The organism is Salinisphaera sp. SWV1, from assembly GCF_052044155.1.
Lineage (GTDB): Bacteria > Pseudomonadota > Gammaproteobacteria > Nevskiales > Salinisphaeraceae > Salinisphaera.
On the sequence record NZ_JBQDYE010000007.1, the window covers coordinates 57,672 to 114,657 of the forward strand.

Below are 56,986 nucleotides of genomic sequence, written 5' to 3' on the forward strand. Positions count from 1 at the left end.
GGCTTGCTGGGCGCTCTGGTCGCCCGGGCCGTGCACGGCAGCGGGCTGATCTGGACGGTCGTGATGATGCTCGGCGGCGGTGCGGTGAGCGTGCTCGGCATTTATCTGCATATCGTGTGACGCATACGCCAAACGAAATATTCAATCTGCTTCTCAAGGACGACTCATGACGACAACGATTGAAGACCTCAAGGCCCGCGAAATTCTCGATTCGCGCGGACAGCCGACCATTGAGGTGATCTGCACGACGAACCACGGCCATACCACGACGGCCAGCGTTCCGGCCGGCGCCTCCACGGGAGGCCACGAAGCCGCCGAGTTGCGCGACAACGATCCCGAGCGCTTCGACGGTCGCGGTGTGCTCGGCGCGGTCGGGGCCGTCCAGGACGAAATCCGGGAGGCATTGATCGGCATGTCGGTTGCCGAGCAGCGCGCGATCGATGATCGGCTTGTGGCGCTGGACGGCACGGATAACAAGTCGCGCCTCGGCGCCAACGCCATTCTGGGCGTGTCGATGGCCGTGGCACGGGCCGGGGCGAGGGCAGCCGAGGTGCCGCTATACCGCCATCTGGGCGGCGAGGACTGTCACCGATTGCCGATTCCATCCTTCAACGTCCTCAATGGTGGCGCGCACGCCGCCTGGCAGGGGGCCGATTTCCAGGAATACATGGCGATGCCGCATGGGGCGGCCAGCTTTGCCGAGGCGCTGCGCTGGGCGACCGATATCTATCGCCAACTCAAGGCCATGCTGAAAGAGCAGGGCATCGGTACCGGCGTGGGCGACGAAGGCGGGTTCGCGCCGGCGGTTCAATCCAACCGGCAGCCGCTGGACTGGTTGCTCGGCGCGATCGAAAACGCCGGCTTGCGACCGGGCCGGGACGTGTCGCTGGCCTTCGACGCGGCCGCCAGCGAACTCCGTCCAGAGCATCATTATGAACTGGCGGCGGAAGAGCGGTCACTGACCGCGGACGAACTGATCGAATACTACGAGGATCTGGCCGCGGACTACCCGATCCGGCTGCTGGAAGACGGTTTGCACGAGGATGACTGGGCGGGTTGGCAGCGACTCAAGCGCCAGCTCGGCGATCGGCTGACTCTGGTCGGCGACGATATCTTCGTCACCCAATCGACCTATATCGAACGCGGCATCCACTTGCAATGCGCCAACGCGGTGCTGATCAAGCTCAACCAGGTCGGCACTGTTTCCGAAACCTGTGATGCCGTCGCGCTGGCCCACGGCGCCGGCTGGGAGACGATGGTCTCGCATCGCAGCGGCGAAACGACGGACGATTTCATAGCCGATCTCGCCGTGGCCGTCGGTTCGCGCTATATCAAGTCCGGCGCACCGGCGCGAGGCGAGCGGGTCGCCAAATACAACCGTCTGATGGCGATCGAGGCCGAGCTCGGCGCGCGTGCGACCTTCGCCGGAGGTGATGAGCAATGACCGCGTCGTCGGGCGGATCTTCGCATGAGTCGGCTGCAGTGTTCGTCAGTCTGCTGTTCGAAAATGCCGTAGCCGCCAATGATTGTCGCGACGATGTTCCGGAGGGTTTCAGCGATCTCAATCTCGATCAGGTCGTGGCCGCCATCGTCGGCGAGCAGGATCAGTACGGGCTGACACCGTTGTTCTATACGCCGGCGCCGAACGTCGACACGGTGTCCAAACGGCATGCCGTGTTCCGGGATCTCGAGAATGACGCGATCCGCCGCGCGGCCCAGGCGTTTACCGACGGCGTCGGCCGGGTACACGAATGCCGGGCCCATATCGACAAGGCGCATCATCGGCATGAAAAGATCCGCTGGCTGGTGGATTCGGCGGCGCGCTATTGTGCCGTCGTAACGGATTTCGCGTCCGCTCTGGCCGACGCGCGCCTCGAGTCGGCCGGCTTCGTCGATCTTTCGAGCTGGCTCGGCGCCTATGTGGCTTCGGACGACTTCCGCACGCTGGCTGAAACCACCGAAGCGCGTCTCGCCGATGTCGACAGTATTCGTTATGACGTGCTGATTCGCGGGCCACGCATCGAGGTGAGCCGTTTTGGTGACGAGCCCGATTACGGTGAGGTCATCGCGGCGACGTTCGAGCGTTTCCGCCACGGCGATGCCAAGGAACGCCACCAGACATTCCCCGAGTCGGTCGTGTTGAACACGGTCGAGACGCGTGTGCTGGAGCAGGTCACGCAACTGTTCCCTAAAATCTTCGAGCGTTTTGAAACCTTCTATCAAACGCATGCCGATTATATCGACGACGTCGTGGCACGGATTGATCGCGAACTGCAGTTCTGTCTGCATTATCGACGCTATATCGCGTCGCTCGAAAAAGCCGGGCTGGCGTTCTGCTACCCGGATATCGTCGGCCCCGACGAGGCGATCATCGCGCAACAGACATTCGACCTGGCCTTGGCCAAGCAGTTGGTCGCGCATGACGAGCCGGTGGTGACCAACGACTTCGAGTTGACGCCGCCCGAGCGGATCATTCTGGTCTCCGGACCGAACCAGGGCGGCAAGACCACGTTTGCGCGGATGTTCGGCCAATTGCATTGGCTGGCGCGGCTGGGTTGCCCGGTGCCGGGGGGCAGCGCCCGGCTGATGTTCTGGAGCGGTCTGTTCGCGCATTTCGAGCGCGCCGAGGATATCCGCAACCTGCGGGGCAAGCTGGAAGACGACTTGGTGCGGGTGCACGCCATACTCGAACGCGTCGATCGCGAAAGCATCGTGATCATGAACGAAATCTTCAGTTCCACGACCACCGACGACGCCCGCTATCTCGGCGAGCGGATCCTCAGATCGCTCATCGATGCCGGCGCCGCCGGCGTCTGCGTCACCTTCATCGACGACCTGGCCACGATCGATGAGGCCATCGTGAGCATGGCCAGCACCGTGGACACCGACGATCCGGCCATCCGTACGTTCCAGATCCAACGCAAGGCGCCCGATGGGCGGGCGTACGCGCGCTCGCTCGCCGAGAAGCATCGGCTTACCCGAGAGGCATTGGAGGCACGGCTATGAAAGTCTTTCTGATGCACCCCGAGCAAGATTTCGATCCCGACGCGCCCCGTCCGGCGCTGGCCGACGAACTCGTCCAGGATCTCGAACTCGACACGATCTTCGATGCCATGGCGGCGGGTGACGATTTCCTGCGCCCGGTGGCCGAGGCCGGCATCCTGAACAGTGTGATAGACGCCGAGGTGATCCGTTATCGCCAGCAGGTGCTGCTGGATTGCGGACAGTGTCGTTCGGTAATCGAGCGCCTCTATGAGCTTGCCGTCGACGCCATCGACGAAGAACGCAAGCAGTTTCATTTCAGTATCGATCGTGCCTCGGTATTGTTACATCGTGCGGTCGACACCATGGCCATGTTCCACGATCGGCTCCGGCAACTCCGCCAGATCGCCGAACAACGGGGGCAGGCTTTCGAGTCGCCCGCGTTTGTACGCTTCTTCAAGATGCTCCGCGACGAACTTTCCGACAATTATCTGGCCGAAATCGCGGCGCACCTCAAGGAACTGAAGTTCGAGCACGGGATCCTGCTCAGCGCGAGACTCGGCGCCGGCAACAAAGGGGTTGGCTTCGTGTTGCGGGAACTGCCCGAGCGACGGCGGGGGCGTTTGCGACGCCTCGTCTACCGCCAGCCGGAAACTTATGCATTCGAAATCCACCCGCGTGACCAGGCCGGCATTCGCGCGCTCGAAGAGCTCCGCAATCGCGGCCTCGATGTGGCAGCGAACGCGCTGGGGCAGGCCTCCGATCATGTGCTCGCATTCTTCAAACAGTTGCGGACTGAACTGGCTTTTTATCGCGGGGCGCTGAACCTACTGGACGCATTGCAAGACCATGGCATGCCAACCTGCTATCCCGAGCCCAGGACCGACGACACGCCACAACGCGTGGCCCAAGGGCTCTATGACCCCAGCCTTTGTTTGACCGCCAATCGAGCCGTGGTCGGCAACGATATCGCGGCCGACGGTTACGATCTCGTTTTTGTCACCGGCGCGAATCAGGGCGGCAAATCGACGTTTCTTCGCAGCCTCGGGCTGGCGCAGTTGCTGATGCAGGCTGGCCTGTTCGTGCCCGCGGAAAGATTTGCCGCCAATATCTGTAGCGGCGTGTTCACGCACTACAAGCGTGAGGAAGACGCCAGCATGGCCAGCGGCAAGTTCGAGGAAGAACTGCTGCGCATGGACGAGATCGTGACACATATCCAGCCCGGCAGCCTGATTTTGTTCAACGAGTCGTTCGCGGCGACCAACGAACGCGAAGGCGCCGAGATCGCCGCCGAGATCGTGGATGTGCTGCTCGAAAAACAGATGAAAGTGGTATTCGTGACCCACTTCTACGAACTCGCACTGGCTTTCTCGGAATCCGAGCGCACGGATGTTCTGTTTCTGGAAGCCGAACGATCCGAGGATGGCTCCCGCACGCACCGTATCCGGCCCGGGCGGCCGTCGCGAACGGCCTACGGCCGGGATATCTATGCGCGCATATTCGCCGATCATGATGCCAAGATGAGCGAACGGGAGGTGAGTCGGGAACCCGAGGAGGCCGGCGCCTCGCTGATCGACAGCGATTGACAGGGTTCGACGAATAGCGCAATAGTAAAAGCGACTGAACGCATAGGCGATGGAGTTCGCCTCGAACCGCCGACATCGGCTGATGACTCCTATCTGATCGCAAGATAGGTGCATCCGATGCTGGAATATGCTTCGTCAATCGACGAGACCATCGTGGCTCATGGCAGCGCAAGGAGCGCTGGGTGAGTCTGCCTGATGTGGTCTCGCAAATCGGCCAGGTGCTCGCGGCGTTGCTGCTCTCGCCATTGCTCGAGGGGTTCATTCTCCGGGGCAAGGAGCGCGTCCAGCGTGCGACCGGTCCGTCGCTGATCCAGCCGTATCGCGATCTATGGAAGCTGTTCCATAAGGAACTGGTCGTCCCCGAATCGGCTTCGTTTGTCTATCTGATCACGCCGATCGTCGCGTTCGCGGCCATGTGCATCGTGCCGATGCTGATTCCGGTGCTCACCGACTTCCCGCTACCGCAGTCCGACATGGGCGATATTCTGGGCGGCGGCATGGTGCTGTCGATCGGCTCGTTCATGTTGATGATGTCGGGGCTGGATACCGGTAGCGCCTATGGCGGCATCGGCTCGAGCCGCTCGGCCATGCTCGGCATCCTGTCGGAACCCACGCTGATCCTGGTGCTGGCGGGTGTGGCGCTGTTGGCGCATACGATGTTGCCGTTTCCGGTCAATCATCTGCTGGCCGGCCATTGGCCGGTGTTCTTCAGCCCGGCGCATATCTTCATTGTCTGTGCGTTCTTCGTGCTGCTGCTGGTCGAAACCGACCGCCTGCCGATCCACTCCAGCACCGATATCGAGATCTACATGATCGGCGCGGCGCGCACGTTGGAATACTCGGGCCCGCTGATGGCCTTCGCGCGCTGGGCCTCGATGATGAAGCAATTCATCCTCTACACCATTTTCTGCAACGTGCTCACGCTGCCCTGGGGGTTGTCGCACGTCGGCACGCTCGTCGGCGAAGCGGGGGCGGTGGGCGCGATCGCGATTAAGTTCGGTGTAGTGGCCTTGGCGGTCATCGTGGTCGAGACGGCGCAGGCCCGGTTGCGTTTCTTCCGTTACCAGGAACCGCTGGCGGCGTCCTTTCTACTGGCGGTGCTCGGCATCGTCGCGCAGCAGTTTTAGGAGAGGGCTGGTGAACTCGATTCATTTCACGCCGCTGGCCGCTTCGCTGTTCAGTTTGCTGGCAATCGCCAGCTTGATCTTGGTGTTCGTCATGCTCGGCTCACGCTGGCTGCAGAACTATCTGCTGGCCTATACCGGCCAGTGCTGGCTGATCGCGTTGTTGTCCGCAGCGGTCGGCTATTACGGCGGCTATCCCGAGTTGTACCTGGTGGCGGCGCTGACCGCGTTGTTCCGGGGTCTGGCGCTGCCGTATCTGCTCTGGCGAATTACCGGGCGTATGGGCGTGGACCGCGAACTGCACGAAATCATCAAGCCGTCCTCGGCGCTCGTGATCGGCGCAGCGCTGGTGCTGCTGGCGCTGGCGGTGGCCGAGCATATCGGCGCCAGTCTGGCGCACCCGGACACGGTCGTTCTGCTTGCCCTGACGGTCATGCTGTCGATGAAGCTGATCGGCTTTCTGATGCTCTCGGTCCGGCACGAAGCGATGAGCCAGATCCTCGGCCTGCTGGTACTGGAAAACGGCATCTTTCTCGGCTCGCAGATCCTGGTGCCGGGCATGCCGCTGTTGTTGGAACTGGTGATTCTGTTCGATCTGTTGGTGGCGGTCGCCTGTTTCGGCGTGCTGACCCGCTACCTCGTCACCCACGTGGGCAGCACCAGCAGCCTGGACCTGCGGAGGCTGCGCGGATGAGCGAGACGATCTGTTACGCCATCACGCTCGGCGCGCCGGCGCTGGCGATTCTGGTGGCGCTTTCGCTGCGGCGCGCGCGGTGGTCCGAGTGGATCAATGTACTGTCGGCGGTGGCCTCGCTGGGCGCCACCATCGGGCTGGTGGCCACAACCGCCGCCGATGCAGGCGCGCTCTGGCATGGCTATGTGCTGCTCGACCCGCTCGCCTGCTGGGTGCTGCTCTGTGTGGCCGTGGTGTATCTGCTGGCCTCGATCTATGCGCTGGGCTACATGCGCGCCGAGGCGGATCATGATCGCCTGTGGGTGTTTTACGCGCTATTCGCGGGTTTCGCGCTCACCATGTTTATTGCGCCGGCCATGAACAAGCCGGGGTTGTACTGGATCTCGATCGAGCTGACGACGCTGGTGAGCACGTTCCTGGTCGGGTTCGAACGTTCAGCCGAAAGCACCGAGGCGGCCTGGAAATATCTGATCATCGTATCGGCGGGCATCACGCTGGCGCTGCTGGGCACGGTGTTCTGGTACTGGGCCGGCACCTTCGTATACGGGCCCCGGTACGACATGACCTGGGCGGCGCTCGGCGCCGCGGCGCCCAAGGCCGATCCGGTCCTCATGACGCTGGGCTTTCTGCTGATCCTGGCCGGTTATGCCACCAAGGTCGGCCTGGCGCCGATGCACACCTGGCTACCGGATGCGCACAGTCAGGGCCCGACGCCGGTGTCGGCGATGCTGTCGGGCGCATTGCTGAACACCGCGATGGTGGGCATCGTGCGCGGGCTGCGTATCGCCGACGCGGCGCATCTGACACGGCTTTCGCACGGGGTACTGGTGGCGCTAGGGTTGCTTTCGCTCGCGGTCGCGGCTCTTCTGATCGTGCGCCAGCGCGATGCCAAGCGTTTGATGGCGTATTCCAGCGTCGAGCACATGGGCGTGGTGGCGCTGGGTTTCGGTTTCGGTGGCGTATTCGGCGTGGCCGCGGCCTGCTACCACATGCTCAACCATTCGTTGAACAAGTCGCTGATGTTCTTCGGCGCCGGTAATGCCGGCTTGCTGTTCGGCTCGCATGACATGAGCCGGATCCGGCAGATATTGCGGCTCACGCCCGTTGGTGGGGCCCTGTGGCTGGCTGGCGCGGTGGCGATCACCGGTGCGCCGCCGTTCGGTCTGTTCGTCAGCGAGTTCACCACGCTGCGCGCCGGCTGGGTCGGCGGCTGGCCGGCACCGGTGGCGATCATGCTGGTGTTGCTGATCGTGATCTTCATCGGCTTCCTCGATCATTTCCGGCGCATGTACTACACGACGGATGAAACCGACGCCGCGCCCGGCGCGGTCGGCGCCGACCGTGTGCGACGCCTGCCGTGGACCAACGTGTTGGCAATGTGGCTAGCCTTCATCCCGTTGCTGGTGTTCGGTCTGTGGTGGCCTGCGCCGTTGCATGCGTTGTTCGCTTTGGTTGCGAAGGGGGGCTCGTGAACGGAGTCGAGTACATGACGGTGCCGGCCGACGCGTTGCGGGCGCGCTGCCAGCAGCTTGTGCGGGACCAGGGCCGCCTGCAGATGATCTACGCATGGCGCGATGCCGACGACGAACTCGAGGTGCGGTATCTGTGCGCGCCGGCGAAAGGCCGGGCGTTCGAGATGTGGTGTTGCAGGCCTATCGACGGACACCTGCCGAGCGTGGCCGATATCGTGCCGCTGGCGAGCTGGTACGAGCGCGAAATGCGCGATCTGTTCGCGCTCGAAATCGACGACATGCCGCAATCGGCGCCTCTGGTGCTGCACGAAGGCGCAAGTTCCGAACATCCGCTGATGGAAGCGGCGCACCCGCGGGGCCAGGCATTGACCTTCGAGCGTAGCGATTGGCACGCGCCGGAAATCGCCGCCAATGGCGATGTACAGCGCCTGCCGTTCGGGCCGGTGCGCGCCGATGTCATGGAGTCGGCCCAGTTCATTTTCTATTACCTGGGCGAGTCCATCCTGCACTACCAGCCGCGCCTGTTCTTCAAGCATCGGGGGCTGGAAAAACGCTTTGAAGGTGTGGCGCCCGCCCTGGGGACCGTGCTGGCCGAGCGGGTTTCCGGGGTGGGCAGTTTCGCCCACGCCTGGGCGTACTGCCGGGCGATCGAGTCGATGGCCGATGCCGGGATACCACCGCGCGCCGAAGTGATACGGACGCTGCTCGGCGAACTGGAGCGAATTTACAACCACCTGCATTACTTCGCGCATCTGGCCAGTACCACCACACTGTATGTCGGCGACGCTCAGGGCCGGTTGCTGGAAGAAAAAGCCAAGCAGATCAATGCGAAATTGACGGGCAGCCGCTTCCTGCGTGGCATCGTTGTGCCGGGCGGGCTGCGGCGTGATCTGGCGATCGATGGCGATGCGCTGGGCGACGTGCGGACGCTGGCCGATGAGGCAGTCGAGTATCTGCAGCATCTCGAATCCACGCCGAGCTATATCGATCGCCTGATCGAGACGGGCGTGTTGTCGCGTGACGTCGCCTACGACCAGGGCGCGACCGGCCCGGTGGAACGCGCCTCCGGGCTCGACCGCGATCTACGGCGTGATCATCCGTATTCGATGTATCTCGATCTCCCGCTGGAGATTCCCACCGACGATCGTGGCGATGCCCTGGCGCGCGCTCGCGTGCGCGCCGCGGAACTCAAGCAGAGTTTCGAAATGGTCAAGCATCTCGCTCGGCTCAATCTGGACGGGCCCATCCGCACCGACCTGACGCTGCCCGCCCTGGGGTCGGGGCTGGGCTGGGTCGAAGGCGCCCGCGGGTCGCTCTATTACGCCGTGCATACCGATGCCGCCGGGCGTCTCGCCCGCGTCAAGATCAAGTCGCCGTCATTTTCCAACTGGCGTGTGTTCCCGTTCACGATGCATGGCGGCGACATCATGGACTACGCCATCAACGAAGCCAGCTTCGGCCTGACCATCGCCGGTTGCGACCGATGAATAGCGATATGCGAAACCCGGGCCGAACAGCGCAGGGCTTTCGTTTTACGAATTAAGGAGGCTCCGGCCATGGCGTTATGGACTCTTTTCGGACTGCGCGCCGGACGTGCGACGACCGCCTGGCCGACGCGCGGCGATGCGCATGGCCAGGAGGGCGTGCTGGGCATGCCGCGTTTCGATCCGGGAAAATGCCGCGACGGCTGTCGCGAATGCGCCGACGTCTGTCTGCCGGATGCGATCCAGTTCCGGGCCGACGGCGAGCCGGCGCTCGATATCGACTACGGCCGTTGCATCGCGTGCCAGCTCTGTGTCGAAGCCTGTCCGACCGGGGCGTTGACGGCCTCCAACGACTGGGCGCTGGGCGTGCGCGAGCGCGACGACCTGCGTTGGCGGCCGGCTGACGCCGATGCCAATAACGACGACGGCGCATCGCCCGAACAGAAACTGGCCGCCGGTATCCGCCGCGTGTTCGGGCGCAGTCTGCATATCCGGCATGTCGACGCGGGTTCCTGCAATGGCTGCGAATCCGAGCTGCAGGCGCTCAACAATCCGTTCTACAACCTGCACCGGCTGGGAATATTTTTTACCGCATCGCCGCGTCATGCCGATTTGCTGCTGGTGACCGGCACCGTGACTTATGCGATGCGCGACGCCCTGCAGGCAACCTACGAAGCCATGCCGGAGCCCCGTTGGGTCCTGGCGACCGGGACCTGCGCGGTCTCCGGCGGGGCGGTCGGCGGCACTTATGCCAGTGGTGTCGGCGTGGACCCGATTCTGCCGGTGGATGTCTATCTGCCGGGCTGTCCGCCCAATCCCGCCGCCTTGATTCATGCGCTGCTGATGATCGTCGGGCGGGCCGAACAGCATATGCGGGGAGGGCAGCTGGATGACTGATCATGCCGCCGTGACCACAGGCATCGGCGATGTCGACCTTGTTGCCCTCGCAGCAATGGCCTGGCTGGCGGCTCTGGTTGCCGGCTTTGCCCGGGGTGGGCGTGGGTTGGCCAGACTCGGGCTGTTGGCCGGACTCGTTGCCTTGCTCGCGGGTGTTGTCGGAGCGCTTATGGCCCAGACACCGATCGTGGGCTATTTGCCGTTCAATCCGGTCGCTGCCGGCACGCCGATCAAATTCGACGGTGCCGCGCTATGGCTGCTGTTGTTCGGCGCACTGGGCGCCTTTGCGGCCGTGTGTTCCGACTCGCCGGTGGCGCGTGGACCGAGTTGGTACAGCGGCGTGGCCATCAGTCTGCTGGGCGCTATCGGCGTTTTCGGCGTTCAGGAAGGCACGGCGTTTCTGATCAGCTGGGAGTTGATGAGCCTCGGCGCAGCCCTGATGCTGCTGGCCGAGCAACCGGATCGTGACAGTGGGCGCGGCGTGTTGTTCATGCTGGGCCTGCTGGAAGTCGGCAGCGTGGCCCTCTTCGCCGCCGTGCTCTGGTTCACCGCGGCCAGCGGTCACACCGTTTTTTCGGGATTCGCATTGTCCGGCTGGCCGGGTTTTATCGTTGCGTTGCTGCTTTTGGTCGGTTTCGGCGCCAAACTCGGATTGCTGCCATTCTACGAATGGTATCCCGATGCCTATGCCAGCGGCAGTGGGGCGAGCGGGGCTATTTTATCCGGCATCGTATTGAACGCAGCGTACTTCGCCCTGGTGCGCGGTTTGCTCGACTGGTGCGGCAATGCACACGCCGGTCTGGCGCAGCTCGTTCTGGCGGTGGCGGTGGTCAGCGCGATTCTTGCCGCGCTATATGCCTTCCAACAGGACGATTGGCGCCGTCTGCTGGCTTTTTCATCCGCCGATAATGCAGCGATCGCCGTATCGCTGGCGGGTTCGGCGTTACTGTTCAAGCTTCACGGCAATAATCATCTCGCCGGTATGGCCTGGGTGGCCGGTTTGCTGCATATGGCCGGCCACACGTTGGCGAAATCGGGCTTGTTGCTGGCGTCCGATGCCGCGTTTCGGGCAGGCCGCGGCTACGGGTTAAGACAGGGCGGGCTCGTGCGATTGATGCCCTGGATGACGGCCGGCGCCTTTCTGGCGGCATTGAGCCTGGCCGCCGTACCGCCGACCCCGGGCTTCATCAGCGAATGGTTCGGCTTCCAGATCCTGTTCCACGGTTTCAGTCTGGATACCTTAAATGCCCGGATTGCCCTGGTGCTGTCGGGGGCCGGATTGGCGCTGTCCGGTGCGATCGGAGTGGCGACCTTCGTCAAAGCCATCGGGCTTGGCTTGCTGGGACGCCCGGAACCCACAGCTCCAGACCGGCAGCCGATCGGCGTCAATGTGGTTTGGCTCGGTATCGCCGTGCTCGTGCTGGCGATCGGTATGCCGTGGTGGTTGGACGCTCTTGGGCCGGCGACAAGCCTGCGTTTTGGCGCGTCCGCTACCGATTTGATGCGCCACGGTTGGCTGCTGGTCCCGCTGGCCAAGGGTTTCGCTTTTATCTCCCCGACCAAGCTGGCGTTGGCGCTCGCCGCCTATAGCCTGATACCCGCACTGCTGGTCCTGGGGCTGGCCCGACTGAAGCCGAGGCGGGCGCCCATTTGGTTCGGCGGCCTCGCCGCACCGGCCGTCAGCGCGACCACCGCGCTGACGTTTGCCAACGCCTTGCAACGCTACTATGGCTTCGTCTATCGCCCCACGGCCACCGCTTCAAGCGAGCACGAAGTGTCGAGCTATTTTCCGAAAAAGCTCAACTTCAGCTATGCACTGGCCCCCGTGTTTGGGCCGTGGTTGTTCGACCCGATGGTGCGGCTGGTGCGTTGGCTGGGTCAGAGGCTCAGGGCCCTGCAGTCCGGTCACCTGAATTTCTATCTCTTTTTGATCGGTGGTGTTCTGGTTGCTGTTCTGGGCATTGTGCTGGCTATGGCGTAGACGGCAAACAATATGACCGATGCTGCGAATCCGGCAGTACGGCGCGGGGCCCGGGGCGGCAGATCGCGTCGGACATAGGCTTCGATCTACGCCGGTGCGGGCGTGTCGAGGGCATCGAGCTGCCTGGGTCGCGCGTCAGCCGGGCACGAGCTCGTCCAGTGGCCCGGTCTCGATTTGGCCGGGCCGGGCCGGGCCGGGTCGGTCGCGCTTGCCGTGCACGGCCGATTATTTGCGCAGGCTGATGCTGTCGACCGCGTGTTCGGGGCCCTTGTTGAGAATCAGACTGGCGCGCTCGCGGGTGGGCAGGATGTTCTGGCGCAGATTGACCTCGTTGATCTCGCGCCAGATGCGATCCGCCGTGGCTGCGGCTTCCGCGTCGGACAGATCCGCGTACTTGTGGAAATAGGAATGCGGGTCCGAGAAGACACTGTCGCGCAAGGTCATGAAGCGGCGGATGAACCACTCGTTGAGTTGCGCGATCGGGGCATCGACGAATATCGAGAAATCGATGAAATCCGATACGAACACATGATGCGTGTTCTGTGGATAGTCCATCCCGCTCTGCAACACGTTCAGCCCCTCGAGGATGAGGATATCGGGCTGATCTACGATCTGTGCCCGATCCTGCAGCACGTCATAGACCAGGTGCGAGTACAGCGGCACCTCGAGTCTGGGCCGGCCGGCCTTCAAATCCGAGACGAATTCGATCAGGCGATTGATATCGAAGGACACCGGGAAGCCCTTCTTGCTCATCAGATTGCGCGCTTCCAGGGTGGCATTCGGATAGAGGAAACCGTCGGTGGTCACCAGGGCGACGTTGCGTTGTTCGGGCCAGCGGTTGAGCAGGGCCTGCAGCACACGGGCCGTGGTCGACTTGCCGACCGCGACGCTACCGGCGATGCCGATCACGAACGGCGGTCGGCGGTCACGGTTGCCGAGAAAACGGTCCAGCGTCGCGCTGCGGTGCTGGTTGGCATCCACGTAGAGATTGAGCAGACGCGCCAGCGGCAGATAGATCTCGGCCACCTCCTCGAGCGACAACGCTTCGTTGATGCCCTTGAGTGTACGGATCTCATCCGGGGTCAGCGTCATGGGCGTGGTGTCGCGGAGCGACGCCCACTGTGCCCGGGAAAACTGCATGTAGGGGCTGTCTACCGAGCGGGTCGACATCGTTCGGATCCCCCGTGGCCAAAATCAAATCGGGCCAGTATAGCCATCCGCGGCGGGCTGAACAGGGGCAGGTCACGCGCGGCGCGGTATTCGAGGGCAGGCGCGAGTCGGTGCGGCGGGCATTACGCCATGGTCCGGCTGGCCGGGGATGGGGCGTGCCGGCGCGCGTCGTGCCCGCTTGCATGGCGCGATCACGCACGCCGGCGACCGCGTTATGCCCCGAGGGCCAGACGTGTCGCGAGCACGGTCATCAATAGCGCGATGCCGCCGTCGACGATGCGCCAGGTCAGTGGTCGGGCGAACAGCCCGCGCAGCCGCCGGGCGCCGAATCCCAGGGCGAAGAAGAAGACGAACGAGGCGCAGATCGCGCCGGCACCGAAGCGCAGGCGCTGGTCGCCGTAGGTGGCGGCCACGGTGCCGAGCAGCAGCAGCGTATCGATGTAAACATGCGGGTTGAGCCAGGTGAGCGCCAGAGCGATGGCCAGGGTGCGCGCAAGTGAGGCGTCGCCGGTTGCGCCGGGCGTCAGGCCGCTGTTCCCCAGCGCCACACGGCGGGCACTGGCCAGGGCATAGGCGGCGAGAAACACCGCGCCCGCGTAGCGAAGCGCCATGATCCAGGCCGGGTGCGCCTGGGCAACGCGGCCGATCCCGGCCACCCCCGCGGTGATGAGAATCAGATCGGACAGCGCGCAGCACAGACAGATCGCGAGCACATGCCGGTCGGCCAGGCCCTGTCGTAGAACGAACGCGTTCTGCGCGCCGATGGCGGCGATCAGTCCGAGGCCGAGCGCGAAACCGCTGTAAAAGGGCATGGATCGGCGGTCGATGCGAAGGATGAAGACAAGCAACTTGCATCCGCGAACCGCAACAGGAAAGCTAAATTTACTGAGGCCAATTAAGAAAATGTAATGCAGCTCGATTCGGCGCGGCTCACGGCGCTCCTGGCGGTGATTCAGCATGGCTCGTTCGAACGGGCCGCGCGGGTACTGCACGTCACGCCGTCCGCGGTCTCCCAGCGCATCGCCCGTCTGGAAGACGAACTCGGCCTGGTGTTGATCGCGCGCGGTCTGCCGTGCCAGGCCACGCCCCACGGCGAGCGTCTCGCGCGTCACGCGGAGGCGGTGGCCCTGGCTGAGCGGGACACGCTCGACCGGCTGGGCGTGCCGGCGCCCGATGCCACCCGGCCGACGGTTCGGGTGGCGGTCAATGCGGACAGCCTGGCGACCTGGTTCGTCGACGCGCTGTCCGCTCTGCAATCGATGCGCGTGGATGTGGTGATCGACAACGAAGACCATAGTGCCGACTGGCTGCGGCGCGGTGAGGTCATGGCGGCGGTGACGGCGCAGACGCATCCCGTGGGCGGCTGCGATCGCCGGCGGTTGGGCTGTCTGCGCTATCGCGCGACGGCCGCGCCGGCGTTCCTTGCGCAGCATTTCGCCGACGGCGTGACCGCGCAGGCATTGCAGGCCGCCCCCGCGCTGTCGTTCAACACGCTCGATCGCCTGCAGGCGCGCTGGGCGGCGCAGTATGTCGCGCCGGTGGAGCCGGGCCTCGGCCACCGTCTGCCCTCGGCCAACGCTTTCGTCGAAGCGGCGCTCGCCGGGGTCGGATGGGGGCTCAATCCCGAAGCGCTGGTCGCCAAGGCCTTGTCCAGCGGGCGTTTGCATGAACTGTTGTTGGATACACCGTTCGACGTGCCGCTGGATTGGCATTACGTTCGGCGGCTGGAAACGGTGCTGGCGCCCTTGACTGATGCCGTGACGGCCGCCGCGGCGCGGCACCTGCGGGCCGGCTCCGGCGAGGCCCGGGCGCACGATTCGTTGGTATAACGTCAAGCCCGCGTTTCATCTTCGTGCTATCGCAGTTGTTCATACTGCTCGCACGATCGAATCAAGCAACGGCATCGGCCCATGCCCGCATGCCAGTGACAGGGGACTTCATGAACACAGCAGCGCAATCAGACCATTACCATCCCGCGGCCAAGACCTTCCACTGGCTGGTCGCGGTGCTGGTGTTTTTCGTGTGGCCGCTCGGCTTTATGCTCGATCTGGTCAAGTCCGGCGTACACAACGATTTCATCTTCTGGCATGCGTCGCTGGGCTTTACCGTCTTCTGGCTGATGCTGGCTCGCCTGTGCGTGCGTTTTCTTACCGGGACACCGGCGAAGCCCTCCGGCATGCCGGTCTGGCTGTCGGGCGCGGCGCATCTCAATCAATGGCTGCTCTACCTTGCCTTGATTTCCCAGCCGTTGATCGGGTTTTTGATGATCAGCGCGCATAGCGGGGCATACAGCTGGTTCGGTTTCATTTCGGTCCCGAACCCGCTTGGCAAGATCCCGGGCATGGCCCACACCTTGTCCGAGCTCCACCAGTTCCTGGCCTGGGTGATTCTGGTGTTGATCGGCCTGCATATCTGCGGCGCGCTGTATCACCGGGTGATCCGGAACGACGACACGCTCGCACGCATGACCTGACGGTGCATGACCGGCTCGCGCTGCGCCGCCCGGTCGGTAAGACGTCACCAACGCAGGATACGTCGGCCGCTGCTAAGGTCGGCTGCCAGGTATGATCGGGGTATCCGTCTCTACGCGTCGGCCCCGACCGGCCACCGTAGTCACTCATACAACGCGAAAAGGATCAGAACATGCAGCATAAACCCGTGCTCACGCTGGATGATGTCAACCGTATTCTCGATGCCGCCCAGGCCGAGGCCGAGCGCAACGGCTGGAACGTGGCGATCGCGGTGGTGGACGATGGCGGGCATCCGTTGGCGCTGCGCCGGCTGGATGACTGCGCGCCGATGGGCAGCTACATCGCGACCGAGAAAGCCCGTAGCGCCGCTCTGGGCCGCAAGGAAAGCCAGGTTTTCGAGGACATGATCAACGGCGGGCGCGCCGCCTTTCTGTCGGTGCCCGGGTTGAAGGGCACGATGACCGGCGGCGTACCGGTGGTGGTCGATGGTCAGGTGGCCGGTGCCGTGGGCGTGTCCGGGGTCAAGCCCGACCAGGACGCCGCGACGGCCAAGGCCGGTGTCGCCGCCGTGACGGGCTGAATGCTTGCAGGCCCGGCCGCCTTGTGGCCGGGCCGATTTCGGCGGGAATCTATATCTCGGCTTCAGTACGGATCGGGTCGCGCTCACCGAGTCGTGCCGGGTCGTAACCGAAGCGCTCGGCCACCGGGCCGGCGATTTGGCGAATGAGGCCGATCTCGTCGGCTTCGAAGGCGGGCTTGTAGTAATCCGGCAAGTGCAGCCGCTGGCTGGCGGCGTCCAGCGTGGCCGGGTCCACCGTCAGCCCGCAGTGACCATAGAAATCCGCGAGCACGCGCTGTGAGTCATTGCACAGCGGCTCGTAGCACACGATCTGCGTGGCCTGCCTGAGCGCCTCGTCGTCGGCGAGCTGGTCGGCCACCGCGCCGTAGACCATGGCCCAGTAACGCGCCCAGCCTTCGATCTCCCGGCCGGCCTGCCACAGCGATTCGATGCGTTCGACGGCCTCGGCGTCGCCGGTGTTGATGGGGCGTCGATCCAGACCGAACTCGAAATGGCCCACCCGGCGCAGATGATCGATCGCCCGTGGATGGGCCTTCTCGCCGGCCTCGAACAGGGTCTGCTGCTTCATCAGCGAGGCGATGTGCCAGACCGGGTCGCGCACGGGCAGCACGAAGCGCGCATCGGCGAACATCTTCTGTAGATACGCCAGCCGCATGAGGTTGTAGTTGCCCTTGGCCACATAGCGCTTGCCGTGACGTATCGCGAGAATCTTGCGGATATGGTCGGCGTAGAATTTCTCGAATTCGGGGTTCGAGGTCTCGCGCGTCAGACGATTCGAATGCGCGGCGTCGTGGCTGTTCTCGAAGAACGCCATCCACAACACTTCCTCGAATGCTTCCGGGCTGTGCGAGGTGACGGCGATACCGTCACCGTGGGCGCGCTCGGCGGCGGATTCGTCTTTTTCCGGCACCCGGGCCAGCCATCGATCCCACAGCCAGGGCGTGAACACTGGTGGGAAGTCGCGGTACTTGTGGGTGGCCACGTCCGGATGCTCGGCGAGCAGTTCGAGCAGGATGGTGGTGCCCGAACGCGCCAGCCCCGCGATGTAGATCGGCGCCTGGATCGTGACGTTCTCGATCGCTTCCGAGGCCGTCTTCGTATCGAAGTTGCCCAGCCGGATCGCAGCGCGCGGATGGCGTTCCTGCCAGCCGGCGACGCGATGCATCCAGGTCGGCACCGCGAAGCTCGCGATGGCCGATTCGCTCGGCGCGGAGCGCGGGGTGCGCACTGTGGTGCGGCGGGTATCGTCGTTCATTCGATCTTGGCCCATTTGAACATCAGCAGCGAGACGATGAACATCACCGGAATGAACACGGCGAGCCAGCCGCGCATCCACGACGGGCCGAAGTGAATGAATTCCCGTTCGGGCAGCGCGATGCGCACCGCCTCCACCGGGCTGTCATCCGGCAGATAGCCGAGCGGGTTGCCCACCAGCCAGTTCCAGGCCCCGTGTTTGGTGATGATCGGCACCGGCGCGGTCATCGGATAGGCGCGCGGCGTGGTGCCGTTGCCATCCAGCGAGACAGCGGGCGGCGTCCGGCCCGCGTCCCAGTGTGCGCTCACGCCCGAAGCACCGGCCGGCACGGTGGCCACGTCGGGCGCGCTGCCGTGGGCCGGCAGGCTGTAGTCGAAATGATTGTCGGCCCAGACCAGGAAGCACAGCAGCGGTAACACGGCGATGATCGTGCCGGGTACGACCAGGCCGATGTGCTTGAAGGCGGTGAGGAACTGGTCGCGGATCAGCGGGCCGGCATCGGCGAACTCGCCGTCGAAGCTGTTGAGCTTGCGCCGTGCCTCGCGGGCCTCCCGCTTGGCGGTGCCGATGCGGGCCTGGGGCGATAGTCCCTTGTACAGCAGCATCGTGCCGACGGCGAGAATCGCCGCCCACAGCGCCAGGCGCAGCGTGGTCGGCAATAGGGATGCCGCCGCGCCGTCGATGGCGCCGAACACCGGCGAGAGAATATTGAACAGGCCCATGGAAGCTTCCTTGCCTCGAAACCCGGCCACGCCGCCGGAGCGGGCGGCCGGGGCAATCGGCGGGGTCGGGTATCAGCGCGGATCGCGCGGTTGTTCGGATGTCTGGGTGGTCGCCGGCTTGTCAGCGTTGTCTGCATGCTGCTCGCGGGCCTGTCGGGCTTCGCGGCGCTTGCGACGCAGCCGGCGGATCGGCCACAGGATCACGAACAGGAATGCCGCGCCGATGGCGCAGAGCAGGCCCCACAACGCACTCAGCAGGCTGAGCCCGGCCCCGGGGCCGACATAGGCCTGGGCCGCCGCGAACGGCGCCAGCAGGATGAGCAGTGTGATACCCAGTTTGAGCGATGTGCTGTAGCGGGGGGCGTTGGAACAACGATGGGACATGACATCACTCCTGCGAGGTGTTGAGCGAACGGCGGAAGGCCGGGGCGAGTTGATCGGGCTTGATGCGCTGACCCGAGGACACCACCGGGATGTATTGATTGTGGTCGCCGCCGCGGATGGGGTTGTTGTATTCCCAGACGATGTCGCCGTTGGGCGCGACTTCGAACAGCCGGCCGCCGTCGGACTCGGTGATCAGGCGGTCGCCGTTGGGTAGCGTGACCACGGCGCCGCGCAGCAGGTTCGAAAACGGGTGCTGCGCATTGCCTTCGTATTGCCAGGTTATCGCGTGCGTGGTCGGGTCGACCTCGAGAATCCGGCTCATGTTGTGCGTCTCGAAGTTGCCATAGTTGTCGAAAATGGTGAAATGCCCGTTCGGCAACGCGCGCATGGAATGCTGGCCCAGCCACGACCCCTTCAGCGCCCAGGTTACCTGGCCGGACTTGACGTCCAGCAGCACGGCGAGCCCGGGATGCCGCGTCGACAACAGCACCTGATCGCCGTTGCCCCGGGCCGGCGCGAACGCCTTGCCGAGCGCGTCGCCAAGATACTGCACGCTGTTGGTATGCAGCGGGTCCTCCATGGCGAAACTCGGGTCGGCGCCGAGCAGGGCCTGGTAGCGCGAATGCCACAGCGCGTCGAAGATCGAGATCTTCCTGATGACCTGGCCGTTCTTGCCGTTGAGTTCGACCAGATAATCATCCAGCCACGGTGTTTTCAGATTGGGGAAGCCCGGCACCGGTTGGTCGCGGTAGGCATCGGTGAGAACGAACACGCGATTGTCCTCGGTCAGATACAGATCGTGATGGGTCGCGCCGTGATACTTCCAGATCACGTTCGAGTTGGCGTCGAGCTTGACCAGGCCATAGCCCCAGGGCGTATCACCCGCGGTGATGAAGATCGCCAACAGATCGCCGTTGGGGTACATCACCGCCTTGCGAAAATACATCAGCTTGTCTGGCCGGGCTTCGCGCCCGTCCGGCGTGGTCTGCCAGAGCTTGGAGTAATCGGCGTGCCATTGATGCACGACATGGCCCTGCATGTCGATGAGATAGGCCGTGGTGCGGCCCCCCGAGGTGTAGAGCGTATAACCGTTATAGGCGCGCTTCGGGTCGTAGAGGGTGGTGCCGCGCTTGTCGCTGCGCGCCTTGCGCCATTGATCGGTTTGCGTGAACGGGTTGTCGATCGTGTGCTTCTGCTGCACGAGCGCCCACCCGGCGCGATAGGCGTTGTCGAGAAATTTATAGGGAAAGACCTGGGCCAGAACGATATAAGCGCCACCCAGAAATGCGAAGAACAGACAACCTATGAAAAAGGCCGTCAAGCCGGCCCGATCGCCTTTTTCCATACCCGAAATCTCTGTTATCGGCATCCGCTCGCCGCCGTCAGGGCGGTGAGCTCGGGCCTTGATTGTGATTTACGGCTATAGCATAGACGGGCAGGCTGAACGGCCGATTAGCCGCTCGCCGGGCGGCTTGTCAGCGAGTTTCGTCGGTCTGTACAGGCGGGCCGTATTCGCCGGCCACGATGCGTTCCAGTTCGCCGTACAGGTCGACTTCGGCGTGGATGCTGCGCAGTATCCAGTACAGCCCCGACAGCGTGCGCATGACGAAAACCATGTTCGGCGCTGCTCTGAAATAACGCCAGTAACCCATGGAACGCCCGATCTCGGCACGGATGGAATCGATCAGCTCGTCGCGTTCGAATACATAGGGCCGGCGGTCGCGCAGCGGGGCCAGGGCCGATTCCGCATGCCGGGCATAAATTTCCCGATAGACCTCGGCATGGCGCTCCCAGCTGCCCTCGGGCACCGCACCGAGCCGTTCCATGCCATCGTGTACGCCCGCCCAGTCCTCGGCCATGGCGGCGGTCAGGATATCGCGCATGGCGACCCGGGTCGGCTGGTCCAGATATTTCAGGCAACCGAAATCGTAGAGTGCCATGGTGCCGGCCGCGGTGATGCCGAAATTGCCGGGATGCGGATCGGCGTGCAGGGCGCCGAGTTCGAAGACCTGGCGATTGATCGCCTCGACCACCGCCGCCCCGAGTGCCGGTTGGCCGGTCTCGAGCGGCGCCGAATCGAGCCGCGTGGTCACCAGCACGGCCTCGGTACAGAGTTCGGGTACCGGCTCGGGCAGCTCGAAGTCCCGCAGTTCGAGCTGACGCAGCAGCTTGAGGTTGACCAGCTCGCGGCGATAGTCGGTTTCCTCGACGAACCGTTCGCGCAGCTCGCCCAGCACGCCATCCAGCTCGCGTCCGCCGATCGGCAGGAAGCGCGACCACTTGAGCAGCCGGCCCAGGTTGGCGATGTCGGCATCGATCGAGTCGGCGACGCCGGGGTAACGGATCTTGATCACCACCGCGCGCCCATCCGTCAGCTGCGCGGCGTGTACCTGGCCGATCGAGGCCGCCGCCATCGCGTTCTCGTCGATGTGCTCGATCATCTCCCGCTGTTCGTCGGTCCAGTTCGCCTCGAGCACGGGTTCGAGATCGGCGAAGCGCCAGGGCTCGGCGTTGCGTTGCAGGCGGGCGAGTTGTTCGGTCAGCTGCGGCGGCAGCAGATCCTGATACTGCGAGGCGATCTGGCCGAGCTTCATGGCGGCGCCCTTGAGCCCGCCCAGCGTGTCGTACCAGTCCTGGCCGGTCTTGTGCAGGCTCTTGGCGCGGTCGTAGCCTGGCATGCCGCGCATCGCGCCGCGAGAAAGCGTACGGATGCCGGCGCCGAGAATGCGCCGGCGGCGTTTCTTCGAGTCGTCGCTATCCGAGGCCATGGGGGGTCAGACCGGTGGTGTTGCGAAGCCAGCCATACAGGGTCTGGGCCTGGCTGGGTTTGACCCGGGTGCCGGGCACGAGCGCGGTTGGCCGCGGCCTGCGATCGAACACGAAGGCGCCGTTGAGCCCGGCCGCGGCCCGTGCCGCACCCAGCCAGACCGCGGTGTCGGCGCCCATGCGCGTATCGCGCAACACCGGGCGCATCACGAAATGAAAGCGCGGCAGCGATTTTTGCACGCCGGGTGTGTCCACCCAGCCGGGGTGCATGGCGTTGAATTGTAGCCCCTGGTCGCCGTAGCGGCGCGCCCAGTGCGCGGTCAGCGCGACCAGCGCCCGCTTGGCCCGCGCGTAAGCCTTGAGCCCGCCATAGTTCGCCGGCAACGGCGACAGGGCGTCGATATCCAGGCCGACGGCATACATGCCGCCGCTGGCCATGTTGATCACCCGGCCGCCGGCGGCCTGCAGCGGGCCGATCAGGGATTCGGTGAGCACGAAGGGCGCCACCAGATTGACCGCCACGGTGCGTTCGATGCCGTCATCGCTCACGCCGTACTCGTTGAATAGCGCGCCGGCGTTGTTCACCAGTACGTCGAGCCTGGGTGCATCCTCGGCGATGGTCGCGGCGGCCCGGCGTGTGGCGGCGATGCTCGTCAGATCGGCCTCGACCACATCCACGGCGTCCGGCGTGGCCCCGGCGAAGCCGCGCACGTGTTCGGCCGCCGCCTCCAGGCGGTCGGCATCGCGCCCGACAAGCGTGACATGCGCGCCGAGCCGGGCATATTCCGCGGCGATGGCGCGGCCGATGCCGCCGGTCGCGCCGGTCACCACGACGCGCTTGCCGTCCATGAATTCGCCGTGCGAGCGGTCGGCCATGGCGAAATAGCCGCGATCGGTATACAGCGCTTCGCCGGGCAGGATGGCCCGGTCGGCGGCATAGCTGAGCCAGCCCTGGCGCGGCGTTCGGGTGTCGACGGCCAGCGCCGCGGCCAGGCCGCGCGCCGCGCGCGACACCATGCGCCGGATGGCCGGCGCCAGGAACGGCTTCGCCCGGGCCAGCGGGCCGCGCAACGAGAAGCGGCCCTGATAATCGATGCGCGATCGGCGGCCGCCATCCTCGGCGCTCACGGTGAACGTTTCGAAGGTCTTGATGCCGGCGCCACGGCCCACGAGTTCGATGCGCCGGCCGGGCTGGATCGCGTCGATGCGGTAACGCAGCGTCTTGCGGCGGGCGCCGAGCGATACGATCACACGGAATTCGCTGCCGACCGCGGGCCGGCCCGCGCTGAGCTTGTCCGCGCGATAGACCGCCGGGTCCCACTGCTCGCATGTGGAAAAGTCCGCGAGGTAGCGAAACGCGTCGCTCGGCGGTCGGTCGGCGATGACATGGGTATCGATTTCGGTCATGGGCGCGCAGTAATGGTCTGCGACATTGGTCGGATTCCGTTCGGGCAGTCTGTCCACTGCAGGGCGACGCTGCAAGCGATTCCCTGCCGCAGGCGTCAAGGGTTCCACCGTCTGACCGCCGTGGGCCGACAAGTTCATTCGGAAACGGCATTCATCACGGCGGCCGCGACATGCGAGACTCGGTGCATGAACGTCTTCGACCGCATCTACGCGCTGCACAAGCAACTCTCCGGCGCGCATCATCCGATCCCCAAGGCCACGCTGGAACGGCGCCTGGAATGCTCGCCGGCCACGGTCAAACGCATTATCCGCGAGATGCGGCTGTATCTCGATGCGCCGATCGAATACGACCGCGAATACAACGGTTACTACTATCACGGCGAAGCGGATGCGCGCTTCGAGCTGCCGGGGTTGTGGTTCGATGCCGCGGAGCTGGTGTCTTTGCTGGCCATGGATCAGCTGCTGGAAACACTCGAGCCCGGGCTGTTGTCGGCCGATCTGGCGCCGGTACGGCGCCGGCTCGAGCGGATTCTGGAATCGCGGGCGATGGGCACCGGCGAATTGTCGGCGCGCACGCGCGTGCTGCGCGCGACCGCGAGACGCCCGGGGCCGGCGTTCGCCGACGTGGCCGCGGCGACTGCCATGCGGCGGCGGCTGGCGATGCGCTATCACGGCCGGGCGCGGGATGTGATCAGCGAGCGCACAGTCTCGCCACAGCGGCTGGTCTACTATCGCGACAACTGGTATCTGGATGCCTGGTGCCACCGCTCGGATGGCCTGCGCAGTTTCTCGATCGACCGGATCCAGTCGGCGGTCATCAGCGACGCGCCGGCCGCCGACATGGACGCGACCACGCTGGACGCCCGGCTCGGCGGGGGTTACGGCATCTTCTCCGGCGAGGCCGCGCATACCGCGGTGTTGTGCTTCACCGCCGCCGCGGCACGCTGGGTGGCCGACGAGCAGTGGCATCCCGACCAGGTCGGCACCTGGCGCGACGACGGTCGCTACGAGCTGCGCGTGCCGTACGCCGCGGCCGAGGAACTGTTGCGCGATGTGCTGGCCTACGGGCCGGAGGTCGAGGTGGTCGCGCCGCCGGCCTTGCGCGAGGCCGCCGCCCGGCGGCTGGCCGACGCCGCGGCCATTTACGAACTGTAAATTTTTACAGCTCAGGGTCGTATTCTGACCCACCGGCGGTTGCATGCTGTGTCTTGAGTCGAAACAGCGACATTCGCGACACAGGAGTCTGACCATGTCGAACCGTCGAGTTGCCCCCCATCACAGCGCCCATCCGGCCTACGACGAGCTGCGCGTCGCCACGCGTGAGTTGCGTCGGCAGCTGGCGCATGCCCTGTCGATCGAATACGACTGGCGTTATCACGATGGCCCGGAATGGGCGGCCCGTTACTGGCGTGCCTTCGGCGATCTGGCGGTGGATCTGGCCGAGTCGGCGGCCGCGCCGCGCTACCAGCGCGTGCTCGCGCGCAGCGAGTGGCCGAGCCTGTCGCGCGCCGAGGCCGATGACGTGCGCACTATCTTCCGTGGGCTCGTGGCCGTGGCGCATCCCGCGGTGGACCCGGCGGCCGCGGACGACGCGCGCGCCAGCCTCTGGCCCCGGATCCTGCGCGCCTACCGCAGCGGCGATCGCTCGGCGCTGGTGGCCGCCTGGTCGGAAACCCGGGCGCTGGTACGCGGGCCCGGCCTGCCGGACGACGTGGTCGCGCTGCGCGTCGAACACGACCGTCTGCGCGCCGCCGCCGAGGCCGCGGATCGCCGGCTCGCGGAGATGAGCCGGCGCTTTCCGTTCAACGTGCGCGGCAAGCTGGACGATGCCGACTGGGTTCGCCGCCAGCGTCTCGCGCTGGCCCAGGTGCAGGCCTTCACCCAGGCGCCGGCCGGCGGCAAAACCGGGCACAAGCGGGTATCCTGAGTGCCGATACTTTGTCTCCACGGTTTCGATGGCGCGGCCTGTTCAGCACAATCCAGGGACTGTTGCCGCCTCATACGAGACCGCGCCAGCGGCCATTGGGCTGCAAGGCGAGGCGCCGCGAGTGCGGTGTAGTCGTTCTACACAAGCGAGCGGCAACGCTGGATTGCGGCCCAAGGGCCGCTGTCCCAAGGGGTTGGTGCCGCAAATCGCGCCATGCGGCGTTGTTCATCTTGATCGTGGCCCGCCACGACCGGCAGTTCGCGCCTTGCCTGGCACGATTTGCGGCACCAACGCGGGCCTCGTATGAAACAGCAACAGTCCCTGGCACTCGATGACGCCGACGATCTGCAGGCGCGCGCCCGCGAGCTGACCGCATACTGGATCGGCCGCGCGCGCGAGATCACCGGCGCCAGCCCGCGCCGGCTGCCCGTGCCCGAAGTGCGCTTCGATCTGCGCGGCCGCGCCGCCGGCCAGGCCGTGTTCGCCCGGCGCACCCGGCGCTGCCACGTCCGGCTCAATGCCGCGCTGCTGGCCTCGCATCCGAAGGAGATGCTGGCGGAAACGGTGCCGCACGAAGTCGCGCACGTGGCGATCTATCGGCTATACGGTCGCCGCGCCAAGCCCCACGGCGCGGAATGGAAGGCGTTGATGCAGGCTTTCGGCGTCGATGCCTCGCCGTGCCACGCACTGCCCGCGCAGCCGACGCGCCAGCTCAGGCGTTATCGGTACGCCTGTGGCTGTGACGAACCGGCCTGGCTGACGAGTATCCGGCACAAGCGAGCCCGGGCGGGGACCGCTTACATCTGCCGAGTGTGTGGCGTCAGACTGACATACGCCGAGCCCGACGCGCCCGGCTGACACGGCCGGGCGCGCCGAACGGCGCGTCAGGCGTCGCGGCCCGCCCAATCGCGTGCGAACTGCTCGGCCGTGCGGCCGCTGCGGTTGCCGCGCGCCAGCGCCCATTGCAGCGCCGCCCGCTCCCACGGCTGATCGGTGCCGACTTCGGCGTCGATGCCGTAGGCCGCCAGATGGCGGGCCGCGATGGCGAGGTAGTGGGCCTGGTCGAACGGATAGAACGACAGCCACAGCCCGAACCGCTCCGATAGCGAGATCTTTTCCTCGACTGCCTCGCTGTGATGGATTTCTCCGGTCGCGGCATTCACGGTCTGTGACGCCTGGTTCTCGGATTGATACTCCGGCAGCAGATGCCGCCGATTGGAGGTGGCATAGATCAGCACGTTCTCGGGCGCGGCCGCCAGCGAACCGTCGAGCACCGCCTTGAGCGCCTTGTAGCTGCCGTCGCCGGCCTCGAACGACAGATCGTCCGAGAACACGATGAAGCGCTCGTCGCGCCCGCCCAGCCGGGCGACCAGGTCGGGCAGATCGACCAGCCGATGTGCCGGCACCTCGATGATGCGCAATCCGTCGTCGGCGAATTCGGACAACAGCGCGCGCACCATCGAGGATTTGCCGGTGCCGCGCGAGCCCCAGAGCAGGGCGTTGTTGGCCGGCCGGCCGGCCACGAACTGGCGGGTATTGGCGACCAGCCGTTCCTTCTGCCGGTCGACACCGTGCAGGCGGTCGAGCGGCATGGTGCTGGGCGCGGCAATCGCCTGCAGCCGGCCATCATCACGCCAGCGAAAGGCATGGGCCGACCAGTCGATATCGCCGCCGAGCGCGCTGCGCTCATCGGCCAGTCGCGCTTCGGCGGTATCGGCCAGCCGGGTCAGCTGGAACAGGATTTGATCGAGCGTGTCTGTATTTTGCATCCGGCCAGTCTAGCCAATGCCCGGCCGCGGATGAAGACGCGTCCGCTGCCGGGTTGAAAGACACGGCGAGGCGCCGGTCAGTGGGGGCCGGCGTCACCTTGTTCGGCAGCGCTCAGCCGGTCGATGGGCGCAATATCGATCGCTGTCTGATCCACTGCGCCGATGTGATGAGGATCAGGCCGAGAAGAATCAGAACGGCGGCCAGGACTTTTCCATAGCCGATCGCTTCGCCGAATATCGCGGCTGAGCCGAGGAGGCCGAAGATCGGCACGGGAGTGGTGGCATATTGCTATGGATCGCGTTGCCGGATCCCGTTGATTCACGGGACCTCCATCGCCGCGCACTGGAACTCGGCATCAGCATCGCGCCGGGAACTCTGTTTTCCGACCGATCGCGTTTTGCCGGTCATTTTCGTTTCAACTGCGCGCAACCATGGAACGCGGCCACGCACAGGGCGATCAGAGGGCTCGGCAAATTGATTGACGCGTTACGCTGAGCGGGTTTTTGTCAGCATGTCGGCGCAGCCATGCGGCGGTTGCGCGGCGCATTCCGTACAGCCATGGCCGGCATTGCATCGCGGGCGACAGCGGGGTGGGCCGTGGTCGCCGCCGCCGATCATTCGCTCGCTGAATTACAGAGCAATCTTCAAAGCGCATCGTGCTTGTTGTCGATGTAGATTGATGGCCAGTACCCGAATATCGAGCCAGCCAGAGATGAGCACAGAGCACGATGAAAGCCGATGGGCGTCGGTCCTGGCCAACGATGGCCGCGCCGATGGCGTGTTTGTCTATGCGGTTAAAACGACGGGTGTTTACTGCCGGCCGAGCTGCAAATCACGGCCGCCACGGCCTGAGAATGTCGTGTTTTTCGAAAGCGTTGCCCAGGCCGAACGGGCCGGTTTTCGACCTTGCAAGCGATGCACGCCCGACCGGATCGCGCCGGCGCAACGCAAGGCCGACACGATTGCACGCGCCTGTCGATTGATCGAGGAAAGCGAGAAGACACCGCAACTGACCCAGCTCGCGGCGTACGTCGGCATGAGCCGGTTCCATTTTCATCGGCTGTTCAAACAGACCGTGGGGATGACGCCGCGCCAGTATGCGATCGCATGTCGCGAGCAGCGCGTGCGCACCGCACTTGCCAACGGGCAACGCGTGACCGATGCGGTATTCGACGCCGGTTACGATTCGAGCGGTCATTTCTATACGTCGGCTGCTCGCTCACTCGGCATGGCCCCCAGGTCGTATCGCGACGGTGGCGCCGATCACGTCATCCGCTTCGCTGTCGGTGAAACCGACTTCGGCGCGATCCTGGTGGCCGGAACGGAGCGCGGGATCTGTGCCATCTCGATCGGCGACGACGCCGATGCGCTCGTGCGCGAGTTGCAGGATCGATTTGCGCGCGCGGACCTGATGGGCGGCGATGCAGAGTTCGAAGCCCATGTCGCCCGTGTCGTCGGGTTCGTGGCGTTGCCCCGGGGCGGCCTCGATCTCCCGCTGGACTTGCAAGGCACCGTATTCCAGCAGCGCGTCTGGCAGGCACTGCAAACAATCCCCTGCGGCGAGACCGCGACTTACGCCGAGATTGCCGAGCGAATCGGTTCGCCCAGGGCCGCACGCGCGGTCGCTCGGGCCTGCGCTTCCAATCCGTTGGCAATCGCGATTCCGTGTCATCGTGTCGTGCGGACCGACGGACAGCTGTCGGGATACCGATGGGGCGTCGCGCGAAAGCGCGATCTGCTTGAGCGCGAAGCAAAGGACTCCAATCCGCCGGCAGGCGCTCGCGCGCAAACGACGGCTGCAGCGCAGGCGGCTGAGAACAAGCGCAAGAATTAGACTGTGCCGGGGCGTGCCATCCGCTAGAACTATCTCGTGTCCAGTATCACGCGAGGTTCTCGGCAATGAGTGCAATCAAACCACGGATGGGCGCACGGGAGTGGGCGATGCTCCTGGCGCTCGCGCTTCTCTGGGGCGGGTCGTTCTTCTTCGTGGAGATCGCGCTCGACTCGGTCTCGCCACTCACGATCGTATTCCTGCGGGTTACGCTGGCGGCCGTCGCGCTCTGGTTCGGCTCGTTGCTCTCCGGCGTCCGCATCCCGCGTGATCGGCGCACCTGGGCCGCGTTCGCCGTCATGGCCGTGCTGAACAACGTGGTGCCGTTCTCTGTTATCGCGTGGGGACAACAACAGATCGGCGCGGCACTGGCCTCCATCCTGAACGCCACCACGCCGTTTCTGACCATACTGGTCGCCGCCGTGTGCTTGCCCGACGAGCGGATCACGCCGAATAAGGTGGTCGGTGTCGTCGTGGGTTTTTTCGGCGTTGCCCTGGTTGTCGGTGGCAATAGCGCGATTCACCTCGGTCAGGACCTCATGGCACAACTGGCGATCGTCGGCGCGGCACTGTCTTATGCCTGCGCCGGCGTGTACGGGCGCCGCTTCAAACGCATGGGGGTCGACCCGATCGCGGTCGCGACAGGCCAGGTCACGATGTCCAGCCTCGTACTCCCGTTACTGATGCTTGTTTCCGGCTCGGCGCTGCCGTCGACAAGCATCGGTCCGGCGGTCTGGATGGCGCTCATCGCCCTCGGCCTCTTTTCGACCGCCTTGGCCTATATCCTGTACTTCCGTTTGCTACAGAGTGCGGGGGCGACCAATCTGTTGCTGGTCACGTTGTTGATTCCCGCGGTGGCCGCTGTCCTGGGCGTTGCAGTCCTCGGCGAATCACTCCATCCGGCCGATTATGCGGGCGTCGCGTTGATTGGGGTCGGCTTGCTAACCATTGATGGCCGTCTATTGATAACGGCTCTGCCCAGGTTGTAGCGCCGGCTGTCTTGCAGAGATAGACGCTTCGATGACGCGCGAAACAACAATCGACTCGGTGCCGCGTCGCACGGTAGAGGCGGATGATTCGGTCGCGGGCCAACCTCGTTGCGATCGGGGATGTCCTGGCTCGCCAGGAACGACGCCGAGCCGTTATTTCGCGACCGGCAGCGATTAACGGTGGGTGCTGGGATGCGCGTGCACGGCCTGTTCGAGTGGCCGTCATTCGTGCCGTACGGCTTCCACCAGGCAACTGTGTGCGGCACTACCTTGGGACAACCGGGAAGCGCGCCGATCCTGAGTGACTGCGTTGGGATTGCCGGCCAGTTCGAGACTCGCAAAATCCGTCGGATCTTCCGGGGTATACCAGGCCCCTGTCGGCAATATGACGACGCCGGGCATCAGCGTTTCCGACAGAGTGGCGCCGACCAGGCAAGCGCCCCGGGCATTGAACAATTTGACGGTGTCGCCTTCGCGGATTCCACGCATAACGGCATCCTCGGTACAGAACACCGCGGCCTCGCGCGCGGCGACCTTGTCACGCTGACTCGCGCCTACCGCGTCCAGTTGACTGTGCAACCGATTCGCGGGCTGTGGAGAAAGCAGGTGCAGTGGGTAGGTCTGTGCCAGCTCGCCGCCCAGCCATTCTTTGGGGGCAACCCAGCTTGCATGGGGCGGGCAGTCCCCATAGGCAAAGCTCGCGATCGTTTCAGAGAACAGTTCAATGCGACCCGAGGGCGTTGACAACGGGTGAGCCTCGGGCGCCTCGGCAAATTCGGCCAGAAGCGTCGTCGAGCGTGGCGCTTCCAGTTCATCGTCCAGGGTGTGGATGCCCTTTTGACGAAAAGTTCGATAGTCGGGCAACTCGGGAAATTTTTCTCGGTAGCCGGCGTATAGATAGGCCAGCCAATCTTCGGTATTGCGCTGCTCGGCAAATTTATCGGCAACGCCGAGGTGGTCAGCGATCATCGTGCAGATCTGATGGTCGTCGCGGGCATCGGCATAGGGTGCATGGGTGGCGCGATTGAATACGATCGTCCGGTCGTGGCTCGATACGGCGATGTCGTTGCGTTCGAACGGTAGCGTCGAGGGCAGCACGATATCCGCATGCTGTGCCGTCGCGGTCCAGACCGGCTCGTGAACAATGATCGTTTCAGGTCGCTGCCAGGCGTGTCGCAGCCGGTTCAGGTCCTGGTGGTGATGGAACGGGTTGCCGCCGGCCCAGTAGACCAGTCGTATATCGGGCAGTGAAAGCGTTTGGCCGTTGTATTCGAGGGCGCCGCCGGGGTTAGCGAGCAAGTCGGCGATCGCGGCTACCGGAATGAAGTCGCTCACCGGATTGTGCCCCTGATCGAGTCCGGGCGCCTTGAGACGGCGAACCGGCTGACCCACCGAATTGACCGAGCCCAGCCCGAACGCAAAGCCGCCGCCCGGCCGGCCGATCTGCCCGCGCATCGCAGCCAGTGCGATCGCCATCCAGTAAGGCTGCTCACCGGCGCTTGCCCGCTGCAGGGACCAGCCAAGATTCAATAGACTGGTCGGCACGCGCAGCGCCTCGATGAAGCGCTCGATCTGCGACTGACGCACGCCGGTAATGCGCGCGGCCCATTCGGGAGTCTTGGCCACGCCATCGGCGTCGCCCGTGACATAGGCGGCCAGCCGATCGAAACCGGTGGTCAGTTGCCGTATTTGCCGTTGATCGATCTCGCCGTTTCGAATGAAAGCATGGGCGCAGGCCAGCAGCAAGGCGGTATCGGTGTTTGGCCGGATCGCGAGATGTTCCGCGTTCGGGTGGTCGGGCCTATCCGCGGTGTCCGGAGAAACCACGATCAGTCGCATTCCCCGATCGAGCGCCCGGCCCAGCCACTGTTCGACCGTATGGCGTCCAACGCCACCCGGGTCACATTGTGCGTTGGTCAGGCGCATACCGAAGGCCATCAGGCAATCCGTATGGTCGACAATCTGATCCCAGCTTGGGGCACAGGCGTTCGTGCCCGCGTACTCCGGCCCAAGGACATGCGGCAGAAAGGCACTGGCGGTGCCGTAGCTGTAGCTGTGTCGGCTCGCAGTGAAGCCACCGGCTAGGTTGAGCATGCGCTTGATCTGACTTTGCGCATGATGAAAGCGACCCGCACTGGCCCAGCCGTACGACCCAGCGAAGATCGACCGGTTGCCGTAGTTGCCTGCGATTCGGTCAATCTCATCGGCGACGAATTGCGTGGCCGTATCCCAGGCCACGGGAACGAACGTGTCGGCGCCGCGTATCGATTGTGCATTCCCTTCAAGCCAGCCGCGCCGCACCATGGGTTGGACGACGCGACAGCGATGCCGAGCGAGCTCGAGATAACTCAGGCCGAAGGCCGTCGGCTGTGGGTCCGCTTGCCAGCCGGACAGGCGGGGGCCCTCAGGTGTTTGATCCACGCGGTAGGTCCCAAAATGGGTGGCGAAGAAATGGTCGCTCATGACGGCCTCCTACCGGTTCGGGCGCTGGCTGACAGCAGTGTCCCTGCGCGCCGCACTGGCGATACAAGTGATCGTACCCATACATCGTACCGAGGCGACGATACAAGCCCGATCTGCCGCGACCAACGCGCGTTGACTGTTCGGCGAATGCCGAACTATTATTGTTCGAATAAATTCGAACAGTTAATGCGCTATGCCCCGCATCTATCAGCATCCGTCTCCAGAGGAAGTGAGCCTGGCCCAAGTGCTTTTCGCCTTGAGCGATCCGACACGGCTGGAAATGGTGCGCATCCTGGCCAGGCGAGATGCCGTGAACAGTCTCGACCTGGCGCCGGACATGCCGAAATCGACGGTGACGCATCACACCGGGACGCTGCGAAAGGCCGGCATCACCACCACGCGCGCGGAGGGCCGCAACTGCTGGATCAGCCTGCGGCGTGAGTTGTTGGACGCAAAGTTCCCGGGGCTCCTGGATACGGTGTTGAGACAGGAGTCGGGGGCATGATTTATTTGTTGTGGCCGGTGGTGCTCGGCGGTTTCGCGCTTGGGCTGGATGCCTATGTGCTTGCTGGCCTTTTGCCGCACATCGCCCAGGACTTGCAAACGACGCAGGCGATGGCCGGGCTAGGCGTCGCCCTGTTTACCGGCGCTTACGCGATCAGCGCGCCTGCCCTGGCGCCGGTTTCCGCACGATATACCACGCGAGCGGCCTTGTTGGCGGGTATGGGCGTGTTCACGCTCGGCAACATAATCACGGCGCTTGCGCCCACATTGGGTGTCTTTTTGACCGCCCGCTTGATTGCCGGTGTCGGGGCCGGCATGTACTCGCCGCTGGCGACGTCCAGTGCCGCCAACATGGTGGGCCCGTCACAGCGCGGTCGCGCCTTGTCCCTGGTGCTGGCCGGTTTGAGTGTCGGAACGGCCCTCGGTGTGCCGTTCGGCCTCCTGATCGAGGCGTATTTCGGCTGGCGGTCGACGATAGCGCTCATTGTCTTTCTGGGGCTTCTTTCGGCATTCGGCCTCATGATGCGGGCCGGTGCATACCCCGGATCGGAACCCATGGCTTGGCGAGAGCGACTTGGTGCGCTGAAGGATGTGTTTACCCTATCCACCCTGGGTGTGACGCTATGGACTGGCATCGCGTCACTGGGACTCTATACCTATATCGCTGAGATATTGTCTTCCCGGGCCATGGGGGCTGTGACCGATACTTTCATATGGTTGTGGGGTATCGGCGGCATGCTGGGCGCATTGTTGATTGGCCGGTTTATCGATCGATACGTGACGCCAATAAAAGCGACGTCAATACTGATCTCGCTATTGGGCGTGGGTTTTGTTCTGGTTGGATATGCGCCGATCGCCCTGGCGGGTGCGGGGTGCTTTATCTGGGGCTTGTGTGGCTGGGCCAGCATGGCGCCGCAACAGCACGCCCTGGTCACGCATGCACCCCGGCATGCTACGGCATCCGTCGCCTGGAATTCGTCGGCTAATTATCTGGGCAGTGGTATCGGGGCCGCGCTCGGTTCGGCGGCGTTGGGCGCACATATAGCCGCAGCCTGGTTGCCCGTCGGGGCGCTCATGGCGGCCTCCATCGCGTTATTGATTCACTTGATCAAGGCCCGAAAGGCGCGTGTAACCGAAAGCCCGTATGGGTCGGATTGCTCTGAGCCGTAAAAGCAGCTGACGGGCAGGAATTCGGCCGGCTGTTCAGTCATGGGCATCGAGTGGATGCCGTGGTTGCGGCGTCACGGGCTGAGGCCGCCGGATGTGGCAAAGACTGACAGTGCGCGCCGGGCGCGTTGGTGATCAATGCCGCGTGGCGCCCCGGAAGGCGGCGGCCAGTTCGGCGATGGCAGCGCGCTGCCGTGCATGCTTGATATTCGAGTGGCGCTTGATGGGCAACGAGGGCAGTTCCGGAAGCCCGAGTTGGCGACCGATATCAGTTGCGCCAAGCGGGAGCATGCGCGGCGCCAGCGCGGCGGGCGGCTATGAAACGGCGAGGCCCGGTGCTGATGCGGCGAGACCAGGAACAGCCCCGGTCGATCGACCGGGGCTTGTCGCGTTGTGCTGTTCTAACGGCGATCAGGCAAGCTTGCGGTGCTTGGCCTTGGCCGAGCCTTCGGAGGCGCTGCCGAGTCGACGCTTGCGATCGGCTTCGTAGTCCTGATAGTTGCCTTCCAGGAACACCACGTCGTCTTCCTCGAACGCCAGGATGTGGGTGGCGATGCGGTCCAGGAACCAGCGGTCATGGGAGATGACCAGCACCGCGCCCGGGAATTCCAGCAGCGCCTCTTCCAGCGCGCGCAGGGTCTCGACGTCCAGATCGTTGGTCGGCTCGTCGAGCAGCAGTGTGTTGCCGCCTTTCTGCAGCAGCTTGGCCAGCTGCAGCCGGTTGCGCTCGCCGCCCGAGAGCTCGGATACGCGTTTCTGCTGATCGGAGCCCTTGAAGTTGAAGCGGCCGATGTAGGCCCGGGACGGGATCTCGTAGTTGCCGATGGTCAGGATGTCCTGTTCGTTGGAGACTTCCTGCCAGACGGTCTTGTCCGAGTTCAGTTCCTCGCGCGACTGGGTGACATAGGCCAGATCGACCGTGTCGCCGACGCGGATCTCGCCGGAATCCGGTTCCTCTTCGCCGTTGAGCATGCGGAACAGGGTGGTCTTGCCGGCGCCGTTGGGGCCGACGATGCCCACGATGGCGCCCTGGGGCACCTTGAGCGAGACGTTTTCATACAGCGTGCGATCACCGTACGACTTGGTGACGTCGTTCATCTCGAACACGAGATCGCCCAGGCGCGGGCCCGGCGGGATGTAGATCTCGTTGGTCTCACTGCGCTTCTGGTATTCGCGCGATTGCAGTTCCTCGAACTGGCGCAGGCGGGCCTTGGACTTGGACTGTCGGCCCTTGGCGTTGCTGCGCACCCATTCCAGCTCCGACTTGATCGCCTTCTGGTGCGCGTCCTCGGATTTTTGTTCCTGCTCAAGCCGTTTTTCCTTCTGTTCCAGCCAGGAGGAATAGTTGCCCTGCCAGGGGATGCCGTGGCCGCGGTCGAGTTCGAGGATCCAGCCGGCGACGTTGTCCAGGAAGTAGCGATCATGAGTCACCGCCACCACGGTGCCGTCGAAGTCCTTCAAAAAGCGTTCCAGCCAGGCCACCGATTCGGCGTCCAGATGGTTGGTCGGCTCGTCGAGCAGCAGCATGTCGGGCTTGGACAACAGCAGGCGGCACAGCGCCACGCGCCGGCGCTCGCCGCCGGAGAGATTGTCGACGTGCGCATCCCAGGGCGGCAGGTTGAGGGCTTCGCCGGCGCGATCCAGCGTGTTGTTGATCTCCCAGCCGTCGGCGGCGTCGATCGCTTCCTGCAGCTCGGCCTGTTCGGCCAACAGGGCTTCGAAGTCGGCATCCGGGTCCGCGAAGGCTTCGCTGATTTCGTTGAAGCGCTTGAGTTTTTCCGCGATGTCGCCGAGGCCTTCCATGACGTTGCCGCGCACGTCCTTGGCCGAATCCAGCTCCGGCTCCTGCGGCAGATAGCCGATATGGATGCCGGGCATGGGGCGGGCTTCGCCTTCGTATTCCTTGTCGACCCCGGCCATGATGCGCAGCAGCGTCGACTTGCCCGCGCCGTTGTAGCCCAGCACGCCGATCTTGGCGCCGGGGAAGAACGACAGCGAAATGTCGCGCAGGATGTGCTTTTTCGGCGGGACGACCTTGCCCACGCCGTTCATGGTGTAGATGTACTGGGCCATAGGAAGCGCGTGCACTCGATAGAAGTAGACCCCCAAGTGTAGCCAAGTTTGCAGCCCGATACACGGGGCGGCGCATGCACGCGGGCGCGATGCTAAGAATATAACCAAACGATATTGAAAAGGCCCTTCAAAATAACCGAATAGATCTTAAAATCGGCGCCAAGCCATTCGAGACCGAGTGATCGGCTCGCTCTTCTCCAAGTGAGGTTTTGTCTTATGGACATCGATACCGCCCAAGCCAACGCCGAACTCGCCGGCCGGCACCCGCAGGAGATCGTGAACTGGGCCGCCGAGCTCGACGGTCGCACGATCGTGACCACCAACTTCGGTCCCTACGAGGCCGTGATCCTGCACATGGCCGTGCGCGCCCAGCCGGACATGGATGTTGTGTGGATCGATTCCGGCTACGCCACGCGCAAGACCTATCTGTTCGCCGAGAAGCTGATCGCCGAGCTCGGCCTGAACATCCACGTATTCAATCCTTTGATGTCGGCGGCGCGGCGTGACGCCATCATGGGTATTCCCGATGTGGATGACCCGCAGCACGAGGAATTCACCCGTGAGGTGAAGCTCGAGCCGTTCGGCCGCGCCATGCGCGAAATGAGCCCGGATGTCTGGTTGACCGCAGTGCGTCGTGACCAGACCGCGTTCCGCCAGGGCATGGAGACCGTGTCGCAGGACAAGCCCGGTGGCGTGGTCAAGGTCGCCCCGGTGCTGGAATGGACCGAGATCGATATGGAGCGCTACCTGATCGAGCACGGTCTGCCGAACGAAAACAATTATTACGATCCGACCAAGGTGCTGGGCAACCGCGAATGCGGTCTGCATAACCGTTTCTCGGCCTGATCCGGCCCAGTCTCGCACGCATGGAGCGCATGGACCGCATGCGCTCTTTTTTTGTCCGACGCGCATTGAGCTCCCGGCGCCCGGGCGTGGCGTACTGGACTCGCGATACCCGTGGTTTCGGGGCGCCGCAGGACTTCTTTCTCCGTTCCTTTAAGGCATTTGTCCGCAGATCGACGCAGATTTACGCAGATGGCGGTTAATCGCTGAAGGCGTTGGTTCGGTCGTGGCGCGACTGCTCTCTTCGTTCCTTAAGGCATTTGTCCGCAGATCGACACAGATTTACGCAGATGGCGGTTAGTCGTTAGGGGTGATCATTCGATCGTGGCGCGAATCGCCGTCGACGCTTCGTTCGCAAAGAGAGCCTTCGAGTGAGGCGTCCTGTCCGGCTCTGTCGCTCGTTCGCGCCTCGAATCTGCTATGCCGCGAGAGTACAACCGCATCTGCGTAAATCTGCGTTGATCTGCGGACAGTTTTCTTCGCCGAGCGAAGTCCGAAAAGCACAACGGCGCCGCTTATCAGTCAGGTCGAAATGCCAGTCCGCCATTGGCGTACTTTGCGTTCATTTGCGGGCCGGATTTTGCGACATCCATGGCTTCGGGGCGCCGCGTGACTGCTCGCTTCGTTCCCTTAAGGCATTTATCCGCAGATCAACACAGATGTACGCAGATGGCGGTTAGTCGTTGGAGGCCTTGGTTCGATCGTGGCGCGAACGGCTGCCTGCCCGTTGTTCTGCGCCGCGTTTGCAGACTTTGAGCCCGCCCGACTCTGGCGCCCGTTCGCACCTCGAATCCGCTACGCCGCGAAAGCAGAGCCGCATCTGCGTCGATCTGCGGACAGTTTTCTTCGCCGAGCGAAGTCCGAAAAGCACAACGGCGCCGCTCATCCGTCCGGTCGAAATGCCAGTCCGCCATTGGCGTACTCGGCGTTCATTGGCGGACTGGGTTGGCGACCGACCTGGTTTCGGGCGCCGCGTGACCTGTCGCTTCGTTCCTTAAGGCATTTATCCGCAGATCGACGCCGATTCACGCAGATGGCGGTTGGTCGTTGGAGGCCTTGGTTCGATCGCGGCGCGAATGACCGCCTGCCCGTTGTTCTGCGCCGGGTTTGTTGACTTGGCGTCTGTTCGCGCCTCGAATCCGCCATGCCGCGAAAGCAGAACCGCATCTGCGTCGATCTGCGTGAATCTGCGGATCGTTTTCTTCAAGGACCCGCGTCCGGGGCCTGGCAGCCGGCATGCGGCCCTCCGCGCCTTGCCGGACGAGGCTTTCAAGCGCCAGAAACCGTTATCAGAAAGCGGGTGACGTGATGCTGATATCCGGCGGCGTGTTCTTGTCGTCGCCCTGGTCCGCGCCGCTGGCCGAGGGTTGTTCGTCCAGTGCCGCCGGTTTGTGCTGACGCTTTTTGTCGCTGGTCATCCACATCAGGATGTCGTAGTAGGCGCGAATGTCGCTGACGTAGGCGACGGCCTGCTTGCCCTGGGCATAACCGTAGCGGGTGTGCTGGAGATAGCGCTTTTCCGACAGCCAGCCCAGCGCATCGCGCAGATTCACCCAGACGTTCGGATTGCGCCCGGCCCGCTTGAGCAGGCGCCGGGCGTCGAGCACATGACCGAGCCCGAGGTTATAGGCGGCCAGCGCAAACCAGGTGCGATCCGGCGGCTTTACGGTCTTGGGCAGGCGTTTGCGCAGTTGCAGCAGATAACGGGTGCCGCCGTCGATCGATTGCTGCGGGTTACTGCGGTTGTCGACGTTCATGCGCTGCGCTGTATTCCGGGTCAGCATCATGATGCCGCGAACGTGGGTCGGGCTGGCGGCCTTTGCGTTCCAGCGCGATTCCTGATAGCCGATAGCCGCCAGCAGCCGCCAGTCCACGCCGTATTCCCGGCCGGCTTTCTTGAAATAGTGCTTCCAGCGCGGCAGTCGTTTTTTGACCTGGCGCGCGAACTCGGCGCCGCCGACGAATCCCAGGCGCGCGGCATGACCGAAGTAGCGGTTGTGCAGGATCTTGATTCGGCCCTTGGATCGCGCCTGTACGAGGTAGGCGATCGCCTTGTTGTAGAGCCCGTCCCGCCGGTGGCCAAGCGCGGTGCCGGCGAACGCCCAGGCCATCTGCTGGCGCACGCCTTTCAATGTGAACCCGACGCGTAACTTCGGGTAATAGCGCTGGTTCATGGCCACCAGGTCGGCGTTGGCCACGGTGGCATCGATATCGCCATGGGCGATCCGGGCCATGAGCTCCTCGGTGTTCGCGGTCCGGTCGACGGTAAATTGCAGGTCGGGATGGCGCCGGTGCAGCCAGGCCGCCAGCGCGCTGTTATCCGGCAGCACGAGCCGGCCCGACAGGTCGGCGAGTTTGGTCGGCTTGCTCGCGTGTTGGCGATAGACCGCATCCAGCGGGGTGCTGAGATAGGGCGGGGTGAAGCGCACGCGGGCATCGCGCCCGGGGCTGATCGCCAGCCCCGCGCCGATCTGTGCCCGACCGCTGTTCACCGCCTGGATGATGGCGGCCCGATCCGGCACGATGACCATGCGGAGTTTTACGCCCAGCGATTGGGCGAAGCCGCGCGCCAGGTCGTATTCGAACCCCTTGGGGCCGTGCGGGCCGAGATAATAAGTGCGGGCTGAATTGATCGTGGCCACGCGCAACACGCCGCTGCGCTGGACCTGGGTCAGGGCATCGGGACGATGGACGCAGGTGGTCAACAACGCGCCGGCCCCGATCAATACGATCAGCGCGAACAGCGGGCCGAAGCGGCGTCCTGGAAATAGTGTCGAGGCCCTGCGCCGCGAACCGGCACCCGGCCCGCGGATTGTATCGGGCACGTTTCTGTAAGAATTATCGAATCAAGTGTTGGGAAAGCGATCCGTATCGTTTAAGATACGCGACTTCGCAGCCGGGGTCAGTCGCGATCTGCAGCTGCGGACAAGCAACGGAGAGGTACCGAAGCGGTCATAACGGCACCGACTCGAAATCGGTTGGGGGCTAACCGCCCCACGTGGGTTCGAATCCCACCCTCTCCGCCATTTCTCTACCCGATCATCGATCGATTCGCCCCATGGCCAACGCCGATTCCCATCGCCGGTTGTATCGCGTGGCGTTCTACAACCAGGGCGAAGTATACGAGGTCTATGCGCGCTCGGTCGCCCAGGGTGGCCTGTTCGGTTTCGTCGAGATCGAGGAGCTGGTCTTCGGCGAGCGCACCACGCTGGTGATCGATCCGGCCGAGGAGAAGCTCGCCGACGAGTTCGCCGAGGTCAAGCGCAGCTACGTTCCCATGCACGCGATCATCCGCATCGACGAGGTCGAGCGGCGCGGGACGGCGAAGATCACGCCGGCCGACGGCGAATCGAAGGTGCGCCCGTTTCCGGTCTATACCCGACAGGGGCCCGGCTCGGGAGGCCACGGCTCCGGCAGCCACTCCTGAGTATGGCGGCCATGCGCTTCGCCCTGTTGGGCAGCGGCAGCAAGGGCAACGCGCTGGTGGTCGAGCAGGGCGCCACGCGGCTTCTGGTCGATTGCGGGTTTTCCGCCCGCGAGATCGAGAAACGCCTGGCGCGGCTGGCACTCGTGCCCGCCGATATCGATGCCCTCGTGATTACCCACGAACACGACGATCACTGGAAGGGCGTATCACGCTTCTCGCGTGCGCATGACCTGCCGGTCTGGCTTACGCCGGGCACACACGCGGCGACGCTCGGCAGCGAGCTCGCGGCCACCGAGTTGTATTCCCCGCACGAACCCTTCGCCATCGGCGATCTCGAATTATTCCCGTATCCGGTGCCGCATGACGCGCGCGAACCCGCGCAGCTTGTCATCGGCAACGGCGCGCAGCGGCTGGGCGTGTTGTCGGATATCGGCCACGTGACGCCGCATGTCCGTGCCATGGTCGATGCCTGCGACGCACTCATCATCGAATCCAATCACGATCCCGACATGCTGGCAGGCGGGCCGTATCCGGCCAGCCTCAAGGCCCGCGTGGCCGGCCGGCTCGGCCACCTGAGCAACGCCGACGCCGCCGCACTGGTAGCGGATATCGATACCCGGGCGCTGCAGCATGTCGTGGTCGCGCATCTGTCCGAATCCAACAATCGCCCGGAACTGGCCCGGGCCGCGCTGGCACAAGCGCTGGCCTGCACGCCGGACTGGGTGCATGTCGCCAACCAAAACGAGGGTCTGTCGTGGCGAAGTCTGGTGAATCGATAACGACGGTCGAAATCTATGCCGGCGAGACCGCGCTGGCCGATTTCGAGCGTGAGCGTCTGGTCGCCGGCCTGGCCCGGGCCGGGTTTGGGGTCGACAGGATCGCCGTGCAGGCAATCTATATCGCTGCGTTTTCCGCCGAGCCGGACGATGCCACGCAAGAGCGCTTGCATCGTCTGCTGGCGGTCGACGGCGATGCGCCGCGGGCGCAGGGCGTGGTTGTCGTGCCGCGCCTGGGTACGGTCTCGGCCTGGTCGACCAAGGCCCAGGACATCGCCCGCAACAGCGGCGTGAAGACGCTGGTCCGGCTCGAGCGCGCGCTGGTCTATCGTTTCGGCGACAACGCGCCGAGCGCGGCGGCGCTGGCTGCTTCCGGGGCAATGCACGATCCGATGACCGAATCGATCGTCGACGACTGGGCACTGCTGAACACATTGTTCACCGTCCCGGAGCGGCGCCGGCTGCGGCGCGTTCCTCTCGCCCGCAAGGGTATGGAAGCCCTGCGCACGGCCAACCGCGACTGGGGGCTGGCGCTGGCCGACGAGGAACTGGAGTATCTCGCCGAGCAGTACGCGGCGCTCGATCGCGATCCGACCGATGTCGAGCTCATGATGTTCGGCCAGATCAATTCCGAGCACTGTCGCCACAAGATTTTCAACGCCGAATTCACCCTCGATGGCGAGCCGCGGGCGGCCTCGCTGTTCGACATGATCCGCAGTTCGTACCGGGCCGCGCCCGAGGGCGTGCTGTCGGCCTATCGCGACAATGCCGCGGTGGTCACCGGCCCGGCCGCGAGCCGGATGACGGTGGATCGCGATCGCGTCTATCGCCTGGTCGACGAAGACGTGCATCTGTTGATGAAAGTGGAAACGCACAACCACCCGACCGCGATCGCCCCGGCGCCGGGCGCGGCCACCGGCGCCGGCGGCGAGATCCGCGACGAGGCCGCCACCGGCCGCGGCGGTAAGCCCAAGGCCGGGTTGGCCGGTTTCTCGGTCGCCGATCTGCGCATCCCCGGGGCGCTGCAGCCCTGGGAAACCGATGCCGATGCGCCGGCGCATCTGGCCAGCGCGCTGGATATCATGCTCGAAGGCCCGATCGGGGCGGCGCGCTACAACAACGAGTTCGGCCGGCCGGCGCTGGGCGGCTATTTCCGGACCTTCCAGTATGAATCGGCGGCCACGGGCCTGCGCGGTTTCGCCAAGCCGATCATGATCGCCGGCGGCATGGGCAATGTGCGCCCGGGCCACGTCGAAAAGCACGAAGTGCCGGTCGAGGCCTGCCTGATCGTGCTGGGCGGCCCGGCCATGCTGATCGGCCTGGGCGGGGGCGCGGCCTCGTCCATGGCCAGCGGCTCGGCGTCCGCCGAGCTCGATTTCGCCTCGGTCCAGCGTGCCAACCCGGAAATGCAGCGGCGCGCCCAGGAAGTGATCGAGGGCTGCATTGCACTGGGCGAGAGCAACCCCATTGCCTCGATTCATGACGTGGGGGCGGGTGGTTTGTCCAACGCGCTGCCCGAGATCATCGATGCGGATGATCGGGGCGGCTCGATCCGCCTGCGGGACATCCAGTCGGCCGATCCGAGCCTGTCGCCGATGGAAATCTGGTGCAACGAATCGCAGGAGCGCTATGTCGTGGCGATTCCGTCGGATGCGCTGAATGTGTTCGAGGCCCTCGCCGAGCGCGAGCGTTGCCCCTATGCCGTGGTGGGCCGGGCGACCGCCGAGCCGAACCTGGTGGTCGAGGACGGCGAAGCCGCCACGGCCGAGACCGCACGCCCGGTCGACATGCCAATGGATGTGCTGCTGGGCCGGGCGCCGCGCATGCAGCGCGAGGCCGCGCACGCAAAGAGCGAGCTGCCGGCCTGGGATCGCGACGGCATCGATATCGCCGACGCCTTCGAGCGCGTGCTCGGGCTGCCGACGGTCGCCAGCAAGTCGTTTCTGATCACCATCGGCGATCGCAGCGTCGGCGGCATGACCGCGCGCGATCAGATGGTGGGACCGTGGCAGGTGCCGGTGGCCGACGTGGCGGTGACCACAACCGCCTTCACCGGCGATACCGGGGAGGCGATGGCCATGGGCGAGCGCAGCCCGGTCGCGCTGATCGATGCGCCGGCGTCCGGCCGTATGGCGGTCGGCGAGGCCATCACCAATCTGGCGGCGGCGCGCATCGACCGGCTGACCGACGTGCGGCTGTCCGCGAACTGGATGGCTGCCTGCGGCGATCCGGCAGAGGACGCACGTCTGTACGACACCGTGCGTGCCGTGGGCGAACAACTCTGCAGCACGCTCGGGCTGGCGATCCCGGTCGGCAAGGACTCATTGTCGATGCGGGCGAGCTGGGCGGGCGCGGCCGGCGCGCGCACGATGAGTGCGCCGGTGTCACTGGTGGTTTCGGCGTTTGCGCCGACGGTATCGGCGCGCGCTACGCTGACACCGCAGCTGGTGTCGCCTGAGGTGACCGAAAGCCGCCTGATTCTGGCGGATCTGGGCGCCGGCCGTAATCGTCTGGGCGGATCGGCCGTGGCCCAGGTCTACGGCGCGCTGGGCAACCGGGCGCCCGATCTCGATGCGCCGGCCACGCTGGGCGGTTTCTTCGCCGCGGTGCAGGCCCTGGCCGCGGATGGTCGGATTCTGGCCTATCACGATCGCAGCGACGGCGGCCTGGCCGCCTGCCTGGCCGAGATGTGCTTTGCCGCGCGGCTGGGCGTGGACGTGGCGCTGGATGAACTCGACGGCGATCCCCTGGCGGCGTTGTTCGCCGAGGAACTGGGCGCGGTGATCCAGGTCGCGGCGGACGATGTCGAGGCCGCGCTCGCAACGCTGCGCGATGCCGGCGTGGCGGCCACCGATATCGGTGACGTCAACACGACCGATCGCATCGTGGCGCGCCACGGCGGGGCCGAGGTGTTGTCGGTTGCACGCCTGGCGGCCCAGCGGATTTGGGCAGCGACCAGTCATGCCATGGCCGCGCTGCGCGACGATCCGGCCTGCGCCGACGCCGAGTACGATGCGCTGCTGGATACCAGCGACCCCGGCCTGCCGGCCGAACCGGTCTTCGATCCGGCGGTGGATGTGGCCGCGCCGTACGTCAACACCGAGCGGCCGAAGGTCGCGATCCTGCGCGAGCAGGGCGTCAATGGCCATAACGAGATGGCGTTCGCCTTCACGCGCGCAGGTTTCGACGCCATCGACGTACACATGTCGGAAGTTGTCTCCGGCAAGGTCCGGCTCATCGACATGCAGGGCGTGGCGGCCTGTGGCGGGTTTTCCTACGGCGACGTGCTGGGCGCGGGCCAGGGCTGGGCCAAGTCGATCCTGTTCAATCGCAACGCGCGCAAGGCGTTCGCCGATTTCTTCGCGCGCGATGACACGTTCGCGCTGGGCGTATGCAACGGCTGCCAGATGCTGTCGGCCCTGTCGGAACTCATCCCGGGCACCGAGGGCTGGCCGGAATTCGTGGCCAATGCGTCGCGCCAGTTCGAAGCCCGTACCAGCGCGGTGGAAATCCTGGAATCGAACGCGATACTGCTGGACGGGATGGCCGGCTCGCGGATGCCGATCGCGGTCGCGCACGGCGAGGGCTATGCCCGTTTCGCCCGGGCCGAGGATATCGAGCGTCTGGGCGCGGCCGGACAGATCGGCATGCGCTATACCGCGAACGCCGGCGGTGCGGCCGAATCCTATCCGGCCAACCCGAACGGGTCGCCGCAGGGGGTGACCGGCCTGTCCAATGCTGACGGGCGCGTATTCATCTGCATGCCGCACCCGGAACGCGTCACACGCACGGTCAATCTATCGTGGGCACCGGACTCCTGGGGCGAGGCCAGCCCCTGGGCGCGGCTGTTCGCCAACGCGCGGCGATTCGTCGGCTGACCCCGGCCGCGGGCGGCATGAACGCTGATCGCGCGGGCCGGGCCGATGTCGGCGCGGGACGCCGATGCCGGGTCCTTGATAATCTGAGTGCCCAATCCAAATGGCGGGCCGCGGCAATGGGCAGACAATCGATCGGCTATCGGCTGGGGTGGGTTATCGTAACGGTGCTCGCGTTGATCGGCAGCGCCCGGGCCGAGGCGGCGCTGGCGATCCACTCCCCGGCCTTCGACAACGGCCAGCCCATCCCTAAGCGTTTCAGTTGCAGCGGCGACAATACCTCGCCGCCGCTGACCTTTTCCGGTGTGCCCGCGCAGGCGAAAAGCCTGGCGCTGATCGTGGACGACCCGGATGCGCCCGGTGGATTATTCACGCATTGGGTGCTGTACAACCTGGCGACGGATATCGTGGTGCTGGCGCCGGGTGCCAGTGACCAGCCGCTACCGGGCCCGGCGGTCACGGCTGACAACAGCACCCATCACGCGGATTATCATGGTATGTGCCCGCCGCCGGGCGCTGGCGTGCATCATTATCATTTCAAGCTCTTTGCGCTGGATGAGCGGCTGCCGTCGAACCTGAACAATCGCGCCGCGCTGCTGAAGGCGATGCAGGGCCATGTGATCGCGCATACGCAACTGGTGGGAACCTATCAGCGGAAATAGCGCGCGTTGATCCATCTCCGGCCACGGGCGATTGTCCGGCTGCCCCGTACTGCCGGTGTCGTATTTCCGGATATTCGATTTTGTGAGTGCCTGCATGAGCGTTGATGCTGAACACCCGATTGTTTACCAGCCGTCCCGCGAAACGATCGAGGGCAGTTGCCTGGCCGATTACCTGCGCTGGCTGGCCCAGCGCGAGGGCGGACCTGAGTTTGCCGTTGACGACTATGCGGCGCTGCACCGGTGGTCGATCGATGAGCCGGATTCGTTCTGGTCCAGTCTCTGGGATTATTTCGGTTTCATCGGCGATCGCGGCGCCGGCGCGGTGCTCGATACGCTGGAGATGCCCGGCGCGCGTTGGTTCACCGGGGCGCGTTTCAATTTCGCCGAGAATCTGCTGCGTGAGGCCATCGAGGGCGATGCCGGCCGCCGGGCGGTAACCGCGCTATCCGAGGCGCGCGAGCCGATAACACTGACCTACGGTGAGCTGTATCGTCAGGTCGGCGCCTTCGAGGCATTTCTGCGTTCGGTGGGCGTACAAGCCGGTGACCGCGTCGCGGGCGTGGTGGCTCATACGCACGAGCCGATCGTGGCGCTGCTGGCTTGTGCCAGCCTGGGGGCGATCTGGTCGTCGGCGTCGCCGGATTTCGGCGTGTCCGGCATCGTCGATCGGTTCGCTCAGATCGAGCCGCGCGTGCTCGTCACCGTCGATGGCTACCGGTATGGCGGCAAGTCATTCGATCGACTCGACCGCATCGCGGCGTTGCGTGAGCGGATTCCGTCGCTTGAGCATGTCGTGGTCACGGACAATACGGGCGCGGCGCAGCCGTTGCCCGACGACCGCGGGATGACGCCGTGGTCCGTTGCCCTGGCCGACCACGACGGCACACCGCCGAGCTTCGAGCGCGGGGCGTTCGATCGGCCGGTCTATATCCTGTTTTCCTCGGGCACGACCGGCGTGCCCAAGTGCATCGTACACGGGGCCGGCGGGGCGTTGATCCAGCACGTCAAGGAACAGGTGCTGCACGGCGATCTCAAGCGCGACGATGTGTTTTTCTACTTCACCACCTGTGGCTGGATGATGTGGAACTGGCACGTCTCCGGCCTGTTTGCCGGGGCCGAGCTGATCACTTACGACGGCAACCCGGCTTATCCCGATCTCGACGCGCTCTGGGCGATGGCCGCCGCGCGTGGCGTGACGCATTTCGGTACCAGCGCCAAGTGGATCGGTGCCTGCCGCAATGCCGGGCTTACGCCCGGAACGGCCCATGATCTCGCCGCGCTGCGGGTGATCTTCTCGACCGGCTCGCCGCTGCTGGATGCCGATTACGACTGGGTCTACGAACAGGTCAAGGCCGAGGTATTGCTGGGCTCGATCTCCGGCGGCACCGATATCGTGTCCTGCTTCGTCGGTTGCTGCCCGACGCTGCCCGTGCGCCGCGGGGAAATCCAGTGCCGGCTGCTGGGGGTGGCCGCCGCGGCGTTCAACGAAGCCGGTGACGCGGTGCGCGATGAATGCGGCGAGCTGGTCTGCACCCAGCCGATTCCGTCCATGCCGGTCGCGTTCTGGAACGACCCGGATGGCGCGCGCTATCGCGCGGCGTATTTCGAGCGGTTTCCCGGCGTATGGGCGCACGGCGATTTCATTTCCTTCAGCAGCACCTCGCACGGGGCGGTGATCCACGGACGCAGCGATGCCACGCTCAACGTGGGCGGCGTGCGTATCGGCACGGCGGAGATCTATCGTCAGATCGAGCCGATGCCGGAGATCGCGGACTGCCTGGTCGCCGCCCAATCGACCGGAGAAGACGACCGCATCGTCATGCTGGTGGTGCCGGCCGCCGGCTACGCGGTAGACGATGCGCTGCGCGACGCGATCCGGCGTCGCTTGCGCGAACAGGCCAGCCCGCGGCACGTGCCGAAAGTGATCGTCGGCGTCGAGGCACTGCCGTACACACGCAGCGGCAAGAAGGTGGAAGTGGCGGTCGCGCGGCTGCTCAACGGGCGTGAGGTCGAGCAGTCCAGCGCCATCGCCAACCCCGAGTCGTTGGCGGCGATCGCCGAGCATCCGGCGCTGCGCCGGTCGTAACGCGTGACCGGGCCGGCGCGCAGTCGGCCCGGCGCCGGTGGGCACGCGCGCGGTCTGCGCCGCGCGCTCAACGCATGGGAATCACATCGTTGAGCGCGCAGAAGTCGATGATCGCGCGCATCTGCGCTGGCGCATTGGCGAAATGCAGCGTGGCCCCGGCCTTGTCCGCCTCGCGGATCCATTCCAGCAGCAATGCGACGCCGGCACTATCGGCCCGGGTTACGCCGCCGAGGTCGACTACCGTCTCGCGCCCGGGGTTGAACCACGCCGCCGACTTGCGCAGGCGGGCGGGCACGTTGTCGACATCGAGTTCACCGTCGACCCGCACGGTGTGAACATCGGCGTTGCCGGTAGGGTTCACCGGGGCATCCTAGGTGTTGCCGTTGTAGCGTTTTTCCAGCTGCTCGATGAAATGCTCGAGCCCCTCGCGGCGAATCGCCGAATTGAACTGGCCGCGGTAATTGGTCACGAACGATAGATTGCCGATGCTGCCGTCATAGACCTTCCATTGGCCGTCGACCTCGTGCAGTTGCAGGCTGACGGGCGTGTCCTGGCCGTTGGGCGAATGGATCATGGCATTGAAGGTGACGTTCTTGGCATCCTTGGCCGCGCGTACCGGCCTGTATTCGATCTTCACGTTGTTGTTGAAGCCGAGCAGGGCGCTGCCATAGGTGCGAATCAGCATGTTCTTGAAGGCCTGCTGGAAGCGTTGACGCTGGGCCGGCGACGCCTGGCGCCAGTAGCGGCCGAGCACCAGCCGCGACATATAAGGCAGGTCGATCAACGGCACCAGGTCGCGATTGATCAGGGCATGGAGTTTCTTCGGGTTTTGGCGCAGTTCGGCGCGGTGGCCGTCGAGGTCGTTGAGGACCTTCTGCACGGTCTGCTTCGCCAGCTGTTGCGGTGGCGTCGGCGCGGCACTGGCCAGAACCGGCGCCATGAGCGCTACCGTGATGAAGGGGATGAAAACGCGAGTCCAACGCATAATGAAAGCCCTTGGCTTATAGGTCGTCGAATTTCAGGGAGTTTGTATGGTCGCCCTGAATCGGTCCTGAAGGTAATGCATGATTCGAGCACGCCCTGTGTGCCGTATGATACGACGCGACACGCAGCGGAGTCAGTTGCCCGAGCTGCCACCCCCGCCGCCGCCGGAGGATTGGTCGTTCGACATCCGGGTCATGAACTGGCCGATCAGGTTCTCCAGCACGATCGCGGACTGGGTGATGATGAACTTGTCGCCGTTTTTCATGTTCTCGGTCGAACCGCCAGGGCCGACGCCGATGTACTGATCGCCGAGCAGGCCCGAGGTCAGAATCGAGGCGTCGGAATCCTTGGGAATCTTGTACTGATCCTGGATCCGCATGGTGGCGACCGCGCGGTAAGTGGTCTGGTTCAGTTTGATGTCGGTCACGCGGCCGATGCGAACCCCGGCCAGGTCGACTGGCGCGCCCACCTTCAGGCCGCCGATGTTGTTGAACGCGGCGGTGACGGTATAGCCCTGGACATTCCCGGTGTGCGCCAGATCGCTCACCCGCATGGTCAGGATGAAGATGGCGGCGATCCCGAGGCAGACGAATAATCCGACCAGAAACTCGACGGCTCTTGATTGCATAGCGTCTTTCCTTCAACTAACCGCTGAACATCACGGCGGTCAGCATGAGATTGGCGGCCAGAATGGCCAGCGAGGCGATGACCACCGTATTGGTCGTCGCGCGCGATACCCCTTCCGAGGTCGGCGGTGCATGATAGCCCTGGAACACGGCGACCCAGGTGATGATGGCGCCGAACACGCCGCTCTTGACGAATACGTTGAGGATGTCGCGGTTGAACTCGACGCTCGACTGGATGCCGTTCCAGTAGGCCCCGGCATCCACGCCGAGCATGTCCACGCCCACGAAGTAGCCGCCGCCGGCACCGATCGCCATGACACAGAAGATCGTGGTGAGCAGTGGCATGGCGATGACGCCCGCCAGGAAGCGGGGCGCGATGATACGGCGCACCGGGTCGACCGCCATCATTTCCATGCCGGAGAGCTGGTCCGTGGCCTTCATCAAGCCGATTTCGGCCGCCAGCGCACTGCCGGCGCGGCCCGCGAACAGCAGGCCGGTCACGACCGGGCCGAGCTCGCGAACCACGACCAGCGCGACCGACGTGCCCAGCGCGTTCTCGGCGCCGAAATCGGCCAGGGCGCGATAGCCCGAAAGCGCCAGTACCATGCCCACGAAGATGCCGGCCACCACGACGATCAGCAGCGACAATACGCCGACCGAATAGATCTGTTCGACCACCAGCCGCGGTTTGGCCACAAGCGACGGGATGGCGGCGAGCACGCGGCCCAGGAACAGGGCGCTGCGGCCCAGATCCGCCAGCCAGCCGAACAGGGGGTTCAGGATCCGCATGATTCGGTTCACGCCCGATCTCCGCCGAGTAGATCTTCGCCGTAGGGTGTGTCGGCATAATGGAAGGGCACCGGCCCGTCCGGCGACGCCGTGATGAACTGCTGCACCCAGGGCGAATCGGAATGCCGGATATGCGCCGGGTCGCCGTGATCCACCACTTCGCCATCGGAGATGACATAGACGTAGTCGGCGATGCCGAGCGTTTCCTTGACGTCGTGGCTGACCACGATGGCGGTCAGGCCCAGAATATCGTTAAGCCGCCGGATCAGGCGCAGCAGTACGCCCATCGAGATCGGATCCTGTCCGGCGAACGGCTCGTCGTACATGATCATTTCGGGATCGAGCGCGATTGCCCGGGCGAGCGCCACGCGCCGCGCCATGCCGCCCGACAACTGGGCCGGCGCGAGATCGCGGGCGCCGCGCAGGCCGACCGCTTCGAGTTTCATCAGTACGATGTCGCGGATCAGGCGTTCCGGGAGTTTCGAGTGTTCCCGGAGCGGAAACGCCACGTTGTCGAACACCGACAGATCCGTGAGCAGGGCGCCGGACTGGAACAGCATGCCCATGCGCTTTCGTTGTTCGAACAGGGTCTTCTGCGACATGCCGGCGATGGACTGGCCATCGAAACGCACACGGCCCGAGTCGGCGCGCCACTGACCGCTGATCAGGCGCAGCAGCGTCGTCTTGCCGGTGCCGGACGGCCCCATGATGGCGGTGATCCGGCCGCGCGCGATATCGATATCGACCCCCTTGTAGATGACGCGGGAGCCGAGCCGGAAATGCAGATCGCGCACCTCGACCAGGTTGTCGGCCGTGTTTTTCGTCGCAATTGAATCGGTCATGGGCGAGATTCGGCCTCGGGTGCGCGCCAGCCTATCAGATCGCCGGTGATATCCGGCGCGTCGGCGGCGATCAACCCCAGTTCGGCGCAAAGATGAGCGCTGAGGTCCGCGGCGACCCGGTCCAGATCCGGGGGACCACCAAGGTCGGCGATCTGGGTCATCACGAGGCCGTGATAGCCACAGGGATCGATGCGCGAGAAGGGCTCGAGGTCCATGTTCACGTTCAGCGCCAGGCCGTGATAGCTGCTCGAACGTGACACGCGCAGCCCGACCGATCCGATCTTGGCATCGCCGACGTAGACGCCGGGCGCGTCGCGCCGGGCATGGGCATCGATGTCGTAACCGGCCAGCGTGGCCACCATGGCGTTTTCCAGCGCGCTGACCATGCTGCGGATGCCGATGCCGAGTCTTTTGAGATCGAGCATGACATAGGCCATGAGCTGGCCCGGTCCGTGATAGGTGACCTGGCCGCCCCGATCGATGGGCACGACCTCGATATCGCCGGGCGCGAGGATATGCTCGGCGCGGCCGTTTCGGCCCTGGGTGAAGACCGGCTCGTGATTGAGCAGCCACAGGGCGTCCGCATCGGCCGGGCCACGCTCGGCGGTGAAGCGCTGCATGGCCTGCCAGACCGGGCGGTAGGGTTGTGGCTGCCAGCCGAAACGGCGGACGGCGATCGGGGGCGCGCTCACAGCGACATCAGCACCTGATCGTGGTCGGTCAGGTCCTTGTAGATCGCGTCGAGCTGTGCCTTGCTCTTGGCATTGATCGAGGCGGTCACCGCGATGTAACGCCCGCCGCTGGACTCACGGCTGCGCAGATCGTCGGTGGTCAGCTCCGGTGCATGCGCCTTGACCAGGGTGTAGACGGTCTGCTCGAAGGCGGTGCCGTGACGACCGAACGCCTTGATCGCGAATTCACAGGGGAATTCGAGCAGGGTTTCATCGTTGGATTCGGGCATGGCGGTACTGTGCTCCCGGGCCGGTGTCGGCGTCCAGCGGCCCGCGGAAAAGCGAGCGGCCGGCGCGCAATCTACTGGAACATCATAAGAATATCGTCGATGAATTGCGTGACGTAGCCCCCCTCCGCGATGGACTTGCCGGCATACAACGGCTCTTCCTTGAGGGTCTTGTCGTTGTACTTGATCGACAGCGTGCCCAGGCGTTCGCCCTTCTTGATCGGGGCTGTGAGGTGTCCCGGCAGCTTGGCGCTGGTCGACAGCGCGTCGCGCTGGCCGCGCGGATAGGCGACGTAGATCGGGCCGTGGGCCACCACCGGGAGCTCGCTTTGCGCGCCTTTCCAGACCCGGATCTGGGAAATTTCCTTGCCCTTGTCGAACAGCTTGCCGTCGTCGAAGAAGCGGAATCCGTAACTGATGAGCGCCTCGCACTGGTTTTTGCGCGCGTTCTCCGAATCGGTGCCCGTGACCACCGAGATCACGCGCATGCCGTGGTCCTTGGCCGAGGCCACCAGGTTGAAGCCGGCCGACTGGGTATGGCCGGTCTTGCCGCCGTCCACGCGCGGATCGGACCACAACAGGGTATTGCGGTTGTATTGCTTGATGCCGCCGTAGGTAAAGGACTTCTCGTGGAAATACTGGTCGTACAGCTTGGGAAACTTGCGCACGATGGCGGCATAAATCGTCGCGATGTCGCGCGCGCTCATGTAATGATCCGGATGCGGCAGGCCGTTCACGTCCATGAAGTGACTGTTGGTCATGCCCAGGTGCTTGGCGTACTGGTTCATGTAGTCGGTGAACGTGGATGTGGTGCCGGCGATGTATTGGGCCAATGCCACCGCCGCGTCGTTGCCCGACTGCGTGATCAGGCCCTGCAGCAGGTCGTCCACCGAGACCTTGTCGCCGACCTTGAGAAACATCTGCGAGCCGTGTATTTCCCAGGCCTTCTTGCTGACCGTGACCATATCCGAGGGCTTGAGATTGCCCTTCTTGATCTCGTCGAACACGATATAGCAGGTCATCAGCTTGGTGATGCTGGCCGGCTCGATGCGTTTGTCGGGGTTCTTGGCCGCCAGCACCTGCCCGGAGTTGTAGTCCACCAGGATGTAGCTTTTCGCCCCCAGGGAGGGCGCGCTCGGAATCGGCAGGCTGTTGTCGGCCGCCGATGCAGCGACACTGACCAGCAGGGCCGCGACAAACAAGAACAGGCGTTGGGCGTGGTGCATCAGGCTCGAACTCTTGGCGGACATGTAAGGCATTGGATGACAGGGAAGTTTAGCGTCCCGTCGCGGACGCGGCTAACGTTTGATCTCGCGCACGGGCAATCCCGCATCGGCCAGTTGCTGTTTCGCCCGCGCCTGGGCGGCCAGCGAACTGAACGGCCCCACGCGGACACGATACAGCTTCATCCTGGACGAGGGTGGGATCACCGCCACCGGCCCGACCCCGGCGGCGCGCGCCCGGGCCTTCGCCCGGCTTGCGTGAGCCGCGCTCGAGAAGGCACCGATCTGCAGTGGCGCGGCCTTGGCGGCGGCGTTCGACGAGCGCGCCGGTGCGCTCGTCGAGGCGGGGCTCGCGGAGGTATGATCCGCGACGCGCGACGAGCCGGCATGGGGCGCAGGCTTGCCATCCGCGGGCGGGTTTTCGGCCCGGCGCAGCGGGGGCGACGGCTGCGCGCTGTCCGACGAGCCGTTGTCGGTATCGGGCCGGTCGATGGTCGCCGGCGTCACGGTATGGATACGCACCGGTGCGCTGCCTTCGCCGACGATGCCCAGGCGGCGCGCGGCGACATAGGACAGATCGATGATCCGGCCTTTGTGGAAGGGGCCGCGGTCGTTGATCTTCACCACCACCTGCTTGTGGTTGTCCAGATTGGTCACCCGAACCCAGGTCGGGATCGGCAGGCGCTTGTGGGCTGCGGTCATGGCGAACATGTTGTACGGTTGGCCCGAGGACGTTCGCTCGCCGTCGAACTGGCGACCGTACCAGCTCGCGCGCCCGGTCTGGGTAAAGCCCTTGGCGCTTTTGAGTACGTAGTAGCGCTTGCCGAGGGCGGTATAACTGGTCGGATTGCCGTACTTGGACGGCGGTACGTTGCGGGGCACCGCATCGTGCACCTTGGACCAGTCGATGTGTGTATCGGCCGGCGGGCCGTCGTTCTGATAGTAGCCCCCGCCGTGCGATTTTTGCGGCTTGTGTGCCGGCCCGCTGGCACAGCCGGCGAGCGCGAGCATGCCGCCGACGACGAGCAGGCGGCCGAGCCGGCGTGGCGCGGGCTTCACGAGCCCACCGCCGGATGCGTGAACGCCTCGATCTCCCGGCCCAGCTGGTAAACCGCCATCGCATACAGCGGACTGCTGTTGTAGGTGGTGATCACGAAGAAATTATGCCGGGCCAGCCAGTATTCGGGGCCGTGGGGCCCGGTGAACCGGAGCAGGCCGACGCGGGCACCCGATGGCGGCGAATTCGCCACCTTGACGCCCTTGGTCTTGAGTTCGGCCCAGCGGTAGCGCGGCTGGCGGGTACTGGTATGGATATCGTGGATGGATTTGGGTTTTGCCAGCGTTGCGGGCTGGGCGATCGACTCGCCCCGCTGCCAGCCGTTCTGGGCCAGGTAATTGGCGACCGAGTCGATGATGTCGGCCGGTTCGTGCCAGAGATCGCGCCGGCCGTCGCCGTTGCCATCGACCGCGTAGGCGGCATAGCTCGACGGCATGAACTGGGCGAGCCCCATGGCGCCGGCGTAGGAGCCGACATCGTGGGTGCAGTCGAGTTTCTCGTCGACGCAGAGGGCGATGAACTCTCCCAGCTCCTTGGTGAAGAAGCGCGAGCGCTCGGGATAGTCGAAGGCCAGCGTGGACAGCGCATCGAGCACGCGATCCTTGCCGATGTAGCGGCCGTAGCGTGTTTCCACGCCCAGGATGGCCGCGATCACATAGGCGGGCACGCCGTACTTTGCCTGCGCTTTTTCGAACAGCTTGCGGTGCGCGTTGATATAGGCCGCCCCCTGGCGCGCGCGCTTGGGCTGGACGAAGATCGGCCGATACTCGGCCCAGGTCAGCGTCTTCTCCGCCGGCTTTCGCATCTTGGCGATGATCCCGGGCTTGTATTGTGCCTGTCCGAGCAGCTTCCGCGTGGTCGCTTCGGGAATGCCCTTGTCCTGATGCAGTCGATGGATCAGTTTGCGGCCGGCCGCCGAGTTGGCGTAGTCGCCGTGGGGGGTATCCGCCCGTCCCGCCGGGGCGGCCAGGATCAGGGCCAGAGTCAGCGCCAGGGCGGCGCCCCGCATCCGTCCGGGGTCGAGAATCGTCATGTCGCGAGTAACTTCCGGTGGGTGTGGATCGACATCAGGATGCCGAACGAGGCCAGCAGCATGACCATCGACGTGCCGCCGAAGGAGATCAACGGTAGCGGCACGCCGACCACGGGCAGCAGCCCGGCGACCATGCCCATGTTCACGAATGCATAGAAGAAGAAGGTCAGCGACAGGCTGGCCGCGGTCAGGCGCTGGAACGTATCCTGGCTCTTGACTGCGATGAACAGTCCGCGGGCGACAATGAAGCCATAGATCGCCATCAGGCCGAGTACGCCGAACAGGCCGGTCTCTTCGGCATAGACGGCGAACACGAAGTCGGTATCCGATTCCGGCAGGAAATTCAGATGTGCCTGGCTGCCGTTGAGCCAGCCCTTGCCGAATACGCCGCCCGAGCCAATGGCGATCTTGGATTGGGTGATGTGATAACCCGCCCCGAGCGGATCGCGCGCCGGATTGAGGAAGGTGAGCACCCGTTGCTGCTGGTAGTCGTGGAGGTTGAACCACACCAGCGGGGCGGCGGCCGCGGCGAGTATCAGCAACAGGATGATGACGCGCCAGCGCAGCCCGGCGAAGAACAGCGCGAAGCCGCCGCCGGCCACGATCAGCAGCGCGGTGCCCAGATCCGGTTGTCGCACCACGAGTGCCACCGGCATGGCGATGATGAGACTGGCCTTCGCGACGTCGGTAAGCCTGGGCGGCAGACTGCGATGATGGAAGTACGCGGCGATGGTCAGCGGCACCACCAGCTTCGAGATTTCGGATGGCTGGAAACGCACCACGCCGAGATCGAGCCAGCGCCTGGCGCCCATGGCCGCATCGCCGAGCACCAGGGTCGCGATCAGCAACAACAGGCCGACTACGTAAACCCAGGGGGCGGCGGCGCGATACCAGTGCGGCGGGACCTGGGCCAGGGCGATCATGGCGGACAGGCCGATGCCCAGGCGGATCGCTTGATCGATCACGACGTCGGCCGAGCGGCTCGAGGCGCTGTACAGCACGAACAGGCCGAGCAGGGCGCAGCAGAGCAGCGCGGCGAACAGCTGTACATCGATGTGCCAGTGGGCCAGCCATTCCGATAGTGTCGCCGGACGTTCACGGGTGGTCGTGCTCATGAGTCGGTGCCCGTCTTGTTGCCCGACTGGTTGGCTTGCAGTGTCTTGCTGTTCGACAGACTGTCCAGGTAACTGTCGATCACGCGCCGGGCGATCGGGCCGGCCACGCTCGAGCCGCCGCCGCCGTGTTCGACCAGCACCGCGATCGCGATCTTGGGATGCTGGATCGGCGCAAAGGCGATGAACAACGCGTGTTCGCGCAGGCGATGCGGAATGCTGTCGAGATCGGGGGCCACTTCATTCTGCGGCAGATCGGCCACCTGGGCGCTGCCCGACTTGCCCGCGATCGGGTACTTCAGGTGCTGGCCCACGTAGTAATGGGCGGTGCCGTGCGGATTGTCGATCACGCCCTTCATGGCGTTGATGACGATGTCCCAGTGGCGTTTGTCCTTGAGTTCGATCGGCGGCAGCGCCTTCGGCTTGTAGTCGGTGGTGGTATGGGTCTGCGGATCCTTCCAGGCCTTGAGTACATGCGGCTTGTAGGCATGACCGCGCTCGGCGATCTCGCTCACGGCCTGGGCCAGCTGCAGCGGCGTGGCGGTCATGAACCCCTGGCCGATCACGGTGATCAGCGTCTCGCCCGGGTACCATGGCAGGTGCCGGTTGCCGTGCTTCCATGCGCGCGAGGGCATGATGCCGGCATTCTCCCGCGGCAGGTCGATACCGGTCTTCTGGCCGAAACCGAACATCGAGCCGTAGCGATGGATATTGTCGATGCCGAGTTTCATGCCCAGTTTGTAGAAATAGACGTCGGAACTGCGCTCGATCGCCTGGGTCAGATTGATCCAGCCCTGGCCGGAGCGTTTCCAGTCGCGATAGCGATGGTTCGAGCCGGGCAGGGTGATGTAGCCGGGACACCACACTTTCTTGTCCGGATCGATCACCCCGGTTTCCAGCGCGCCGATGGCCATGAACGGCTTGATCGTCGAGCCCGGCGGGTACTGGCCCTGCAATGCGCGGTTGTACAGCGGCTTGTGCGGATTGTTGAGCA

The 56,986-nt window shown here is 64.8% G+C and carries 53 protein-coding genes, 1 tRNA gene and 1 riboswitch (2 of these 55 only partly in view); of the genes, 27 read left to right on the forward strand and 27 right to left on the reverse strand.

Going from position 1 to position 56,986, the window contains the following annotated elements; translation table 11 throughout:
• The 10 genes from ACS8YF_RS05010 to ACS8YF_RS05055 form a co-directional block, all read left to right on the forward strand.
• Window positions 1–120, forward strand: the end of a protein-coding gene (locus tag ACS8YF_RS05010) for a hypothetical protein (RefSeq protein ID WP_440849124.1). Its footprint begins 414 nt before the window's first position; the window shows 120 of its 534 coding nt (coding positions 415–534); its start codon lies off the left edge, out of view; its stop codon occupies window positions 118–120.
• A 46-nt stretch (window positions 121–166) separates the two neighbouring features.
• Window positions 167–1,444 (forward strand): phosphopyruvate hydratase, encoded by a 1,278-nt coding sequence (eno, locus tag ACS8YF_RS05015; protein WP_440849125.1) that lies wholly within the window; start codon window positions 167–169, stop codon window positions 1,442–1,444.
• The gene (locus ACS8YF_RS05020) at window positions 1,441–3,006 is read left to right on the forward strand and encodes a MutS-related protein (protein WP_440849126.1); all 1,566 of its coding nucleotides are present in this window, start codon (window positions 1,441–1,443) and stop codon (window positions 3,004–3,006) included. Before eno ends, ACS8YF_RS05020 begins: the two co-directional genes overlap by 4 nt.
• Window positions 3,003–4,568 carry a MutS-related protein gene (locus ACS8YF_RS05025; RefSeq protein WP_440849127.1) on the forward strand — a complete coding sequence of 522 codons (1,566 nt, stop codon included), beginning with the start codon at window positions 3,003–3,005 and terminating at the stop codon, window positions 4,566–4,568. The genes ACS8YF_RS05020 and ACS8YF_RS05025 overlap by 4 nt, the downstream gene beginning before the upstream one ends.
• A gap of 36 nt (window positions 4,569–4,604) precedes the next feature.
• Window positions 4,605–4,667: riboswitch (Fluoride riboswitch) on the forward strand.
• A gap of 83 nt (window positions 4,668–4,750) precedes the next feature.
• The gene (locus tag ACS8YF_RS05030) at window positions 4,751–5,695 is read left to right on the forward strand and encodes a respiratory chain complex I subunit 1 family protein (RefSeq protein ID WP_440849128.1); all 945 of its coding nucleotides are present in this window, start codon (window positions 4,751–4,753) and stop codon (window positions 5,693–5,695) included.
• Window positions 5,696–5,705: 10 nt separating this feature from the next.
• Window positions 5,706–6,386 carry a hydrogenase gene (locus ACS8YF_RS05035; RefSeq protein WP_440849129.1) on the forward strand — a complete coding sequence of 227 codons (681 nt, stop codon included), beginning with the start codon at window positions 5,706–5,708 and terminating at the stop codon, window positions 6,384–6,386.
• The gene (locus ACS8YF_RS05040; protein ID WP_440849130.1) at window positions 6,383–7,858 is read left to right on the forward strand and encodes a proton-conducting transporter transmembrane domain-containing protein; all 1,476 of its coding nucleotides are present in this window, start codon (window positions 6,383–6,385) and stop codon (window positions 7,856–7,858) included. The genes ACS8YF_RS05035 and ACS8YF_RS05040 overlap by 4 nt, the downstream gene beginning before the upstream one ends.
• The gene (locus tag ACS8YF_RS05045) at window positions 7,855–9,345 is read left to right on the forward strand and encodes a hydrogenase large subunit (protein ID WP_440849131.1); all 1,491 of its coding nucleotides are present in this window, start codon (window positions 7,855–7,857) and stop codon (window positions 9,343–9,345) included. Before ACS8YF_RS05040 ends, ACS8YF_RS05045 begins: the two co-directional genes overlap by 4 nt.
• 69 nt (window positions 9,346–9,414) lie before the next feature.
• Window positions 9,415–10,239 carry an NADH-quinone oxidoreductase subunit NuoB gene (nuoB, locus tag ACS8YF_RS05050; protein WP_440849132.1) on the forward strand — a complete coding sequence of 275 codons (825 nt, stop codon included), beginning with the start codon at window positions 9,415–9,417 and terminating at the stop codon, window positions 10,237–10,239.
• Window positions 10,232–12,220, forward strand: a complete 1,989-nt coding sequence (locus ACS8YF_RS05055) for a proton-conducting transporter transmembrane domain-containing protein (protein WP_440849133.1) — start codon at window positions 10,232–10,234, stop codon at window positions 12,218–12,220. The genes nuoB and ACS8YF_RS05055 overlap by 8 nt, the downstream gene beginning before the upstream one ends.
• 225 nt (window positions 12,221–12,445) lie before the next feature.
• Here the strand turns inward: ACS8YF_RS05055 and coaA are convergent, their stop codons facing one another.
• Window positions 12,446–13,390: a type I pantothenate kinase gene (coaA, locus tag ACS8YF_RS05060; protein ID WP_440849134.1), complete on the reverse strand. Its 945-nt coding sequence runs from the start codon at window positions 13,388–13,390 to the stop codon at window positions 12,446–12,448.
• Between the two features lie 212 nt (window positions 13,391–13,602).
• Window positions 13,603–14,202, reverse strand: a complete 600-nt coding sequence (locus ACS8YF_RS05065; RefSeq protein WP_440849135.1) for a LysE/ArgO family amino acid transporter — start codon at window positions 14,200–14,202, stop codon at window positions 13,603–13,605.
• A 96-nt stretch (window positions 14,203–14,298) separates the two neighbouring features.
• Between ACS8YF_RS05065 and ACS8YF_RS05070 the strand changes: the two genes are divergently transcribed.
• The 3 genes from ACS8YF_RS05070 (at window position 14,299) to ACS8YF_RS05080 (ending at window position 16,441) form a co-directional block, all read left to right on the forward strand.
• A complete protein-coding gene (locus tag ACS8YF_RS05070; RefSeq protein ID WP_440849136.1) occupies window positions 14,299–15,219 on the forward strand; it encodes a LysR family transcriptional regulator ArgP in 921 nt (306 codons plus the stop codon).
• A 110-nt stretch (window positions 15,220–15,329) separates the two neighbouring features.
• The gene (locus ACS8YF_RS05075; protein ID WP_440849137.1) at window positions 15,330–15,863 is read left to right on the forward strand and encodes a cytochrome b; all 534 of its coding nucleotides are present in this window, start codon (window positions 15,330–15,332) and stop codon (window positions 15,861–15,863) included.
• A gap of 170 nt (window positions 15,864–16,033) precedes the next feature.
• On the forward strand, window positions 16,034–16,441 hold the full coding sequence (locus ACS8YF_RS05080) for a GlcG/HbpS family heme-binding protein (RefSeq protein WP_440849138.1): 408 nt from the start codon (window positions 16,034–16,036) through the stop codon (window positions 16,439–16,441).
• A 49-nt stretch (window positions 16,442–16,490) separates the two neighbouring features.
• Here ACS8YF_RS05080 and ACS8YF_RS05085 read toward each other — a convergent pair whose 3' ends face one another.
• From ACS8YF_RS05085 to ACS8YF_RS05110, 6 genes are all read right to left on the reverse strand, one after another.
• Entirely contained in the window at window positions 16,491–17,696 is a 1,206-nt protein-coding gene (locus tag ACS8YF_RS05085; RefSeq protein ID WP_440849139.1) for a sulfotransferase, read from the reverse strand.
• A complete protein-coding gene (locus tag ACS8YF_RS05090) occupies window positions 17,693–18,418 on the reverse strand; it encodes a hypothetical protein (RefSeq protein ID WP_440849140.1) in 726 nt (241 codons plus the stop codon). Before ACS8YF_RS05090 ends, ACS8YF_RS05085 begins: the two co-directional genes overlap by 4 nt.
• Window positions 18,419–18,490: 72 nt before the next feature.
• Complete coding sequence (locus ACS8YF_RS05095; RefSeq protein WP_440849141.1) at window positions 18,491–18,802, reverse strand: hypothetical protein; 312 nt, start codon at window positions 18,800–18,802, stop codon at window positions 18,491–18,493.
• Window positions 18,803–18,806: 4 nt separating this feature from the next.
• Window positions 18,807–20,147 (reverse strand): arylsulfotransferase family protein, encoded by a 1,341-nt coding sequence (locus ACS8YF_RS05100; RefSeq protein ID WP_440849142.1) that lies wholly within the window; start codon window positions 20,145–20,147, stop codon window positions 18,807–18,809.
• A 130-nt stretch (window positions 20,148–20,277) separates the two neighbouring features.
• A complete protein-coding gene (locus ACS8YF_RS05105) occupies window positions 20,278–21,570 on the reverse strand; it encodes an ABC1 kinase family protein (protein WP_440849143.1) in 1,293 nt (430 codons plus the stop codon).
• Window positions 21,557–22,975, reverse strand: coding sequence for an SDR family NAD(P)-dependent oxidoreductase (locus tag ACS8YF_RS05110; RefSeq protein ID WP_440849144.1), 1,419 nt, complete (start codon window positions 22,973–22,975; stop codon window positions 21,557–21,559). Before ACS8YF_RS05110 ends, ACS8YF_RS05105 begins: the two co-directional genes overlap by 14 nt.
• A 186-nt stretch (window positions 22,976–23,161) precedes the next feature.
• Between ACS8YF_RS05110 and ACS8YF_RS05115 the strand changes: the two genes are divergently transcribed.
• The 3 genes from ACS8YF_RS05115 to ACS8YF_RS05125 all read left to right on the forward strand — a co-directional run bounded on the left by ACS8YF_RS05115 (window position 23,162) and on the right by ACS8YF_RS05125 (window position 25,760).
• On the forward strand, window positions 23,162–24,130 hold the full coding sequence (locus ACS8YF_RS05115; RefSeq protein WP_440849145.1) for a helix-turn-helix transcriptional regulator: 969 nt from the start codon (window positions 23,162–23,164) through the stop codon (window positions 24,128–24,130).
• A 94-nt stretch (window positions 24,131–24,224) separates the two neighbouring features.
• Window positions 24,225–24,902 (forward strand): hypothetical protein, encoded by a 678-nt coding sequence (locus tag ACS8YF_RS05120; RefSeq protein ID WP_440849146.1) that lies wholly within the window; start codon window positions 24,225–24,227, stop codon window positions 24,900–24,902.
• Between the two features lie 303 nt (window positions 24,903–25,205).
• Entirely contained in the window at window positions 25,206–25,760 is a 555-nt protein-coding gene (locus ACS8YF_RS05125; RefSeq protein ID WP_440849147.1) for a SprT family zinc-dependent metalloprotease, read from the forward strand.
• A gap of 26 nt (window positions 25,761–25,786) precedes the next feature.
• On the opposite strand, the gene ACS8YF_RS05130 is transcribed toward ACS8YF_RS05125, so the two are convergent.
• Window positions 25,787–26,671, reverse strand: a complete 885-nt coding sequence (locus ACS8YF_RS05130) for an ATP-binding protein (protein ID WP_440849148.1) — start codon at window positions 26,669–26,671, stop codon at window positions 25,787–25,789.
• A gap of 112 nt (window positions 26,672–26,783) precedes the next feature.
• Entirely contained in the window at window positions 26,784–26,942 is a 159-nt protein-coding gene (locus ACS8YF_RS05135) for a hypothetical protein (RefSeq protein ID WP_440849149.1), read from the reverse strand.
• Between the two features lie 409 nt (window positions 26,943–27,351).
• Here ACS8YF_RS05135 and ada point away from each other — a divergent pair, with 409 nt between their 5' ends.
• Both ada and ACS8YF_RS05145 read left to right on the forward strand, forming a co-directional pair.
• Window positions 27,352–28,506, forward strand: a complete 1,155-nt coding sequence (ada, locus tag ACS8YF_RS05140; RefSeq protein ID WP_440849150.1) for a bifunctional DNA-binding transcriptional regulator/O6-methylguanine-DNA methyltransferase Ada — start codon at window positions 27,352–27,354, stop codon at window positions 28,504–28,506.
• 65 nt (window positions 28,507–28,571) lie between these two features.
• A complete protein-coding gene (locus ACS8YF_RS05145) occupies window positions 28,572–29,492 on the forward strand; it encodes a DMT family transporter (protein WP_440849151.1) in 921 nt (306 codons plus the stop codon).
• 222 nt (window positions 29,493–29,714) lie between these two features.
• On the opposite strand, the gene ACS8YF_RS05150 is transcribed toward ACS8YF_RS05145, so the two are convergent.
• Window positions 29,715–31,955, reverse strand: coding sequence for a molybdopterin-dependent oxidoreductase (locus ACS8YF_RS05150; protein WP_440849152.1), 2,241 nt, complete (start codon window positions 31,953–31,955; stop codon window positions 29,715–29,717).
• A gap of 193 nt (window positions 31,956–32,148) precedes the next feature.
• Here ACS8YF_RS05150 and ACS8YF_RS05155 point away from each other — a divergent pair, with 193 nt between their 5' ends.
• Together ACS8YF_RS05155 and ACS8YF_RS05160 are read left to right on the forward strand one after the other, a co-directional pair.
• Complete coding sequence (locus tag ACS8YF_RS05155; protein WP_440849153.1) at window positions 32,149–32,460, forward strand: ArsR/SmtB family transcription factor; 312 nt, start codon at window positions 32,149–32,151, stop codon at window positions 32,458–32,460.
• A gap of 17 nt (window positions 32,461–32,477) precedes the next feature.
• Entirely contained in the window at window positions 32,478–33,629 is a 1,152-nt protein-coding gene (locus ACS8YF_RS05160; protein ID WP_440849196.1) for an MFS transporter, read from the forward strand.
• A gap of 132 nt (window positions 33,630–33,761) precedes the next feature.
• Here the strand turns inward: ACS8YF_RS05160 and ACS8YF_RS05165 are convergent, their stop codons facing one another.
• On the reverse strand, window positions 33,762–33,917 hold the full coding sequence (locus ACS8YF_RS05165; RefSeq protein ID WP_440849154.1) for a hypothetical protein: 156 nt from the start codon (window positions 33,915–33,917) through the stop codon (window positions 33,762–33,764).
• Between the two features lie 120 nt (window positions 33,918–34,037).
• Window positions 34,038–35,699, reverse strand: a complete 1,662-nt coding sequence (gene ettA, locus ACS8YF_RS05170; RefSeq protein WP_440849155.1) for an energy-dependent translational throttle protein EttA — start codon at window positions 35,697–35,699, stop codon at window positions 34,038–34,040.
• Between the two features lie 216 nt (window positions 35,700–35,915).
• On the opposite strand from ettA, the gene ACS8YF_RS05175 reads away from it, so the two are divergent.
• Complete coding sequence (locus ACS8YF_RS05175; RefSeq protein WP_440849156.1) at window positions 35,916–36,545, forward strand: phosphoadenosine phosphosulfate reductase domain-containing protein; 630 nt, start codon at window positions 35,916–35,918, stop codon at window positions 36,543–36,545.
• A gap of 1,000 nt (window positions 36,546–37,545) precedes the next feature.
• Here the strand turns inward: ACS8YF_RS05175 and ACS8YF_RS05180 are convergent.
• Both ACS8YF_RS05180 and mltF read right to left on the reverse strand, forming a co-directional pair.
• The gene (locus ACS8YF_RS05180; RefSeq protein WP_440849157.1) at window positions 37,546–37,749 is read right to left on the reverse strand and encodes a hypothetical protein; all 204 of its coding nucleotides are present in this window, start codon (window positions 37,747–37,749) and stop codon (window positions 37,546–37,548) included.
• Window positions 37,750–37,831: 82 nt separating this feature from the next.
• Window positions 37,832–39,367 (reverse strand): membrane-bound lytic murein transglycosylase MltF, encoded by a 1,536-nt coding sequence (gene mltF / locus ACS8YF_RS05185; RefSeq protein WP_440849158.1) that lies wholly within the window; start codon window positions 39,365–39,367, stop codon window positions 37,832–37,834.
• Window positions 39,368–39,476: 109 nt separating this feature from the next.
• Here mltF and ACS8YF_RS05190 point away from each other — a divergent pair.
• From ACS8YF_RS05190 to ACS8YF_RS05215, 6 genes are all read left to right on the forward strand, one after another.
• Window positions 39,477–39,568: transfer RNA gene (locus tag ACS8YF_RS05190), tRNA-Ser, on the forward strand.
• A 32-nt stretch (window positions 39,569–39,600) separates the two neighbouring features.
• A complete protein-coding gene (locus tag ACS8YF_RS05195; protein WP_440849159.1) occupies window positions 39,601–39,969 on the forward strand; it encodes a DUF1820 family protein in 369 nt (122 codons plus the stop codon).
• 11 nt (window positions 39,970–39,980) lie between these two features.
• Window positions 39,981–40,748 carry an MBL fold metallo-hydrolase gene (locus tag ACS8YF_RS05200; protein ID WP_440849160.1) on the forward strand — a complete coding sequence of 256 codons (768 nt, stop codon included), beginning with the start codon at window positions 39,981–39,983 and terminating at the stop codon, window positions 40,746–40,748.
• Complete coding sequence (gene purL, locus ACS8YF_RS05205; protein ID WP_440849161.1) at window positions 40,724–44,623, forward strand: phosphoribosylformylglycinamidine synthase; 3,900 nt, start codon at window positions 40,724–40,726, stop codon at window positions 44,621–44,623. The genes ACS8YF_RS05200 and purL overlap by 25 nt, the downstream gene beginning before the upstream one ends.
• A gap of 173 nt (window positions 44,624–44,796) precedes the next feature.
• Window positions 44,797–45,282 carry a YbhB/YbcL family Raf kinase inhibitor-like protein gene (locus ACS8YF_RS05210; protein WP_440849162.1) on the forward strand — a complete coding sequence of 162 codons (486 nt, stop codon included), beginning with the start codon at window positions 44,797–44,799 and terminating at the stop codon, window positions 45,280–45,282.
• A gap of 94 nt (window positions 45,283–45,376) precedes the next feature.
• Window positions 45,377–47,368: an acetoacetate--CoA ligase gene (locus ACS8YF_RS05215; RefSeq protein WP_440849163.1), complete on the forward strand. Its 1,992-nt coding sequence runs from the start codon at window positions 45,377–45,379 to the stop codon at window positions 47,366–47,368.
• A 67-nt stretch (window positions 47,369–47,435) separates the two neighbouring features.
• Here the strand turns inward: ACS8YF_RS05215 and ACS8YF_RS05220 are convergent, their stop codons facing one another.
• The 12 genes from ACS8YF_RS05220 to mrdA form a co-directional block, all read right to left on the reverse strand.
• On the reverse strand, window positions 47,436–47,729 hold the full coding sequence (locus tag ACS8YF_RS05220) for an STAS domain-containing protein (protein ID WP_440849164.1): 294 nt from the start codon (window positions 47,727–47,729) through the stop codon (window positions 47,436–47,438).
• A gap of 9 nt (window positions 47,730–47,738) precedes the next feature.
• Complete coding sequence (locus ACS8YF_RS05225) at window positions 47,739–48,353, reverse strand: MlaC/ttg2D family ABC transporter substrate-binding protein (protein ID WP_440849165.1); 615 nt, start codon at window positions 48,351–48,353, stop codon at window positions 47,739–47,741.
• A gap of 132 nt (window positions 48,354–48,485) precedes the next feature.
• Complete coding sequence (mlaD, locus tag ACS8YF_RS05230) at window positions 48,486–48,980, reverse strand: outer membrane lipid asymmetry maintenance protein MlaD (RefSeq protein WP_440849166.1); 495 nt, start codon at window positions 48,978–48,980, stop codon at window positions 48,486–48,488.
• Between the two features lie 16 nt (window positions 48,981–48,996).
• Window positions 48,997–49,767: a lipid asymmetry maintenance ABC transporter permease subunit MlaE gene (gene mlaE / locus ACS8YF_RS05235; RefSeq protein ID WP_440849197.1), complete on the reverse strand. Its 771-nt coding sequence runs from the start codon at window positions 49,765–49,767 to the stop codon at window positions 48,997–48,999.
• An 8-nt stretch (window positions 49,768–49,775) separates the two neighbouring features.
• Window positions 49,776–50,609, reverse strand: coding sequence for an ABC transporter ATP-binding protein (locus tag ACS8YF_RS05240; RefSeq protein WP_440849167.1), 834 nt, complete (start codon window positions 50,607–50,609; stop codon window positions 49,776–49,778).
• Window positions 50,606–51,301, reverse strand: a complete 696-nt coding sequence (lipB, locus tag ACS8YF_RS05245; protein WP_440849168.1) for a lipoyl(octanoyl) transferase LipB — start codon at window positions 51,299–51,301, stop codon at window positions 50,606–50,608. The genes ACS8YF_RS05240 and lipB overlap by 4 nt, the downstream gene beginning before the upstream one ends.
• Entirely contained in the window at window positions 51,298–51,570 is a 273-nt protein-coding gene (locus ACS8YF_RS05250; protein ID WP_440849169.1) for a YbeD family protein, read from the reverse strand. Before ACS8YF_RS05250 ends, lipB begins: the two co-directional genes overlap by 4 nt.
• Before the next feature lie 71 nt (window positions 51,571–51,641).
• The gene (locus tag ACS8YF_RS05255) at window positions 51,642–52,817 is read right to left on the reverse strand and encodes a D-alanyl-D-alanine carboxypeptidase family protein (protein WP_440849170.1); all 1,176 of its coding nucleotides are present in this window, start codon (window positions 52,815–52,817) and stop codon (window positions 51,642–51,644) included.
• Between the two features lie 48 nt (window positions 52,818–52,865).
• On the reverse strand, window positions 52,866–53,849 hold the full coding sequence (locus tag ACS8YF_RS05260; RefSeq protein ID WP_440849171.1) for a septal ring lytic transglycosylase RlpA family protein: 984 nt from the start codon (window positions 53,847–53,849) through the stop codon (window positions 52,866–52,868).
• Window positions 53,846–54,880, reverse strand: a complete 1,035-nt coding sequence (gene mltB / locus ACS8YF_RS05265) for a lytic murein transglycosylase B (RefSeq protein WP_440849172.1) — start codon at window positions 54,878–54,880, stop codon at window positions 53,846–53,848. The genes ACS8YF_RS05260 and mltB overlap by 4 nt, the downstream gene beginning before the upstream one ends.
• Window positions 54,877–55,995, reverse strand: coding sequence for a rod shape-determining protein RodA (gene rodA, locus ACS8YF_RS05270; protein WP_440849173.1), 1,119 nt, complete (start codon window positions 55,993–55,995; stop codon window positions 54,877–54,879). Before rodA ends, mltB begins: the two co-directional genes overlap by 4 nt.
• Window positions 55,992–56,986, reverse strand: partial view of a penicillin-binding protein 2 gene (gene mrdA, locus ACS8YF_RS05275; RefSeq protein ID WP_440849174.1) — the 3' portion only. Its footprint extends 916 nt past the window's final position; the window shows 995 of its 1,911 coding nt (coding positions 917–1,911); its start codon lies beyond the right edge, outside the window; its stop codon occupies window positions 55,992–55,994. The genes rodA and mrdA overlap by 4 nt, the downstream gene beginning before the upstream one ends.

Bases quoted from the DNA above. Each gene is read 5' to 3' on its own strand.
- eno (WP_440849125.1), top strand. From the start codon at position 167: ATGACGACAACGATTGAAGACCTCAAGGCCCGCGAAATTCTCGATTCG.
- ACS8YF_RS05020 (WP_440849126.1), top strand. From the start codon at position 1,441: ATGACCGCGTCGTCGGGCGGATCTTCGCATGAGTCGGCTGCAGTGTTC.
- ACS8YF_RS05025 (WP_440849127.1), top strand. From the start codon at position 3,003: ATGAAAGTCTTTCTGATGCACCCCGAGCAAGATTTCGATCCCGACGCG.
- ACS8YF_RS05040 (WP_440849130.1), top strand. From the start codon at position 6,383: ATGAGCGAGACGATCTGTTACGCCATCACGCTCGGCGCGCCGGCGCTG.
- nuoB (WP_440849132.1), top strand. From the start codon at position 9,415: ATGGCGTTATGGACTCTTTTCGGACTGCGCGCCGGACGTGCGACGACC.
- ACS8YF_RS05055 (WP_440849133.1), top strand. From the start codon at position 10,232: ATGACTGATCATGCCGCCGTGACCACAGGCATCGGCGATGTCGACCTT.
- coaA (WP_440849134.1), bottom strand. From the start codon at position 13,390: ATGTCGACCCGCTCGGTAGACAGCCCCTACATGCAGTTTTCCCGGGCA.
- ACS8YF_RS05065 (WP_440849135.1), bottom strand. From the start codon at position 14,202: ATGCCCTTTTACAGCGGTTTCGCGCTCGGCCTCGGACTGATCGCCGCC.
- ACS8YF_RS05070 (WP_440849136.1), top strand. From the start codon at position 14,299: ATGCAGCTCGATTCGGCGCGGCTCACGGCGCTCCTGGCGGTGATTCAG.
- ACS8YF_RS05075 (WP_440849137.1), top strand. From the start codon at position 15,330: ATGAACACAGCAGCGCAATCAGACCATTACCATCCCGCGGCCAAGACC.
- ACS8YF_RS05080 (WP_440849138.1), top strand. From the start codon at position 16,034: ATGCAGCATAAACCCGTGCTCACGCTGGATGATGTCAACCGTATTCTC.
- ACS8YF_RS05085 (WP_440849139.1), bottom strand. From the start codon at position 17,696: ATGAACGACGATACCCGCCGCACCACAGTGCGCACCCCGCGCTCCGCG.
- ACS8YF_RS05090 (WP_440849140.1), bottom strand. From the start codon at position 18,418: ATGGGCCTGTTCAATATTCTCTCGCCGGTGTTCGGCGCCATCGACGGC.
- ACS8YF_RS05095 (WP_440849141.1), bottom strand. From the start codon at position 18,802: ATGTCCCATCGTTGTTCCAACGCCCCCCGCTACAGCACATCGCTCAAA.
- ACS8YF_RS05100 (WP_440849142.1), bottom strand. From the start codon at position 20,147: ATGGAAAAAGGCGATCGGGCCGGCTTGACGGCCTTTTTCATAGGTTGT.
- ACS8YF_RS05105 (WP_440849143.1), bottom strand. From the start codon at position 21,570: ATGGCCTCGGATAGCGACGACTCGAAGAAACGCCGCCGGCGCATTCTC.
- ACS8YF_RS05110 (WP_440849144.1), bottom strand. From the start codon at position 22,975: ATGACCGAAATCGATACCCATGTCATCGCCGACCGACCGCCGAGCGAC.
- ACS8YF_RS05115 (WP_440849145.1), top strand. From the start codon at position 23,162: ATGAACGTCTTCGACCGCATCTACGCGCTGCACAAGCAACTCTCCGGC.
- ACS8YF_RS05120 (WP_440849146.1), top strand. From the start codon at position 24,225: ATGTCGAACCGTCGAGTTGCCCCCCATCACAGCGCCCATCCGGCCTAC.
- ACS8YF_RS05125 (WP_440849147.1), top strand. From the start codon at position 25,206: ATGAAACAGCAACAGTCCCTGGCACTCGATGACGCCGACGATCTGCAG.
- ACS8YF_RS05130 (WP_440849148.1), bottom strand. From the start codon at position 26,671: ATGCAAAATACAGACACGCTCGATCAAATCCTGTTCCAGCTGACCCGG.
- ada (WP_440849150.1), top strand. From the start codon at position 27,352: ATGGCCAGTACCCGAATATCGAGCCAGCCAGAGATGAGCACAGAGCAC.
- ACS8YF_RS05145 (WP_440849151.1), top strand. From the start codon at position 28,572: ATGAGTGCAATCAAACCACGGATGGGCGCACGGGAGTGGGCGATGCTC.
- ACS8YF_RS05150 (WP_440849152.1), bottom strand. From the start codon at position 31,955: ATGAGCGACCATTTCTTCGCCACCCATTTTGGGACCTACCGCGTGGAT.
- ACS8YF_RS05155 (WP_440849153.1), top strand. From the start codon at position 32,149: ATGCCCCGCATCTATCAGCATCCGTCTCCAGAGGAAGTGAGCCTGGCC.
- ACS8YF_RS05165 (WP_440849154.1), bottom strand. From the start codon at position 33,917: ATGCTCCCGCTTGGCGCAACTGATATCGGTCGCCAACTCGGGCTTCCG.
- ettA (WP_440849155.1), bottom strand. From the start codon at position 35,699: ATGGCCCAGTACATCTACACCATGAACGGCGTGGGCAAGGTCGTCCCG.
- ACS8YF_RS05175 (WP_440849156.1), top strand. From the start codon at position 35,916: ATGGACATCGATACCGCCCAAGCCAACGCCGAACTCGCCGGCCGGCAC.
- ACS8YF_RS05195 (WP_440849159.1), top strand. From the start codon at position 39,601: ATGGCCAACGCCGATTCCCATCGCCGGTTGTATCGCGTGGCGTTCTAC.
- ACS8YF_RS05200 (WP_440849160.1), top strand. From the start codon at position 39,981: ATGCGCTTCGCCCTGTTGGGCAGCGGCAGCAAGGGCAACGCGCTGGTG.
- ACS8YF_RS05215 (WP_440849163.1), top strand. From the start codon at position 45,377: ATGAGCGTTGATGCTGAACACCCGATTGTTTACCAGCCGTCCCGCGAA.
- ACS8YF_RS05225 (WP_440849165.1), bottom strand. From the start codon at position 48,353: ATGCGTTGGACTCGCGTTTTCATCCCCTTCATCACGGTAGCGCTCATG.
- mlaD (WP_440849166.1), bottom strand. From the start codon at position 48,980: ATGCAATCAAGAGCCGTCGAGTTTCTGGTCGGATTATTCGTCTGCCTC.
- mlaE (WP_440849197.1), bottom strand. From the start codon at position 49,767: ATGCGGATCCTGAACCCCCTGTTCGGCTGGCTGGCGGATCTGGGCCGC.
- ACS8YF_RS05240 (WP_440849167.1), bottom strand. From the start codon at position 50,609: ATGACCGATTCAATTGCGACGAAAAACACGGCCGACAACCTGGTCGAG.
- ACS8YF_RS05250 (WP_440849169.1), bottom strand. From the start codon at position 51,570: ATGCCCGAATCCAACGATGAAACCCTGCTCGAATTCCCCTGTGAATTC.
- ACS8YF_RS05255 (WP_440849170.1), bottom strand. From the start codon at position 52,817: ATGTCCGCCAAGAGTTCGAGCCTGATGCACCACGCCCAACGCCTGTTC.
- mltB (WP_440849172.1), bottom strand. From the start codon at position 54,880: ATGACGATTCTCGACCCCGGACGGATGCGGGGCGCCGCCCTGGCGCTG.
- rodA (WP_440849173.1), bottom strand. From the start codon at position 55,995: ATGAGCACGACCACCCGTGAACGTCCGGCGACACTATCGGAATGGCTG.